The 56,253-nt window shown below is 72.4% G+C and carries 55 protein-coding genes and 1 riboswitch (1 of these 56 only partly in view); of the genes, 36 read left to right on the plus strand and 19 right to left on the minus strand.

What is annotated here, in order from left to right; all coding sequences use genetic code 11:
• Window positions 1–162 precede the first annotated feature (162 nt).
• The 3 genes from catA (J2X46_RS21815) to J2X46_RS21825 all read right to left on the minus strand — a co-directional run bounded on the left by catA (J2X46_RS21815) (window position 163) and on the right by J2X46_RS21825 (window position 3,276).
• Complete coding sequence (gene catA, locus J2X46_RS21815) at window positions 163–1,041, minus strand: catechol 1,2-dioxygenase (RefSeq protein WP_310254334.1); 879 nt, start codon at window positions 1,039–1,041, stop codon at window positions 163–165.
• A gap of 11 nt (window positions 1,042–1,052) precedes the next feature.
• A complete protein-coding gene (locus J2X46_RS21820) occupies window positions 1,053–2,636 on the minus strand; it encodes a 4-hydroxyphenylacetate 3-hydroxylase N-terminal domain-containing protein (protein WP_310254336.1) in 1,584 nt (527 codons plus the stop codon).
• 67 nt (window positions 2,637–2,703) lie between these two features.
• On the minus strand, window positions 2,704–3,276 hold the full coding sequence (locus tag J2X46_RS21825) for a flavin reductase family protein (protein WP_310254338.1): 573 nt from the start codon (window positions 3,274–3,276) through the stop codon (window positions 2,704–2,706).
• Between the two features lie 145 nt (window positions 3,277–3,421).
• On the opposite strand from J2X46_RS21825, the gene J2X46_RS21830 reads away from it, so the two are divergent.
• The gene (locus tag J2X46_RS21830) at window positions 3,422–4,267 is read left to right on the plus strand and encodes an IclR family transcriptional regulator C-terminal domain-containing protein (RefSeq protein WP_310254340.1); all 846 of its coding nucleotides are present in this window, start codon (window positions 3,422–3,424) and stop codon (window positions 4,265–4,267) included.
• 10 nt (window positions 4,268–4,277) lie between these two features.
• On the opposite strand, the gene J2X46_RS21835 is transcribed toward J2X46_RS21830, so the two are convergent.
• Both J2X46_RS21835 and J2X46_RS21840 read right to left on the minus strand, forming a co-directional pair.
• Window positions 4,278–5,156 (minus strand): LysR substrate-binding domain-containing protein, encoded by an 879-nt coding sequence (locus J2X46_RS21835; RefSeq protein WP_310254341.1) that lies wholly within the window; start codon window positions 5,154–5,156, stop codon window positions 4,278–4,280.
• Window positions 5,157–5,217: 61 nt separating this feature from the next.
• On the minus strand, window positions 5,218–5,745 hold the full coding sequence (locus J2X46_RS21840) for a hypothetical protein (RefSeq protein ID WP_310254343.1): 528 nt from the start codon (window positions 5,743–5,745) through the stop codon (window positions 5,218–5,220).
• 77 nt (window positions 5,746–5,822) lie between these two features.
• On the opposite strand from J2X46_RS21840, the gene J2X46_RS21845 reads away from it, so the two are divergent.
• From J2X46_RS21845 to J2X46_RS21880, 8 genes are all read left to right on the plus strand, one after another.
• Window positions 5,823–6,257 carry an adenylyltransferase/cytidyltransferase family protein gene (locus tag J2X46_RS21845; protein WP_310254344.1) on the plus strand — a complete coding sequence of 145 codons (435 nt, stop codon included), beginning with the start codon at window positions 5,823–5,825 and terminating at the stop codon, window positions 6,255–6,257.
• Window positions 6,258–6,389: 132 nt separating this feature from the next.
• Window positions 6,390–6,947 carry an ATP-binding protein gene (locus J2X46_RS21850; RefSeq protein WP_310254347.1) on the plus strand — a complete coding sequence of 186 codons (558 nt, stop codon included), beginning with the start codon at window positions 6,390–6,392 and terminating at the stop codon, window positions 6,945–6,947.
• 70 nt (window positions 6,948–7,017) lie between these two features.
• A complete protein-coding gene (locus J2X46_RS21855; protein ID WP_310254349.1) occupies window positions 7,018–8,232 on the plus strand; it encodes an acetyl-CoA C-acetyltransferase in 1,215 nt (404 codons plus the stop codon).
• Window positions 8,232–9,002 carry a 3-oxoadipate enol-lactonase gene (gene pcaD, locus J2X46_RS21860; RefSeq protein ID WP_310254351.1) on the plus strand — a complete coding sequence of 257 codons (771 nt, stop codon included), beginning with the start codon at window positions 8,232–8,234 and terminating at the stop codon, window positions 9,000–9,002. The genes J2X46_RS21855 and pcaD overlap by 1 nt, the downstream gene beginning before the upstream one ends.
• Complete coding sequence (locus J2X46_RS21865; protein WP_397215658.1) at window positions 9,002–9,793, plus strand: CoA transferase subunit A; 792 nt, start codon at window positions 9,002–9,004, stop codon at window positions 9,791–9,793. Before pcaD ends, J2X46_RS21865 begins: the two co-directional genes overlap by 1 nt.
• Window positions 9,790–10,431, plus strand: a complete 642-nt coding sequence (locus J2X46_RS21870; RefSeq protein WP_310254353.1) for a CoA transferase subunit B — start codon at window positions 9,790–9,792, stop codon at window positions 10,429–10,431. The genes J2X46_RS21865 and J2X46_RS21870 overlap by 4 nt, the downstream gene beginning before the upstream one ends.
• 1 nt (window position 10,432) lies before the next feature.
• Window positions 10,433–10,972, plus strand: coding sequence for a nuclear transport factor 2 family protein (locus J2X46_RS21875; RefSeq protein ID WP_310254354.1), 540 nt, complete (start codon window positions 10,433–10,435; stop codon window positions 10,970–10,972).
• A gap of 96 nt (window positions 10,973–11,068) precedes the next feature.
• Entirely contained in the window at window positions 11,069–12,418 is a 1,350-nt protein-coding gene (locus J2X46_RS21880) for an MFS transporter (protein WP_310254355.1), read from the plus strand.
• 19 nt (window positions 12,419–12,437) lie between these two features.
• Here the strand turns inward: J2X46_RS21880 and J2X46_RS21885 are convergent, their stop codons facing one another.
• Window positions 12,438–13,031: a DUF6529 family protein gene (locus J2X46_RS21885; protein ID WP_310254357.1), complete on the minus strand. Its 594-nt coding sequence runs from the start codon at window positions 13,029–13,031 to the stop codon at window positions 12,438–12,440.
• 191 nt (window positions 13,032–13,222) lie between these two features.
• Here J2X46_RS21885 and J2X46_RS21890 point away from each other — a divergent pair, with 191 nt between their 5' ends.
• The 9 genes from J2X46_RS21890 to J2X46_RS21930 all read left to right on the plus strand — a co-directional run bounded on the left by J2X46_RS21890 (window position 13,223) and on the right by J2X46_RS21930 (window position 24,348).
• Window positions 13,223–14,164, plus strand: a complete 942-nt coding sequence (locus J2X46_RS21890; protein WP_310254359.1) for a LysR substrate-binding domain-containing protein — start codon at window positions 13,223–13,225, stop codon at window positions 14,162–14,164.
• Complete coding sequence (locus J2X46_RS21895) at window positions 14,161–15,261, plus strand: enolase C-terminal domain-like protein (RefSeq protein WP_310254360.1); 1,101 nt, start codon at window positions 14,161–14,163, stop codon at window positions 15,259–15,261. The genes J2X46_RS21890 and J2X46_RS21895 overlap by 4 nt, the downstream gene beginning before the upstream one ends.
• Before the next feature lie 59 nt (window positions 15,262–15,320).
• A complete protein-coding gene (gene catA, locus J2X46_RS21900; protein WP_310254361.1) occupies window positions 15,321–16,202 on the plus strand; it encodes a catechol 1,2-dioxygenase in 882 nt (293 codons plus the stop codon).
• A gap of 6 nt (window positions 16,203–16,208) precedes the next feature.
• Complete coding sequence (catC, locus tag J2X46_RS21905; RefSeq protein ID WP_310254363.1) at window positions 16,209–16,487, plus strand: muconolactone Delta-isomerase; 279 nt, start codon at window positions 16,209–16,211, stop codon at window positions 16,485–16,487.
• Between the two features lie 99 nt (window positions 16,488–16,586).
• The gene (locus tag J2X46_RS21910; RefSeq protein WP_310254365.1) at window positions 16,587–17,204 is read left to right on the plus strand and encodes a YceI family protein; all 618 of its coding nucleotides are present in this window, start codon (window positions 16,587–16,589) and stop codon (window positions 17,202–17,204) included.
• A 116-nt stretch (window positions 17,205–17,320) separates the two neighbouring features.
• Window positions 17,321–18,280 carry an FUSC family protein gene (locus J2X46_RS21915; protein WP_310254367.1) on the plus strand — a complete coding sequence of 320 codons (960 nt, stop codon included), beginning with the start codon at window positions 17,321–17,323 and terminating at the stop codon, window positions 18,278–18,280.
• A gap of 170 nt (window positions 18,281–18,450) precedes the next feature.
• On the plus strand, window positions 18,451–22,197 hold the full coding sequence (locus J2X46_RS21920) for a 5'-nucleotidase C-terminal domain-containing protein (RefSeq protein WP_310254369.1): 3,747 nt from the start codon (window positions 18,451–18,453) through the stop codon (window positions 22,195–22,197).
• A gap of 61 nt (window positions 22,198–22,258) precedes the next feature.
• Window positions 22,259–23,101 carry a PRC-barrel domain-containing protein gene (locus J2X46_RS21925; RefSeq protein WP_310254372.1) on the plus strand — a complete coding sequence of 281 codons (843 nt, stop codon included), beginning with the start codon at window positions 22,259–22,261 and terminating at the stop codon, window positions 23,099–23,101.
• Window positions 23,098–24,348 (plus strand): divalent metal cation transporter, encoded by a 1,251-nt coding sequence (locus J2X46_RS21930; protein ID WP_310254374.1) that lies wholly within the window; start codon window positions 23,098–23,100, stop codon window positions 24,346–24,348. The genes J2X46_RS21925 and J2X46_RS21930 overlap by 4 nt, the downstream gene beginning before the upstream one ends.
• On the opposite strand, the gene J2X46_RS21935 is transcribed toward J2X46_RS21930, so the two are convergent.
• Entirely contained in the window at window positions 24,341–27,145 is a 2,805-nt protein-coding gene (locus tag J2X46_RS21935; RefSeq protein WP_310254375.1) for a BTAD domain-containing putative transcriptional regulator, read from the minus strand. The two genes, J2X46_RS21930 and J2X46_RS21935, sit on opposite strands and share 8 nt — an antisense overlap.
• 79 nt (window positions 27,146–27,224) lie before the next feature.
• Here J2X46_RS21935 and J2X46_RS21940 point away from each other — a divergent pair, with 79 nt between their 5' ends.
• From J2X46_RS21940 to J2X46_RS21955, 4 genes are read left to right on the plus strand one after another with little or no spacing between them, the layout of a single operon-like run.
• Window positions 27,225–27,536, plus strand: a complete 312-nt coding sequence (locus J2X46_RS21940) for a hypothetical protein (RefSeq protein WP_310254377.1) — start codon at window positions 27,225–27,227, stop codon at window positions 27,534–27,536.
• Between the two features lie 23 nt (window positions 27,537–27,559).
• Entirely contained in the window at window positions 27,560–28,117 is a 558-nt protein-coding gene (locus J2X46_RS21945) for a hypothetical protein (protein ID WP_310254379.1), read from the plus strand.
• Window positions 28,118–28,145: 28 nt separating this feature from the next.
• Complete coding sequence (locus tag J2X46_RS21950; RefSeq protein ID WP_310254381.1) at window positions 28,146–29,090, plus strand: NAD-dependent epimerase/dehydratase family protein; 945 nt, start codon at window positions 28,146–28,148, stop codon at window positions 29,088–29,090.
• A 30-nt stretch (window positions 29,091–29,120) separates the two neighbouring features.
• Window positions 29,121–29,831: a DUF4386 family protein gene (locus J2X46_RS21955; protein ID WP_310254383.1), complete on the plus strand. Its 711-nt coding sequence runs from the start codon at window positions 29,121–29,123 to the stop codon at window positions 29,829–29,831.
• A gap of 211 nt (window positions 29,832–30,042) precedes the next feature.
• On the opposite strand, the gene J2X46_RS21960 is transcribed toward J2X46_RS21955, so the two are convergent.
• The gene (locus tag J2X46_RS21960; protein ID WP_310254385.1) at window positions 30,043–31,059 is read right to left on the minus strand and encodes a PASTA domain-containing protein; all 1,017 of its coding nucleotides are present in this window, start codon (window positions 31,057–31,059) and stop codon (window positions 30,043–30,045) included.
• Window positions 31,060–31,407 carry a DNA polymerase ligase N-terminal domain-containing protein gene (locus tag J2X46_RS21965; protein WP_310254387.1) on the minus strand — a complete coding sequence of 116 codons (348 nt, stop codon included), beginning with the start codon at window positions 31,405–31,407 and terminating at the stop codon, window positions 31,060–31,062.
• Window positions 31,408–31,468: 61 nt separating this feature from the next.
• Here J2X46_RS21965 and J2X46_RS21970 point away from each other — a divergent pair, with 61 nt between their 5' ends.
• Window positions 31,469–33,034 (plus strand): peptide chain release factor 3, encoded by a 1,566-nt coding sequence (locus J2X46_RS21970; protein ID WP_310254389.1) that lies wholly within the window; start codon window positions 31,469–31,471, stop codon window positions 33,032–33,034.
• 22 nt (window positions 33,035–33,056) lie between these two features.
• On the opposite strand, the gene J2X46_RS21975 is transcribed toward J2X46_RS21970, so the two are convergent.
• Window positions 33,057–33,470: a GFA family protein gene (locus J2X46_RS21975; RefSeq protein WP_310254391.1), complete on the minus strand. Its 414-nt coding sequence runs from the start codon at window positions 33,468–33,470 to the stop codon at window positions 33,057–33,059.
• A gap of 40 nt (window positions 33,471–33,510) precedes the next feature.
• Between J2X46_RS21975 and J2X46_RS21980 the strand changes: the two genes are divergently transcribed.
• The 4 genes from J2X46_RS21980 to J2X46_RS21995 all read left to right on the plus strand — a co-directional run bounded on the left by J2X46_RS21980 (window position 33,511) and on the right by J2X46_RS21995 (window position 36,449).
• Window positions 33,511–34,977, plus strand: a complete 1,467-nt coding sequence (locus J2X46_RS21980; RefSeq protein WP_310254393.1) for a protein adenylyltransferase SelO family protein — start codon at window positions 33,511–33,513, stop codon at window positions 34,975–34,977.
• Entirely contained in the window at window positions 34,974–35,744 is a 771-nt protein-coding gene (locus J2X46_RS21985; RefSeq protein ID WP_310254395.1) for an inositol monophosphatase family protein, read from the plus strand. Before J2X46_RS21980 ends, J2X46_RS21985 begins: the two co-directional genes overlap by 4 nt.
• A gap of 18 nt (window positions 35,745–35,762) precedes the next feature.
• A riboswitch (cobalamin riboswitch) is annotated at window positions 35,763–35,891 on the plus strand.
• A gap of 52 nt (window positions 35,892–35,943) precedes the next feature.
• Complete coding sequence (locus J2X46_RS21990) at window positions 35,944–36,324, plus strand: (2Fe-2S) ferredoxin domain-containing protein (RefSeq protein WP_310254397.1); 381 nt, start codon at window positions 35,944–35,946, stop codon at window positions 36,322–36,324.
• Complete coding sequence (locus J2X46_RS21995) at window positions 36,321–36,449, plus strand: hypothetical protein (protein WP_310254398.1); 129 nt, start codon at window positions 36,321–36,323, stop codon at window positions 36,447–36,449. The genes J2X46_RS21990 and J2X46_RS21995 overlap by 4 nt, the downstream gene beginning before the upstream one ends.
• A 4-nt stretch (window positions 36,450–36,453) precedes the next feature.
• Here J2X46_RS21995 and J2X46_RS22000 read toward each other — a convergent pair whose 3' ends face one another.
• Window positions 36,454–38,061, minus strand: a complete 1,608-nt coding sequence (locus tag J2X46_RS22000) for an amidohydrolase (RefSeq protein ID WP_397215678.1) — start codon at window positions 38,059–38,061, stop codon at window positions 36,454–36,456.
• 59 nt (window positions 38,062–38,120) lie between these two features.
• Here J2X46_RS22000 and J2X46_RS22005 point away from each other — a divergent pair, with 59 nt between their 5' ends.
• Window positions 38,121–39,548, plus strand: a complete 1,428-nt coding sequence (locus J2X46_RS22005; RefSeq protein WP_310254401.1) for a TIGR00366 family protein — start codon at window positions 38,121–38,123, stop codon at window positions 39,546–39,548.
• Between the two features lie 32 nt (window positions 39,549–39,580).
• Window positions 39,581–39,874 (plus strand): hypothetical protein, encoded by a 294-nt coding sequence (locus J2X46_RS22010; protein WP_310254402.1) that lies wholly within the window; start codon window positions 39,581–39,583, stop codon window positions 39,872–39,874.
• A 9-nt stretch (window positions 39,875–39,883) separates the two neighbouring features.
• Here the strand turns inward: J2X46_RS22010 and J2X46_RS22015 are convergent, their stop codons facing one another.
• The 8 genes from J2X46_RS22015 to J2X46_RS22050 form a co-directional block, all read right to left on the minus strand.
• On the minus strand, window positions 39,884–40,342 hold the full coding sequence (locus J2X46_RS22015) for a MarR family transcriptional regulator (RefSeq protein ID WP_310254404.1): 459 nt from the start codon (window positions 40,340–40,342) through the stop codon (window positions 39,884–39,886).
• Window positions 40,329–41,774, minus strand: a complete 1,446-nt coding sequence (locus J2X46_RS22020) for an MFS transporter (RefSeq protein ID WP_310254405.1) — start codon at window positions 41,772–41,774, stop codon at window positions 40,329–40,331. The genes J2X46_RS22015 and J2X46_RS22020 overlap by 14 nt, the downstream gene beginning before the upstream one ends.
• 53 nt (window positions 41,775–41,827) lie before the next feature.
• Complete coding sequence (locus J2X46_RS22025) at window positions 41,828–42,682, minus strand: universal stress protein (RefSeq protein ID WP_310254406.1); 855 nt, start codon at window positions 42,680–42,682, stop codon at window positions 41,828–41,830.
• Window positions 42,683–42,766: 84 nt separating this feature from the next.
• Complete coding sequence (locus tag J2X46_RS22030; RefSeq protein ID WP_310254407.1) at window positions 42,767–43,090, minus strand: putative quinol monooxygenase; 324 nt, start codon at window positions 43,088–43,090, stop codon at window positions 42,767–42,769.
• 30 nt (window positions 43,091–43,120) lie between these two features.
• Window positions 43,121–43,624, minus strand: a complete 504-nt coding sequence (locus J2X46_RS22035) for a DUF1097 domain-containing protein (RefSeq protein ID WP_310254408.1) — start codon at window positions 43,622–43,624, stop codon at window positions 43,121–43,123.
• Window positions 43,625–43,637: 13 nt separating this feature from the next.
• Window positions 43,638–44,684, minus strand: coding sequence for an NAD(P)-dependent alcohol dehydrogenase (locus J2X46_RS22040; RefSeq protein WP_310254410.1), 1,047 nt, complete (start codon window positions 44,682–44,684; stop codon window positions 43,638–43,640).
• Window positions 44,681–45,496 (minus strand): iron-sulfur cluster assembly protein, encoded by an 816-nt coding sequence (locus tag J2X46_RS22045; protein ID WP_310254412.1) that lies wholly within the window; start codon window positions 45,494–45,496, stop codon window positions 44,681–44,683. The genes J2X46_RS22040 and J2X46_RS22045 overlap by 4 nt, the downstream gene beginning before the upstream one ends.
• Window positions 45,497–45,498: 2 nt before the next feature.
• Window positions 45,499–46,551: an amidohydrolase family protein gene (locus J2X46_RS22050; protein ID WP_310254414.1), complete on the minus strand. Its 1,053-nt coding sequence runs from the start codon at window positions 46,549–46,551 to the stop codon at window positions 45,499–45,501.
• 207 nt (window positions 46,552–46,758) lie between these two features.
• On the opposite strand from J2X46_RS22050, the gene J2X46_RS22055 reads away from it, so the two are divergent.
• The 7 genes from J2X46_RS22055 to J2X46_RS22085 all read left to right on the plus strand — a co-directional run.
• On the plus strand, window positions 46,759–48,282 hold the full coding sequence (locus J2X46_RS22055; protein WP_310254416.1) for a GAF domain-containing protein: 1,524 nt from the start codon (window positions 46,759–46,761) through the stop codon (window positions 48,280–48,282).
• Between the two features lie 22 nt (window positions 48,283–48,304).
• A complete protein-coding gene (locus J2X46_RS22060) occupies window positions 48,305–49,288 on the plus strand; it encodes a 5'-3' exonuclease H3TH domain-containing protein (RefSeq protein WP_310254418.1) in 984 nt (327 codons plus the stop codon).
• A gap of 159 nt (window positions 49,289–49,447) precedes the next feature.
• A complete protein-coding gene (locus J2X46_RS22065; protein ID WP_310254419.1) occupies window positions 49,448–51,490 on the plus strand; it encodes a PhoX family phosphatase in 2,043 nt (680 codons plus the stop codon).
• A 138-nt stretch (window positions 51,491–51,628) separates the two neighbouring features.
• Window positions 51,629–53,899, plus strand: coding sequence for an esterase-like activity of phytase family protein (locus J2X46_RS22070; protein ID WP_310254421.1), 2,271 nt, complete (start codon window positions 51,629–51,631; stop codon window positions 53,897–53,899).
• A gap of 20 nt (window positions 53,900–53,919) precedes the next feature.
• Window positions 53,920–54,660 carry a hypothetical protein gene (locus J2X46_RS22075; RefSeq protein WP_310254422.1) on the plus strand — a complete coding sequence of 247 codons (741 nt, stop codon included), beginning with the start codon at window positions 53,920–53,922 and terminating at the stop codon, window positions 54,658–54,660.
• A gap of 21 nt (window positions 54,661–54,681) precedes the next feature.
• Window positions 54,682–55,485, plus strand: a complete 804-nt coding sequence (locus J2X46_RS22080) for a ceramidase domain-containing protein (protein WP_310254424.1) — start codon at window positions 54,682–54,684, stop codon at window positions 55,483–55,485.
• Window positions 55,486–55,546: 61 nt separating this feature from the next.
• Window positions 55,547–56,253 carry the 5' end (the start) of a 5'-nucleotidase C-terminal domain-containing protein gene (locus J2X46_RS22085; RefSeq protein WP_310254425.1) on the plus strand. It continues 1,126 nt past the right edge of the window, so 707 of the gene's 1,833 nt are visible here — the first part of the coding sequence; it begins with the start codon at window positions 55,547–55,549; its stop codon lies beyond the right edge, outside the window.

Consider the following 56,253-nt stretch of genomic DNA (forward strand, 5'->3'; position numbering starts at 1 on the left):
GGGGGGGCGGGGGGGGCGGGGGGGGGGGGGGGGGGGGGGCGGCCCCTGTGGGGGGGGGTGGGGGTCTCTGCGTGGGGGGGGGGGGGGGGGGGGGGGGGGGGGGGGGGGGGGGGGGGGGGGGGGGCCCCCCCCCACGACCGGGGGTCCTGCGGGGACTGCGGCTCAGGCGGTCGGCTCGAGCTCGAAGTCGTAGGTGCTGCGGCGGGTGCCGCTGCCGTCGTCCTGCGGGTCGAGCACCAGCTCCGGCTTGGTCGCCTCGGCGACGTCGGAGTCGAGGTAGTCGCCACCGGCGAAGTAGAGCTGCGTGGTGATCGTGCGGTGCCCCTCGGCGCGCACCTGGATGTGCAGGTGGGCCGGACGCCACGGGTGCCACCCGGCGGCCTCGATGAGCTGGCCGGTGGGGCCGTCGTGCGGGATCTGGTACGGCGCGGGCTGGATCGTGTGGATCGCGAACCGGCCCTCCTCGTCGGTCACCACGACGCCGCGCAGGTTGCCGTCGGGCACGTGCGGGGCGAAGCCCGAGTAGTAGCCGTCGGAGTCGGCGTGCCAGATGTCGACCTCGGAGCCGGCGAGCGGCGTGCCGTCGGTGTCGCGCACCTGACCCTCGAGGACGAGCGGAGTTCCCTGCTCGTCGTCGCGGCGCGGCAGCTCGCAGGTCGACGACAGCCGGGCCTGGTCGGGCAGGAAGTAGGGGCCGAGGATCGAGCCCTTGGTGCCGGTCTGCGCCTTGGCGACCTGCTCCTCCACGGCGTGCTCGACGAACACGTCCATGAAGAGCGGCCACTCCCCTCCCTCGCCGACCTCCATCAGCCACGCCTTGGCGGCCTGGAACTCCGGGTAGGTGACGTCGTGCTCGGCGATCGCGCCGTGCACGCCCTCGAGGATCGAGGTGACGATCGCGGCGACCCGCTCGGGCGGGGTGTCGGCGACGTCGCGGGTGGCCGCGGTGGCCTTGAAGTTCTCGCTGGCGTTGGCGCCCGAGCCGGCCGCGGTGGGCGACGTGGTGGGCGACGTGGTGGGGTTGTCCTGCGTGGCAGTCATCGGGTTCTCCTTCAGTTCCGGTTGAGGATGCGGTTGACGTCGGTGGGGTTGACCAGGTCGGGCACGGTCCAGCCGTCGAGGTCGTACTCGGCCATCATCGACTCCGCGAAGCCCTTCATGGCCTCGGTCTCCCCCTGGGCCTCGGCGGCGAAGAGGATCTCGGCCTTCACGTTCTCGTGGTTGCCGGAGTAGTTGCGCTCGTAGAGCTCGTGGCGGCCGCCGAACTCGGAGCCGACGGCGTCCCAGAGCGCCTTCATCACCTTGACGCGGTCGACGGCGTCGTAGCCGTTGGAGCCACGGACGTACTTGTCGAGGTAGGGCCGGACCTCGGGGGTCTTGAAGTCGATCGCGTTGGAGTTGAGGTAGATCAGGCCCGAGGCGACGTCCTGCTGGATGATCTCCTTCACCCGGGGGTAGGCCTGGATCATCAGCTGTCGGTAGACCAGGCCGTAGTCGAGTTTCGGCAGCACCGTGCCGTTGGGCCCCTCGTCGGGGTTGAGCGCCATCGCGTCGGCCAGCGCGCGGAAGGCGTTGCGGAAGCCGATGACCTCGCCGACGCGGGTCTGCACGCCGCGGAAGTCCTTGCTGCCGGTGGCTTCGAGCGCCTTGAGGAGCAGGCCGGCGATGAAGTCGAGCTTCACCGAGAGCCGGATGCAGCCGTGGAAGGTGAACCGCGGGATGAAACCGGACTGCGGGAAGAAGCCGTTGATCTTGTCGACGTCGCCGTAGACGAAGATGTTCTCCCACGGCACGAGCACCTTGTCGAAGACGAAGATCGTGTCGTTCTCGTCCATCCGGCTCGAGAGCGGGTAGTCGAACGGGCTCCCCATCACGTCGGCCTGCATCGTGTACGACGGGCGGCAGATCAGCTTGACGCCCGGCGCGTCCATCGGGACGGTGCAGACGATCGCGTACTCCTTCTTCTTGATCGGGAGCCCGTAGTGCGCGATGAAGTTGTAGTTGGTGATCGCCGAACCGGTCGCGACGACCTTGGCACCGGAGACGATGACGCCCGCGTCGGTCTCCTTCTCGACCCGCATGAAGACCTCACCGGCCTCGTCGGGCGGCAGGTCGCGGTCGACCGGCGGGTTGATGATCGCGTGGTTCCAGTACGTCAGCCGCTCCTGGCTCTCCTTGTACCAGCGCTTCGCGTTGTCCTCGAAGGGTGCGTAGAACTCGGTGTTGCCGCCGAGCGTGCCGAGGAAGCTGGCCTTGTAGTCGGGGCTGCGACCCATCCAGCCCCAGGTCTGGCGGGCCCACGCCTCGATGGCGTTCTTGTCCGCGACGAGGTCGGCCGAGCTGTGCGGTGCCCGGAAGAACGGGTGCGTGTAGCCGCCGTTGCCGGTGTCGGTCGGCACCGTGAGCACGCCGGTGCCCTTCACGGCGTCCTCGTGGAGGGCGTCGTACAGGCGGGCGGTCATCCGGACCGGGTTGCGGAACGCGGGGTGCTCGGTGACGTCCTCGACGCGCTCGCCGTAGATCCAGATCTCCCGGTCGTCGCGGATGGACTCGATGTACTCGGCGCCGGTCATCGGGCGGACGTCGTTGACGCCCTCCTCGACGGTGCTGAGGGGACGTTCCTGTGTCGCGGTCATGAGGGTTCCCTTCGGAAGTGATGCGGGGTGGTGGTGCGGGTGGTGGTGCGGGTGGTGGTGCGGGTGGTCAGGCGCTGGTCGACAGGGCTGCCGACGCAGCGAGCGGCGTGAAGGTGGCGGTGGCGTCGAACCAGCCGCTGTCCGGGTTGTCGATCGAGCCGCCCCAGTGGACGCCGGTCTCGAGCGGGGACAGATGGCGGAAGGCACCGCCGTGGAAGAGCAGCGGGTCGCGGTCGTTGATGGAGACGGCCGTGACCTCGCCGATGACGATGAGGTGGTCGCCGCCGTCGTAGGTCCGCCATGGCCGGCACGAGATCGTCGTGGCCGTGCCCTCGAGGAGCGGAGCGGTGGGTCCCTCTCCCCAGGCAGGCGGCTCGTCGGCCGGTCGGCCGGCGAAGTGCCACGCGACGTCGAGCTGGTCGGCCGCGAGCACGTTGATCGTGAAAGCGTTGTCCTTCAGGTACTCGCACGCCTTGGCGGTGCGGCCCAGGGTGACCTGGGCCAGCGGCGGCTCGAGCGAGACGGCGGTGAAGGCGTTGACGGTCGCTCCGTGCGGCTCGCCCTCGTCGTTGGTGCAGGTCACCACGGTCACGCCGGTGGCGAACTGGCCGAACGCGTTGCGGAGGAGTCGGGGATCCATCGTGTCCACCTCCCAGTGGATGTACGCTGTGCGTACAATCTGTACGCGGTGCGTACTTCGACTGTGGCGGCCGTCACAGGTGAAGTCAACGGGTGGGAGCCCACGCATTGGTACGCATGCGATATCGACTCAGTGGGAGGACGACATGGTCGACGAGGTGGCGGGGACGTCCGGTGGTCCGGAGGTCTCGGAGCGCGACATCATCACCAGCATCGAGCGCGGCTTCGCGGTCCTGCTCGCGTTCGACACCGACCTCCCCGACCCGACCCTCGCCGAGCTGGCGTCCGCCACCGGCCTGTCGCGCCCCGCCGTGCGCCGGATCCTGCTGACGCTGCAGAAGCTCGGCTACGTCGCCCCGCACGGCAGTCGGTGGTCACTGACGCCGCGGGTCCTGACGATCGGGCAGCACTACGCCGCCACCCACACCATCGTCGAGGTGGTGCAGCCGCACCTCCTGCGGGTGACCGAGCTGACCGGCGAGTCCGCCTCGCTGGCCCAGCTCGACGGGGCCGACGTCGTCTACGTCGCGCGCGTCCACGTGCGTCGGGTGCTGAGCCTGAACGTCGACGTCGGCACGCGCCTCCCGGCCCACGCGACGTCGATGGGCCGCGTGCTGGCGGCGTACGGCGACGCGGCCACCGTGGAGCGCATCGTCGCGAGTGGCCTCACCGCGCTGACGCCGCGCACGATCACCTCCGAGATCGACTTCCGCAACAGCCTGCACGAGGTGCGTGCCCAGGGGTTCGCCGTGGTCGACAGCGAGCTCGAGCGCGGCTTCCTCTCCGCGGCAGTGCCCGTCCGCGAGCCGTCCGGCGACGTGGTGGCCGCGCTGGCGTACTCCACGTCGAGCAGCCGCACGTCGCCCGAGGAGGTCACCCGCGACGTGGTCCCGGTGATGCTCGAGGTCGCGGCCGGCGTCGAGCGCGACCTGGCCCTCCTGGCCAACCGCCGAGGGCGGCTCACACCCACCGTCCGCGACGGGTTCTTCTGACGGGGAGCCGTCAGGTGAGCTCGACCAGGCGAGCCAGCGTCCGCGCGAGCACCGGGTTGGTGTCGCCCGCGCGCGTGGCCACGACGAGGTCGACGCCCGACGTGCCGACGAGCGGCACGTAGACCACGCCGGGGACGTTGAGGACGGACGTCGGCTCGGGGACGACCGCGATGCCGAGCCCCGCGGCGACGAAGGTGACGAGCGTCGAGGTCTCCGCCACCTGGTGCACGACCTGGAGGTCGACGTCCGCGGCGGCGAAGAGGTCGTGGACGAGCGAGTGCATCACCGAGCGCCCGTTGCCCGCGTGGATGATCAGCCCCTCCCCGGCCAGGTCGGCGACGCGCAGCCGCTTGCGACCGGCGTAGCGGTGCTCCTGCGGCAGCGCGACGATCAGGCCCTCGTGGCGCACCGGCGCCACGTTGAGCCCGGAGCTGTCGGGCAGCCGGCGCAGCAGCGCGAGGTCGAGCGACCCGTCGTGGAGGGCGCTCGCCTGGTCGGGCGAGAGCATCTCGCCACGGAAGCCGAAGTCGACCTCGGGCAGCTCGCTGCGCATCCGCTTCGCCAGGACCGGGAGCAGGGAGTACGTCGCCGACCCGACGCAGCCGACCATGAGCCGCCCGGTACGACCGGCCGCGATGCGGGCCGCGACCGCACCGGCCTCGTCGACGGCGGCGAGGATCTCACGGGCATGGTCGAGGTAGGCCGCCCCCGCCGGGGTCAGGTCGACGCGCCGGGTCGTGCGGGTGAGCAGGGTGACGCCGAGCTCGGCCTCGAGCTGGCGGATCTGCTGGGAGAGCGGCGGCTGCGCCATGTGGAGCCGCTCGGCGGCCCGGCCGAAGTGCCGCTGCTCGGCGACGGCGACGAAGTAGCGGAGGTGGCGCAGTTCCATTCACTCATACTCGCAGAGTGTGAATGGATCAGAACTGGGTGATCGCGCATATCACCGACGGTCAGCGCGAGACCCAAGCTCCGAAGGTGCGGCGCGCAGGCGCCCAGTCCACCGAGCCCGAGTCCTCGTCGACGAACTTCACCGCCACCCGGACCCGCTTCGGGTCGCCCAGGCACTTCCGCGGGATCCGGACGGAGACCGGCTTGTCGTCGAACATGTCGGCGTGGGCGCGCATGCCCGGGCACTTCACGATCCGGGTCGGGCGCTCCCCGAAGAACTTGGTCACCGCAAGGCCACTGCCGAAGTCGGAGTTCGCGCGGAACGAGACGTGGAAAGTCGGCCTCGGCCCGGTCCCGGTGTCGATCCAGGACGAGTAGACCTGGCCCGCGTCGAGCGGCACGTCCGACCGGACGCTCACCTTGACCGCGTTCTCGTGCACGACCCGCACGCGCGTGATGTCGACCGACACCGAGTCGCCCACGGGGTCGTCGAACGCGGCGGAGTCCGCCGTCGCCGTGCCCGGCAGCGCGAGCAGCGCCCCCACCGTCCCCGCGACCAGTGCGCGAGCCGTACCCCTGCTGACGTCCATGCGTCTCCCTCCCCCTGGAACCACATCGTCGCGTCGACTGATCGCCGGTCGCAAGGGCCGAAGGTAGGTTCACGCGCATGCTTCCGGACGACCAGGGCTCCGCTCGCGTGTACGTCGACATGGTCGGCGACCTCTTCCACGCCGGCCACGTCGCCCTGCTGCGGGAGGCACGGAGGCACGGCGACCAGCTGGTCGTCGGCGTGCTGTCGGACGAGACGGCAAGGGCGTACAAGAGGCGGCCGATCATGACCCTCGCCGAGCGCGTCGCGGTGATCGAGGCCTGCCGATACGTCGACGAGGTCGTCCCGGACGCCCCGTTCGAGGTGACCCAGGAGTTCCTCGACGAGCACGCCATCACCACGGTGGTCCACGGCGACGACCTCTCCCCCGAAGCCGCCACGACGATCTACGGCCCGGCCGTCGCGTCCGGGAGGTACGTCGCCGTCCCCCGCACCACCGACCTGTCGACTACCGAGGTGATCCGCAGGGTGCTCGATGCCTCGGGTCACTGAGCGGCGCGTCGGACGACCACAACTCCCCGCGCCCGGCCGGCACCACGCTGAGTCGCGCAGCACCTCGAGACTTCTGGTCGTCCGACGCGCCGGGCGGTCTGCACCGGAGCCGAGCCGTGCCACGATCGGGCCGTGACCTCCCAGCCGGTGCTCCACCTGACCGTCGGCCTGCCGGGTGCGGGCAAGACGACGCTGGCGCGCCGGATTGCGGAGGCCGAGCGGATCGTGCGGCTCACGCCGGACGACTGGATGGCTCCCCTGTTCGGCGACAACGACGCGGGCGGGCGCCGCGACATCCTCGAGGGGCGGATGATCTGGGTCGCCCACGAGGTGCTGTGCAGCGGCGCGGGCGCGGTGCTGGACTTCGGGTGCTGGTCGCCCGAGGAGAGGTACGCCATCCGCGTGGTCGCCGAGTCGGCCGGTGGTCGCTTCGACCTCCAGCACGTCAGCCTGGACGAGGCCGAGCGTCGGTCCCGGGCGGCGGCCCGCTGGGAGACCGCGCCCGAGACCACGTTCCCGATGACCGACGACGACCACGACCGGTGGCTGGCGTCGTACCAGCCGCCGTCGACGGACGAGCTGTCCTACGCGCCGGTGCCCGACCCGCCCGCTGGCTTCGACACCTGGCTCCACTGGGCGAGCGAGCGCTGGCCGACCCTGCCGCGCCTCGACCAGCCCCTGAGCCTTTAGGACGTCAGACGTCTCAGTGACTCCCAAACAGATACTTCACTGTATCGAACGTCACGATTAGGTTCGATCCATGCCCGACATCGTCATCTGTGAACCCGTGCGCACCCCGGTGGGCCGCTACGGCGGCGCGTTCGCCTCGCTGTCCGCCGTCGACCTCGCGTCGACCACCCTCGCCGAGCTGGTGCGTCGTACCGGCCTGCAGGAGGGCGACGTCGACGACGTCATCCTCGGCAACTGCTACCCCAGCGGGGAGAACCCCGCCATCGGTCGCATCGCCGCCCTCGACGCCGGACTGGGCACCGGCGTCCCGGGACTCCAGCTCGACCGCCGCTGCGGCTCCGGCCTGCAGGCCGTGCTCTACGCCGCCTCGCAGATCGCCAGCGGTGGCGGCACCCTCATCGTCGCCGGCGGCGCCGAGTCGATGTCCAACGTCGAGCACTACGCGCTCGGCCTGCGCACCGGCGTCAAGGGTGGGTCCGTCGAGCTGATGGACCGCCTGGTCCGCGCTCGCGAGACCGCCGGCGGCAAGGACCACCCGGTCCCCGGCGGCATGCTGGAGACGGCCGAGAACCTCCGCAAGGAGTACGACATCTCGCGCGAGGAGCAGGACGAGCTCTCGGTCCGCTCCCAGCAGCGCGCCGGCGCCGCCCACGAGGCCGGCCGGTTCGCCGACGAGCTGGTGCCGGTCACCGTCCCCGGCCGCCGCGGCAAGCCCGACGTGGTCGTCGACCGCGACGAGCACCCCCGTCCCGAGACCACCCTCGAGCAGCTGGCCGGACTCCGCCCGGTGCGCGAGAAGCTCGACGCCGCGTCCACCGTCACCGCCGGCAACGCCAGCGGCCAGAACGACGGCGCCGCGATGTGCGTCGTGACCACCCGCGAGGAGGCCGAGCGCCGTGGGCTGCGCCCGCTGCTCGCGCTGCGGTCGTGGGCCGTCGCCGGCGTCGGCCCCGAGGTGATGGGCATCGGCCCGGTCCCCGCGACCGCCGCCGCCCTCGACCGCGCCGGGCTCACCCTCGACGAGATCGACCTGATCGAGCTCAACGAGGCCTTCGCCGCCCAGGTGCTGGCCTGCCTGCGCGAGTGGAAGGTCGACCCGACCGACGAGCGGCTCAACCCCAACGGCTCGGGCATCTCTCTCGGCCACCCGGTCGGCGCCACCGGCGCGCGCATCCTCGCCACCATGGCCCACGAGCTGCAGCGCCGCGAGTCGCGCTACGCGCTGGAGACCATGTGCATCGGCGGCGGCCAGGGCCTCGCCGCGATCTTCGAGCGGGTCGCGTGATGGGCGCCGCGAAGGTCCACCACGTCGTCACCGGCCGCGAGGACGCGCCCGTCGTCGTCCTCTCCAACTCGATGGGCGCCGACCTGCGCATGTGGGACGGCGTGCTCCCCGCGCTCGAGGAGCACTTCCGCATCGTCCGCTACGACACCCGCGGGCACGGCCAGTCGCCCGAGGCGCCCGGCCCCTACTCCATGGACGACCTCGCCGACGACTACGTCGCGCTGCTCGACAGCCTCGGCATCGAGAGGGCGCACCTCGTCGGCCTGTCGCTCGGCGGGATGATGGGCATGCGCCTCGCCGCCCGCGACCCCGAGCGGGTCGACCGCCTCGTCCTGCTGTGCACCGGCGCCTTCCTCGAGGTAGGCCCCGCCTACACCGAGCGCGCCGCCCAGGTCCGCGCCCAGGGCACCGGTTCGGTGGCCGAGGGCGTGGTGAGCCGCTGGTTCACGCCCGACTACCTCGAGCAGAACCCGGACGTCCGCGAGCACCACGTGGCCATGTGCGCGGCGACCTCCCCCGAGGGGTACGCCGGTTCGTGCGAGGCCATCGCCGCGATGGACCTGCGGCCCGACCTCGCGCAGATCAAGGCCCCCACCCTCGCGATCGCCGGAGCCGACGACCCGGCGACGCCGCCGTCGTACCTCCAGGAGATCGCCGACGGCGTGGTCGACGGCCGGCTCGTCGTCGTGCCCGACGCGGCGCACCTCGCCGCTGCGCAGCAGCCGGCGGCCGTCGCGGCCACGATCATCGAGCACCTGGGAGCGAAGTGATGGGCACCTCCAAGAAGATCGACAAGGTCGTCCCCAGCGCCGAGCACGCCGTCGCCGACGTCGCGCCCGGCTCCAGCCTGGCTGTCGGCGGCTTCGGGCTCGTCGGCATCCCGTGGACGCTGATCAGCGCTCTGCTCGACCAGGGTGCCGACGACCTCACCGTCGTCTCCAACAACTGCGGTGTCGACGGTGCGGGTCTCGGCCTGCTCCTCGAGGCCCGCCGGATCACTCGCGTCATCGCGTCCTACGTCGGTGAGAACAAGGAGTTCGGCCGGCAGTACCTCGCCGGCGAGCTGACCGTCGAGCTCACCCCGCAGGGCACCCTCGCCGAGCGGATGCGCGCCGGCGGTGCCGGCATCGGGGCGTTCTTCACACCGACCGGCGTCGGCACGATGGTCTCCGAGGGCGGCCTCCCGTGGCGCTACCACCCCGACGGCACGGTGGCCCTGGCCTCCGAGCCCAAGGAGGTGCGGACCTTCCACGGCGTCGACATGGTGCTCGAGGAGTCGATCGTCACCGACGTCGCGCTCGTCCGCGCGGCCAAGGTGGACCGCGCCGGCAACTGCGTCTTTCACGCCTCGGCCCGCAACTTCAACATCCCGGCCGCGATGTCCGGCCGCCTCACCATTGTCGAGGCGGAGGAGGTCGTGGAGATCGGCGACATCGACCCCGACGACGTCCACCTCCCCGGTGTCTTCGTGCAGCGCATCGTCGAGCTGACGCCCGCGCAGGCGCACGAGAAGGACATCGAGAAGCTGACCACCCGACCCCGAGAGGCGGCCCTGTCATGAGCTGGACCCGCGACGAGATGGCCGCCCGCGCCGCCCAGGAGCTGCACGACGGCGAGTACGTCAACCTCGGCATCGGCCTGCCGACCATGATCCCCGCCCACCTCGCGGCGGACTCGACGGTCACGCTGCACGCCGAGAACGGCATCCTCGGCGTCGGCCCCTACCCCTACGAGGACGAGGTCGACCCCGACCTGATCAACGCCGGCAAGCAGACCGTCACCGTGCTGCCCGGGGCGTCGTTCTTCGACTCCTCGCTCAGCTTCGCGATGATCCGCGGCAGCCACATCGACACCGCCGTGCTGGGCGGGATGCAGGTCTCCATGGCCGGAGACCTGGCCAACTGGATGGTGCCCGGCTCGATGGTGAAGGGCATGGGCGGCGCGATGGACCTCGTCAGCGGCGCCCGTCGGGTGATCGTGCTGATGGAGCACGTGTCCAAGAACGGGGCGGCCAAGCTGGTCGACCAGTGCACGCTGCCCCTCACCGGCCGCCGCGTCGTCGACCGGGTGATCACCGACCTGGGCGTCCTCGACGTCGCCGGCGACGGCTTCGAGCTCGTCGAGCTCGCGCCCGGCGTCACGGTCGAGGAGATCACCGAGAAGACGGGTGCACCGGTCCGGGTGCCGGTCGGGGTCTGACATGACGACCCCCGTGTCCGTCGACGAGGACCTGGCCGCACGCGTGCGTCGCCTGGAGGACCTGCACGCCATCGGGCAGCTCCGCGCGCACTACTGCCAGGCCCTCGACGACGGCCGCTGGGACGACCTGGTCGACCTCTTCACCCCCGACGGCGCCTTCGTCGGGCTCTCCACGGCGCGTGGCCACGACGAGCTGCGCACGTTCTTCGCCGACCTCCAGGACGGCTCGCTGTCGGCCTGGTGGCACTTCTCGTCCAACGAGACCATCGACCTCGTGGGCTCACCGGCCCACGCGGCGACCGGAGCGACGTGGCTCGACCAGCCGTGCGTCGTCGACGGTCGCGCCCACATCGCCGCCGGGCGCTACCAGGACCAGATGGTCCGTGGTGACGACGGCCGGTGGCGCTTCGCCGAGCGTCGCGTGACGTTCTTCTACTGGGTGCCCGGGGACGAGGACTGGGCCCCCGGCCGCTACGGCTGGGCCCCGGCCCGCGCCGCGGCCGACCCTCGCACCCTCGAACGGCTCCCCGCCGACACCTGACCGTCCACGCCTGACGGCAGACCAGTCCCGCCCGGTACGACGACGTGCCGGCGCTGTCCGAGCGCGCCCGCGCGCCCATCCGATCCGGAGACCCCCATGACCCACACCCTCACGACCCCGAGCTCCCCGCCGACGCCCGACCCGACGGGGCCGGTCGCGGACCGTCGTACCCTCGCGCGGGTCTGCACCGCGGTGCTGCTCGGCTCCGCGCTCGAGTGGTACGACTACTTCCTCTACGGCGCGGCCGCCGCGCTGGTCTTCGGCCAGGTGTTCTTCCCGAGCGCCTCCGACTCGACCTCGCTGCTGCTGTCGCTGGCGACCTTCGGCGTCGGCTTCGTGGCCCGTCCGGTCGGCGCGATGGTCTTCGGCCACATCGGCGACAAGCACGGCCGCCGCCCGGCGCTCATCGCGACCCTCATGCTGATGGGCCTCTCGACCACGGCGATGGCACTGATCCCCTCCCACGCGATGATCGGCATGGCCGCGCCCGTCCTGCTCGTCGTCCTGCGCCTCCTCCAAGGCATGGGCTCGGGCGCGGAGTACAGCGGCGCCTCGGTGTACGCCGTCGAGTACGCCCCGCCCGGACGTCGCGGCTTCTTCGGGTCGTTCTCCGCTGCGGGCGTCTACCTCGGGCTGGTGCTGTCGTCGGGCGCCCTGCTGCTGACCACGTCGCTGACCAGCGACGCGCAGTTCGCCGCGTGGGGCTGGCGGCTGCCGTTCCTCGCCAGCCTGCTGCTGATCGCCCTCGGCCTCTGGATCCGGCTCAAGCTCGAGGAGACCCCGGCCTTCGAGGAGGTCACCGAGGACGCCGCGCCCGCCACCGCCCCGCTGCTCACCCTCGTCCGGACCCAGTGGCGCAGCCTGCTGCTCGTGATGGGCCTCGTCGCCGCGCCGCTGTCCTTCAGCCACCTCTACCAGGTCTTCGCGCTGTCCTACATGGCCGACCACGGCTACGACCGGGTCACCGGCACCACCGGCCTGCTGGTCGCCGGGCTCGTCGTGATGATCACCGCGCCCCTCGCCGGCATCGCCTCCGACCGCTTCGGCCGACGCCCCGTGCTGATGGTCGGCGCGCTCTACGCCATCGCGTTCGCCTTCCCGTTCTTCGCGCTGGTCGACAGCGGCCGGCCGGTGCTCGCGATGCTCGCCCTCGCGCTCGCCCAGGGCGGCAGCGTCGGCATCATGTTCGGCGTGCAGGGCGTGGTGTTGTCGGAGCTGTTCAGCACCGCCAGCCGCTACAGCGGCGCGGCCGTCAGCCGCGAGTTCGCCGCGATCATCTTCGGCGGCTTCGCGCCGCTGATCGCCGTCAGCCTCGCCGCGTCGGCCAACGGCGCCTCGTGGCCGGTCGGCATCTACGTCGTCGTGCTCGCCGGGATCACGTTCGTCTCCGCGCTGCTGGCGCCGGAGACCTTCCGCGACAGCCTCACGGAGTCGCGCGAGGGCTGAGTCCTCGGCAGGCCGGGCCTCAGTAGCCGCTGGGGCTCGGCCAGCCGCGCTCGACGACGTACCAGGCAGCGGACGTCACCACCACGGCGACCAGGAGCGTGAAGAGCAGCCCGCCGGCCACCGGCAGGAACCAGCCGGGCGCCCGTCGCGCGCGCACGGCGACCAGCTTGACCACGACGGCGCCGAAGACCGCGCAGCCAAGGACGCCGTGCACGACCGCGCGCAGCGGCACGGGCTCGCCGGTGTGGAGGTGGCCGACCTCGAGGCCGAGCGCCCAGAGGCAGCTGTAGCCGACGAAGACCGCGAGCAGCAGCGTCAGCGTCCCTGAGACCCGGTGGGCCGTGCCGAGCCACGTCGGCGCCCGTCCGCCGATCCGTCCGTAGATCCAAAGGGCGCTGACCAGCTGGAGCACCACCAGCACCGCGATCACGAGCGACACCGCGACCTTCATCTCGATGACCGTGCGGAAGCCGAGGTCGGTGGTGCCGCTGAGCGTCGGGTCGTGCACCCGCCCGAAGACGCCGAGGAGCACCGCGACGACCGCGCCGGCGGCGAACGCCGCCAGCGGGACGGTCATGCTCCCCGGGCTGCGGGCTGCCGCATGGTCGGCCATGGGGTCAGGATCCTCCGCCCGAGCCGCTGCGGGACAGATGGAGCAGCGCGGAGATCCATATCTCAGGCTTATCAATCATCGCGGAACAAGTCCTTGTCCTCGATGAATATCCAGACCTACCGTGAATCAATCGCGCGACGGGTGACCGTCGTCACCCCGGTCCCGACCTGGACAGAAGAGGAGGCACGACCGTGGAGCTGCGCCACCTGCGCTACTTCGCCGCCGTCGCGGAGACCAAGCACTTCGGCCGTGCCGCGGACCGCCTCCACCTGGCGCAGCCCGCGCTCTCCCAGGCGATCCGCCAGCTCGAGGGCGAGCTCGGCACCCCGCTCTTCGTGCGCACCACCCGCCAGGTCGACCTCACCCCGGCCGGCGAGTTCCTCCGCGAGGAGGCCGCCCGGATCCTGGCCGCGATCGACGACAGCGTCCGGGGAGTACGACGCATCGCCGAGGGTCGCCAGGGCCTGCTGCGCATCGCCTTCACCGGGTCCGCGGCCCACACCCTGCTCCCGCGGATCGCGCGCACCGTCAAGCGCGAGCTGCCCGGCATGGCCCTCGAGATCCACGCCGACCTGCTCACCCCTGCCCAGGTCGCCGGCCTGACCGACGGCAGCCTCGACCTCGGCGTGCTGCGTCCGCCCACGTCCGGCGACGCGCTGACCCTGCGCACGATCGCCCGCGACCCGCTCGTGCTGGCGGTCGCTGCCGACCACCCCCTCGCCGAGAAGGCCGAGGTGTCGATGGCCGACCTGCGGACCGAGGACTTCATCCTGTTCGTCGGGAGCCGGTCGGTGGTGAACGACGCCGTCCTCCGCAGCTGCCGCGAGGCCGGCTTCACCCCCACCGTCGCCCACGAGGCACCCGGGACCACCGTGATGCTGCCCCTCGTCGCCGCCGGGCTCGGCGTCGCGCTCGTGCCGGCCGCCACGCGCGCCGCGCCGCTCGACGGTGTGGTGTTCCGCGACGTGAGCGATGCGGCGTACCTCGACCTCGCCCTCGCGTGGCGCACCGACGACACCGACCCTGCCCTGCTCGCCGTCCTCGAGGTGCTCGAGGCCGCGGGCCTGTTCTCCCCCACCACCCCCGATTCCGCCCCCGATTCCGCCACCGAGCTCGACGAGGCCGTCCGATGAAGATCACCCAGGTCGAGGCGATCCCGTTCGCCATCCCCTACCGCAAGCCGCTGAAGTTCGCGAGCGGCGAGGTGCACGTCGCCGAGCACGTGCTCGTGCGCGTGACCACCGACGACGGCGTCGTCGGAGTCGCCGAGGCCCCGCCGCGGCCCTTCACCTACGGCGAGACCCAGGCCGGGATCATCGCGGTGATCGGCTCGATCTTCTCCGGCCAGGTCGTCGGGCTCGACCTGATGGAACGCGAGCAGATCCACGCCCGCCTGTCCCGCACGGTCGGCAACCCGACGGCGAAGTCCGCGCTCGACATGGCCATCTGGGACGCCCTCGGCCAGTCGCTGGGCTACAGCGTCACCGAGCTGCTCGGCGGCTACACCGACCGGATGCGCGTCTCCCACATGCTCGGCTTCGACGAGCCCGCCGCGATGGTCGCCGAGGCCGAGCGGATGCGCGACACCTACGGCATCACCACCTTCAAGGTGAAGGTCGGGCGCCACCCGGTCCGCCTGGACACCGAGGTCGTCCGCGCCCTGCGCGTGGGCCTCGGCGACGACGTCGAGCTGTACGTCGACGGCAACCGCGGCTGGTCCGCCTCCGAGTCCGCGCGGGCGATGAAGGAGATGGCCGACCTCGGCCTCACCTTCGCCGAGGAGCTGTGCCCCGCCGACGACGTGGTCGGGCGCCGCTGGCTCGTGAAGCAGCTCGACGTGCCCTTCATCGCCGACGAGTCGGTGGTGACCCCGGCCGAGGTGACCCGCGAGATCCTCGGTGGCTCCGCCACCGCGGCCAGCATCAAGACCGCCCGCACCGGCTTCACCACCAGCCGCCGGGTGCACCACCTCGCCGAGGGCCTGGGCATCGAGCTCGTGATGGGCAACCAGATCGACGGCCAGCTCGGCTCGCTCTGCTCGGTCGCCTTCGGCTCGGCCTTCGAGCTCACCTCGCGCCGCGCCGGCGAGCTCTCCAACTTCCTCGACATGACCGACGACCTGCTCGCCGAGCCGCTCGAGATCCACGGCGGCGAGCTCGTCGCCCGCTCCGGGCCCGGCCTCGGCGCCGTGCTCGACCCCGACAAGCTCGCGCGCTACCGCCAGGACTGACGCGCGATCCCCACCCACCCGACGTACACCAGCACCCACCCCACCCGAGGAGCACCACCATGAGCACCACCCTGAACGAGAGCCTGAACGAGACCGGGACGGCCAGCGCGGCAGCGTCCGGCGCCAGCGCCACCGAGCGCTTCCACGCCGACAAGTCGCCCTTCGACGCCGTCAAGGACGTGCCCGCCGAGCGCGTCGACACCGTGGCCCGCGAGGTCCTCGACGCGATCTACGCGACCGTGCGCAAGCACAAGGTCACCTACGACGAGTTCAACGCCCTCAAGGCGTGGCTGATCAACGTCGGCGAGGACGGCGAGTGGCCGCTCTTCCTCGACGTGTGGCTCGAGCACGTCGTGGAGGACGTCGCGACCGAGCACCGCGAGGGCAACAAGGGCTCGATCGAGGGCCCCTACTACGTCCCGAACGCCCCCGAGCAGGGTGCCAAGGGCACCATCCCGATGCGCGACGGCGAGGGCGGTACGCCGCTCGTGTGGAGCGGCCAGGTCACCTCGACCGACGGTTCCGCGCTCGGCGGCGCGAAGGTCGAGCTCTGGCACGCCGACGACGACGGCTTCTACTCGCAGTTCGCCCCCGGCATCCCGGAGTGGAACCTGCGCGGCTCCTTCACCACCGACGCCGACGGGTTCTTCGAGATCACGACCGTGCAGCCTGCGCCGTACCAGATCCCGACGGACGGCTCCTGCGGCAAGCTCATCGCCGCCGCCGGCTGGCACGCCTGGCGTCCGGCCCACCTGCACGTCAAGGTCTCGGCCCCCGACCACGAGCTGCTCACCGCGCAGCTCTACTTCCCCGGCGACGAGCACAACGACGACGACATCGCCTCGGCGGTGAAGCCCGAGCTCGTCCTCGACCCGCAGCAGCAGGCCGACGGGTCCGCGACAGTGGCCTACGGCTTCGTCCTCGACCCCGCGAAGGCCTGATCGCCGATGCTCTACCACGTGCGCATGGACGTCCGGATCCCGCTCGACATGGATCCGGAGGTCAAGGCCGACCTGGTCGCCCGCGAGAAGGCGTACGCCCAGGAGGTGCAGCACTCCGGTCGCTGGCCGCACCTGTGGCGCGTCGTCGGGGAGTACGCCAACGTCTCGATCTTCGACGTCGAGTCCAACGACGCGCTCCACGACCTGCTCTCCGGGCTGCCGCTGTTCCCCTACATGGACATCCAGGTCACGCCGCTCGCGCAGCACCCCTCGTCGATCGTCTGAGACCCAGATCACACGGAACCGGGAATGGGCAGGGCGGGTGCGTCGTTAGGTTGATTGAATCGTCAACTAACTGACGCACCCGACCTCCCAGGAGCCCCCATGTCGATCTTCCGCCGCAACAAGCCCACCGCCGCCCCGGCTGCCCCGGCCGCCCCCGCCGCCCCCGTCGCCGTCCTCGAGCGCGACTCGATCACCGGCGCCTACGTCATCGACGCCAGCCACAGCCGCCTCGGCTTCTCGGCCCGCCACGCGATGGTCACCACCGTCCGCGGCCAGTTCGCCGACTTCGACGGCACCGCCACGGTCGACGCCGAGAACCCGGCCGCCTCGTCCGTCACGATCAACATCCGCCCCGCGAGCATCTCGACGGGCACCGCCGACCGCGACGGCCACCTGGTCTCCGGCGACTTCTTCGACGTCGAGAACTTCCCGGCGATCACCTTCGTCTCGACCGACGTCGAGCGCGACGGCGCCGAGTGGACCATCACCGGCGACCTGACCATCAAGGGCGTCACCAAGCCCGTCACGATCCCCTTCGAGGAGACCGGCACCGCCGTCGACCCGTTCGGCAACACCCGCGTGGGCTTCGAGGGCGCGACCACGATCAACCGCAAGGACTGGGACCTCTCCTGGAACGCGGCCCTCGAGACCGGCGGCGTGCTGGTCTCCGAGAAGATCAAGCTCGAGTTCGACGTCTCCGCGATCAAGAGCGCCTGATCACGTCCCCCACGAGCAGCGCGCACGAGCCCGGACCCGGTGGTGTCCGGGCGCGTGCGCGCTTCCTTGTCTCCTCCACGGCGTCCTTCACCCGCAGCCTGCTGCGGCTGAACCCGGTGCCGCCCGGCCAGCACCGCGTCGCCCTGCGCGCCGGCCTCAGCGTGGCGGTGCCGCTGCTCACGCTCGTCGTGACCGGCCACACCTCGTGGGCGGTCTACGCCGCCTTCGGTGCGTTCACCGCTCTCTACGGCCGTAGCCGGGTGCACCTGCCGCGGGCCGTCATGCAGGCCACGGCCGGGCTGACCCTCGTCGCCGCCGTCGGGCTCGGCGCCCTCGTCTCCGCCGTCGGCGTGGGTCCGTGGACCCTGGTGCTCCTCAGTGCCCTCGTCGCCGCCGGCGGTTCGGTGGCGTCGACCGTCTTCGACTGGCACCCGTCCGGGCCGCTCTTCGCGATCTTCGCCTTCGGCACGGTCGCCTCCGCACCGGCCGGCTTCTCCGACGTCCCGGTCGCGCTGGCCGTCTCCGCCGCGAGCGCAGCCCTGGCCGTGGTGATCGGCAACGTCGGCGCCGTCGCGCGGCGTACGCCCTGGACCTCTCCCCCGCCGCTGCGTGCTCCCCGGTACGTCGACCCGTTGCGGTACGTCGTCGTGGTGACCCTCGCCGGTGGTGCCGCGACCGCGGCCGGCATCGGCCACCCATGGTGGGCGATGGTCGCCGCCGCCGCGCCGCTCAGCGTCAGCGGTCGCGACCACCAGGTGCTGCGCGCCAGCCACCGCATCGTCGGCACGCTGCTCGGCCTGCTCGTCGCCGCTCCCCTGCTGCTGCTCGGGCTCGACCCGGTGCCGCTCGTGCTCGTCGTGGTCGTGCTGCAGATCGTCACCGAGCTCGTGGTGGGCCGGAACTACGGCATCGCGATGCTGTTCATCACCCCGATGGCCCTGCTGATGGGCCAGCTCGGCTCCTCGCAGGGACCCGGCGCGCTCCTCTTCGACCGAGGCGTCGAGACCTTCATCGGTGCCGTCGTCGCAGTGATGCTGATCCTCGTCGAGCACGGGCGCGACGAGGTCGCTCGCTGACCACCGCCTGAAGCCCGGTCTGGACCGGGCACGCGGCGCCCAGCCTGCGCGCGGCACATACCCAAGCGGGGGCCTTGACGCCGCCGGGGCGCGGGTGGAGGTTCGATCCCATCCCCGGGGGAGCCGCTGCACGCTGAGGGATGGGCTCCCACGTCGCCTTGGAGGGTGCCGTGTTCCGCTCAGACCGCCGTCCCGTCGTCGCCGCAGCAACCCTGGCCCTCGTGGCCCCTGCCGCCGTCGCCGCCTTCGCCGTGGGGCCTGCGCCCGCGGCGTCTGCCCACAAGGGCGGCGGGCACCATCCGTCGTCGCACTCGACGTCCGACAAGGCCGTCTTCTTCGCCTCCGACGGCATGCGCCAGGACCTCGTCGAGAAGTACGCCGACCAGGGCGTGATGCCGACGATGAGGAAGTTCCTCAAGAACGGCGTGAAGGCGCGCGGCAACGGCATGCTCACCCAGGCGCCGCCCAACACCGGCGCCGGCTGGTACACGATGGCGACCGGCGCCTGGCCGGGCGTGACCGGCTCGACCAACAACACCTTCCACAAGAACGGCGACCCGTTCGGCACCAACCGCACCGCCGCCTTCGACAACGGCGTGCTGCAGGCGGAGTCGATCGCCCAGGCCGCCGAGCGCGGCGGGCTGGAGGTCGCCCAGATGGAGTGGGCCGGTGGCCGCAACGCCTCCATCCAGGGCCCGACGATCGACTTCCAGAGCTTCTTCTCCGGTCGCGGCGTGGCCACCAACTTCATCGGCCAGAAGGGTGACGCGCTCTTCGACGACGCGCCCTTCATCACCTCCTTCGGCCTCCAGTTCGACCACCCGGCCGGCTACGCCGGGCAGGCGCCGTTCGCCGCCGCCGCCCCCACCGCGGCCACCGGCTGGTCCGGCGTGCCGACGTCGTACAGCCCCGCCAAGGAGATGCGGCTGCGGGTGCTCGACGCGGGCGTCGACAAGTACGGCCTGAACGCCTACATCTACGACAGCCGCAACGACGGCCGCACGAAGTACGACCGCGTGCTCTTCTCCCCCACCAAGAGCGGGGCCGACGCGGTCGGCGACCTCAAGCAGGGCGAGTGGGCCGACGTGAAGGTGAAGATCGTCGGCGGCGCGCTGGCCGGCAAGACCGCCGGCATGCTGGTCAAGGTCGAGACCCTCTCCTCCGACCTCTCCCGCGTCCGGCTGTTCCACACCTCGGTGACCCGCGCGATCGCCAGCTGGCCGACGTGGCCGGGCGAGCCGGGCTACACCGACTTCGACGAGTACCTCGCCGCCGAGTTCCCGACCTCGACCGCGGCCGACTTCGCGATCCTCGAGGCAGGCGTCACGAGCGAGGAGACCTACGTCCAGCAGGGCCTCTACTGGTCCACCGGCCACTGGCCGATGCTGGAGTACATCGCCGAGACCTACCAGCCCGACCTGCTCATGGTCGGCATGCCGACGACGGACGAGTTCCAGCACCAGTTCCTCGGCCTGATCAGCAAGAAGCTGCCGAACGGCGCGGCCAACCCGGCGTACGACGACGTGGACCTCGACGGCGTCAAGGACGGTCGAGTCAAGGAGCGGTCGGCGTTCATCCGCGAGGCCTACCAGGAGTCCGACCAGACGCTGCGCCTGGCGCGGTCGCTGGTCGGCAAGGACCCGACCACGTTCGTCGGCTCCGACCACGGCTTCGCGCCGCAGTTCCTCGCCGTCGACGCCAGCCTTCCACTGGTGGAGATGGGCCTGCTGTCTAAGCCGCAGACCTCGAACTGCCGCACTGCCACCGGTGAGACGATCGGCAAGGCGAAGGCCTGCTGGGCCGGCGGCGCGCTGCAGATCTACCTCAACCTCGCCGGGCGCGACCCGGCCGGAGGCGGCCTCCAGCAGGTGGCGGCCGCCGACGAGGCGGCCACGGTCGCGGCCATCAAGGCGAAGTACCTCGGCCTGACCGACCCCAACGACTGGACCCACGACGGCAACCCCGAGGGGTGGACCGTCATCGACCGCGCCTTCACCAAGGCCGAGTCGCGCTACATCCCCAACGGTCCGGGCAGCACCGCCGACATGGCGCACCCGACCCGCACCGGCGACCTCGTGGTCTTCGCCTACCCGCCCTACCAGTTCGACGCGGAGACCCCGGGCACGCTCGTCGCGCCGTCGCACTTCTTCGGCCAGCACGGCTACGTCCCCGACGTCCAGGTGCTCGACGCCAACGTCAACATGCGGGCGACCTTCCTCGCCGGCGGTGAGGGCATCGGCCACGGCAAGGTGACCGCCCGGTCGATCGACCTCGCCCCGACGCTGGCGTTCCTGCTCGGGATCCCCGAGCCGCAGCACAGCCAGGGCAAGGTCCTCCTCGACGTGTCGGAGGAGGGAAAGACGTACACGCCCGTGCCGATCGTCGGGCTGAACGACTTCCACGGCCAGCTCGACCCGACGACGCGGGCCTACGACAACGCGATCAACGCGCGGGTCGGCGGTGCGTCGTTCCTCGCCACGATGTTCGACGAGGAACTCTCGGCCCTGCCGGGCCAGGGCCTGATCCTCGCCGGCGGTGACAACGTCGGCGCCTCTCCCCCGAACTCGGCGCTGCTGGAGGACATGCCCGCGATCGACGTGGAGAACGCCTGGGGCCTCGACGCGACGTCGTACGGCAACCACGAGTTCGACTACGGCGTCGCGCGGCTGCTGCAGCACCAGGCGCGGGCCGACTTCCCGTTCCTGGCCACCAACATCGTCGACGCGGACACCGGAGAGGCACCCGACTGGGTCACGCCCTCGAAGGTGTTCCGGGTCAACGGCGTGAAGGTCGGTGTGATCGGGGCCGGGCTGAAGGAGACCCCGGAGCTCGTCGCCGCCGGCGCCACCGAGGGCCTGGAGTTCCTCGACGAGGGCCCGCGCATCAAGGCGGAGTCGGAGCGGCTGCGCCGGATGGGCGTGAAGGTCCAGGTCGTGGTGATCCACCAGGGCACGGCGCTGGGCAGCAACCCGACCGGCAACACGCCGGGCGCGGCGTGGGAGGGCCCCATCCTCGACATCGCCGACGCGCTGCAGGACACGACCGTCGACGCGATGGTGGTCGGCCACACGCACCGGGTCTCGAACCTGATGCGCGGCGACATCCTCATCACCGAGGGCGTCAACGCCGGGGCGTCGTACTCCGTGCTCCAGCTGATGGTGCGCAACGGCGACGTGGCGTGGGCCGGCGGCGCGACCCGGGTCGCCAAGACGCTCGGCGTCACCGGACGTGCGGACGTCCAGGCGATCGTCGACGACGCCAACGCGCAGACCGCGGTGCTGCGCAACCAGGTCATCGGCACGCAGGCCAACGACGTCCTTCGCGACCCGACCCGGCTGCACGAGTCGGAGATGGGCAACATGGTGGCCGACGCGATGCGCGGGAAGTACCCCGGCATCGACGCGGCGTACACCAACTCCGGTGGCCTCCGGCAGGACCTCGTCTGCTCGCCGCCGAGCGCGGGCGAGGCCCCCTGCGAGATCACGTGGGGCGAGATGTTCGCGGTGCTGCCGTTCGGCAACCGCACCACGATCCTCACCCTCACCGGTGCCCAGCTGCGCCAGGCGTTCCTCAACGGGTTCTCGCCGGTGTGCAACCCGGCGATCGCCACCGGGCGCTTCCCACAGGTCTCCGGGCTGCGTGCGACGTTCCACTGCGAGGGCACCACGCCGGTGGTCGACGGCATGTGGAAGACACCGGACGGGATCGGCGGGACGCAGACGCCCATAGCCGACGGTGACTCGGTGCGGCTGGTGACCAACGACTTCATGTACACCGGCGGTGACGGCTACACGATCTTCGCCCAGGGCACCAACGTCCTGCAGCCCGGCGACGACCTGATGCAGATCGCGATGGACTACGTCGGGGCCAACAGCCCGGTTGACCCGCAGGTCGAGGGGAGGCTCACCCAGAACTGACGGGAGCGCCTCGGGTCCTTCGGCCCTGTCGCCACCGCACAGGTCGCGGTGCGATGGGGTCGTGGGAGACGAGCTGCTGGTCCTCTCCGACCTGGTCGGCGCGCCGGCGCGTACGCCGACGGGCGCACGCGTCGGGCGGGTGGCGGACCTGACGGTCACCCTCGGGACCACCCATCCGGAGGTGCGCCGGCTCCTGGTGCGGGAGTCGCGGGCCGCTGCACGGCTGGTGCCGTACGACGCCGTCGCGGTCGACCCCGCGGGCGGGGTGGTGACGACCGACGACGGCGCTCCGGTGGATCCCGGGCGTCCGGCGCTCGAGGATGCGGAGCTGCTGCTGTGGCGCGACGTGGTGGACACCCAGGTGGTCGACCTCCACGGGCACCGGCTGGCCCGGGTCTCCGACGTGGTGCTGCGTCCCGCCGGCACGGGGCTCGAGGTGCTCGGCGTCGACCTCGGTGCGGCGGGGCTGGTACGCCGCCTCCTCCCCCGCGCGATGCGGCGTGGCCGGACGTCGGCGCCGCTCGGCTGGGACCACCTCCACCTCACCTCCCCGCGCGGGCACGCCGTGCAGCTCACCGCCGACGATGCTGGGTTCCGCAGCCTGGACGCGCGCGGGCTGGCCCACCTGCTGGGGCGGCTGACCACCGATGCCGGCGCCGACGTGATCCGCGCGGTGGAGCCGGCTCACGCAGTCGCCGCCCTGCACCACGCCCACCCGAGCACGGCGCTCCACCTCGTCCGGGCGCTCCGCCACGACGAGCGCCGACGCCTCACCGAGGCGGCGACGGGCGAGCACGCGCAGACCCTCGACCGCCTCGGCCATGCCGCCTCCGCACCCCTCCCGCGCCGCCTGCGCCGCACCCGCGGGTGGCGGGTTCACCGGCCGCCGGAGGAACACGCATGAGCACCCAGGAGGCACCCGCGCACCCCCTCCGGCGCAGCCGGATGGCCGTCCTCGCGGCGGTCGTCGGGCCCGGACTGCTCGCCGGGCTCTCCGACGACGACCCCGCCGGCATCACGACGTACTCCATCGTGGGCGCGTCGTACGGCTACCAGCTGCTCTGGGTCCTGCTGCTGTCGACGGTCGCGCTGGTGCTCTTCCACGACCTCGGCGCGCGCATGGGCGTCGCCACCGGACAGGGGCTCGTCGGGCTGGTGCGCAGCAGGTTCGGCGTGCGCACGGGGAGTGTGGCGATGCTGCTGCTCCTCCTGGCCAACCTGGGCACCGCGTGCGCCGAGCTGGCCGGTGTCGCGGCGGGCTTCGAGCTCTTCGGCGTCCCCCGCCACGTCTCGGTGCCCGTGGTCGCGGTCGGCGTGACGGTGCTGGTCCTGCGCGGCAGCTTCCACCGGGTCGAGCACCTCTTCATGGCCCTGGCCGCGGTGTTCCTGACCTACGTCGCGGCCGGCGTCGCGGTGGGGCCGCACTGGGGCCGCGCCGCGGCTGGACTCGTGGTGCCCACCGTGCCGCTCGACCGCGACGCCTGGACCGTGGTGGTCGCCGTCGTCGGGACCACGCTGGCGCCGTGGGGCCTGAGCTTCATCCAGTCCTACGCGGTCGACAAGAGGCTGACCGCCGCCGACCTCACCTACGAGCGCGTCGACGTCGTCACCGGCTCGGTGCTCACCGGGGTGATCGGGTTCTTCGTGGTCGTGACGTGCGCGGAGACCCTCCACGCCGCAGGCATCACCATCGAGTCGTCGGCCGACGCCGCGAGCGCCCTCGAGCCGCTCGCGGGGAGCTTCGCGAGCGCCCTCTTCGCGACCGGCCTCATCGGGGCCGCCGTGCTCGCCGCTGCGATCCTCCCGCTCTCGACGGCCTACTCGGTGTGCGAGTTCCTGGGCTCCGAGGGCGCGCTCGACGACGGCTTCGCCCGGGCCCCGGTGTTCTACTCGACGTTCGTGCTCGTCACCGCCACGGCGGCCGGCATCGTCCTCCTGCCCGGGGTGCCGCTGGTGCCCGTCCTCGTCCTCACGCAGGTCCTCAACGCGGTGCTCCTGCTCCCGCTGCTCGTCCTCATGCACCGCCTCGCCAGCGACCCCGAGGTGATGGGCGACCAGGTCGCCACTCGCGGCGCCTCGATCGCCTACGGCGTGGTCATCGGCTTCGTCGCCCTCTGCGTGGTGGCGCTCGCCGGGCTCGCGATCACCTGAGCCGGTCGCGCGTGTGCTCCATCGCGTCCTCCGGACCGACGACCTCGCCGGCCACCGAGGCCAGCTCGGCCGCGTTCAGCTCCTCGAGGTCGCCTCCGCCCGCGGCGGCGTACCACCGCTGGTTCTGCCGCAGCAGCGCGAGCGCCCGGTCGTGCTCGCCCGACGCCCGGAGCAGCTGGGCGAGGTGGAGTCGGACGGACGCAGCGAGGCGCCCGTCGCCCACAGCACTGGCCTCGGCGAGCGCTCGTTCGTGTGCCTCGCGGGCGCCGTCGTCGCCGCCGGCCGCCAGGCAGCGCGCCCACGACGCCCGGTGGAGCGCCGCCTGGCCCGTGAAGCCGAGCCGCGCGGCCGCGTCAGCCGCGCCGGCGAAGGCGGTTGCGGCCTCGGCGGACCGCCCCGTCGCCTCCGCGATCCCGGCCAGGATGCCCTGCGCGTGGGTCTGCCCCCACGCATCGTCGACCTCGTCGAGGATCCCCTGCGCCTCGGCCGCAGCGGCCCGCGCGGTGGCGACGTCGCCCACCATCAGGGAGCCGTAGGCCGACAGCAGCAGCGCCGAGGCCACCGACCAGTCCGTCCCCCTGCTGCGGTACGACGTCAGGGCCGAGGCCGACTCCCCGAGCACCACGTCGGGGCGGCCCTCCTGGATCGCCACGAACGCGGCGTGCCAGTGGACGTCGGCCGCCAGCAGGGCGTCGTCGAGGGTCGCGGCGAGCGCCGCAGCGGAGTCGAGGTCCGCGCGGGCGAGGGCGAGGTCGCCCGCCGAGCTCTCCAGCCAGGCCGCCGCCAGGCCCCCGCGCGCGCGTTCCCCGTCGGAGCCGGCCGCGTCGAGCACGGCCCGGATCCGGGCGGCGCCTGCGGTGCCGTCGCCGAGCACGATCCACGTCCACGCCATGCCCAGCCCGATCCGCGCCGCGAGCGGCGGGTCGTGCACGAGCGCCCACGCCACGGCCCCGTCGAGGTCGGCGCGCTCGTCGCGCGCGAAGGCCACGCAGCCCGCCTGCTCGGCGGAGCGGACGACGTCGGCGCACCGCGCTGCGCGGTCGGCGTACCAGCCGACGTGGGCTGCCCGGGCGACCGGTTCGTCGCCGGTCTCCGCCAGACGGGCCGACGAGAAGGCGCGCACGCTGTCGAGCATCCGGTAGCGCGGTGTCGCGCCGTCGTCGAGCCGGACCAGCGACCGGTCGACCAGCCGGGTCACGGTGTCGGCGAAGGCATCGGGCGGCACGCCGAGCGACTCCGTCACCGCCTCGAGCGCGGCCACGCACGCACCGTCGGCGAAGCACGACAGCGCCCACAGCACGCGCTGGTCGTCGGGGAACAGCAGTTCGTAGCTCCACCCGATCGCGGCGTCGAGCGCGCGGCGACGTTCGGGCGCGTGGCTGCCCGGGTCGCGAAGCAATGCGAAGCGGTCGTCGAGCCGGCGCGCGATGTCCTCGACCGGCAGCGAGCGCACCCGCGCTGCAGCGAGCTCGATGGCCAGCGGCAGGTGGTCGAGGGTCGCGCACACCTGGGCGACGGCCTCGGCGTGCTCGCCGTCGACCGCGAACGTGGGCCGGTGGTGCCGGGCCCGCTGCTCGAAGAGGGCTACCGAGTCCTCCGGTGGCATGGGAGCCAGCGGCACGAGGTGCTCCTCAGCGAGCCCCAGCGGCACCTGGCTGGTGGCGAGCACCGCGAGGCGTGAGACGCGCGCGAGCAGACCCTCGACCAGGTGGGCCGCCTCCATGACGACGTGCTCGCAGTTGTCGAGCACCAGCAACGTCTCGGCGCCCTCCAGCCGGTCGATCAGCGCGGTCGGTCCGCTGCCGACGCGCAGGGTCTCGGCGACCACCTGCTCGAGGTCGGCGGTGCCGTCGACCGCCTCGAGGCGCACCAGCCACGCGCCACCCGGGTACGACGACCGCAGGGCCACCTCCGTCGCCAGCCGGGTCTTGCCGACGCCGGCCGGGCCGACGAGGGTCACGAGCCGTCCGTCGACCCCTTCGACCACCGCCAGCTCCGAGGTCCGACCGACCAGTGGCTGCGGGGCGGCGCCCACGTTGCCTGGCCGCGCCGGCTCGTCGCGGCCGCCGGACCCGAGGGTGGCGTCCTGCCGCAGCACGCCTACCTCGAGTGCCCGCAGCTCGGGCCCGGGGTCGATCCCGAGCTCGTCGGCGAGGTGCCGCCGCACCCGGTCGTACGCCGCCAGCGCGTCGCCCTGCCGGCCGGCCCGGTAGAGCGCGGTGACCAGCGACGCCCAGAGCCCCTCGCGCAGCGGCTGCTCGGCGACCAGCGCCTCCAGCTCGGCGACGACGTCCGCGCCGGCGCCCAGGTCGACCCGCGCCGCCATCAGCGTCTCGACCAGCGTCCAGCGGGTCTCCTCGAGCCGGGTCCGGTGCGGCGCCGCCCAGTCGCCCGCGGCCGCCAGGACCTCGCCGCGGAACAGCGCCACGCCCGCGCCTGCACGATCGAGGGCGACCGCTGCGTCACCGTCCCGGGCCGCGGCCTGCGCCTCGGCAGACAGGTCGACGGCCCGGCGGGCGTCGACCCGCACCGGGTCGAGGGCGAGCACGTAGGCGCCGTCGACGCCGAGCACGACGTCGCGTCCCAGCGCCCGGCGCAGCTGCGAGACCTTCGCCTGCAGGGTGTTGCGCGCGGTCGGCTCGCCCCACAGGTCCTCGAGGATTGCGTCGACCCGGACCGGGATGCCCGGCTCGACAGCCAGCCGCGCGAGCAGCTCGGTCGTCTTCCCGGCAGGCAGCGGCACCGGCTCGCCGTCACGGCGAGCCTCGACCACGCCGAGGACGCCGACGGTCAGCACGACCCGAGACTAGGTCCGCCCGACCCCTGCCGTCAGCAGCCGTCAGCGGTTCGTCAGCGCCCCGGCGCACGCTCCTGCCATGACCCACCCCGACGCACTGCTAGGCCGGCTGGTCGGCGGTGACCCCGCGGCCGCCGACCAGGTGCGGACCGCCGCCGCCGACACCCGCTCGGTCCCCGTCCTCGTCGCCGCGGCCGTCGTGACCGGATCGGTCGAGCCGCTCCACCGCGCGGCCGGCCTCGCCACCACCACCCGCGACCGTCAGCTGGTCGCCCTCGCCGAGGCCCGGCTCACCGCCGGGGACGACGTGTTCGACGCCCTGGTGCGCGACCACCTCGCCGACTACCCCGACCAGCTCCTCGCGGCCTGGATGGCCGCCCGCGAGCACTGACCCACCCACCCCGAGGAGCCCCGATGACCACCACCGCCACCGTCACCCGATCCAGCACCCGCACCGTGCTCCGCTGGGTCGTCTCCTTCACCGGCTTCCCGCTCGGCGGGCTCGCCGCGATGCTGCTCGTCGGCCCCGTCGACGGCCTCGCTCCCGCACTCGCCGGCGGCCTCGTCACCGGCACCGTCCTCGGCGCCGTCCAGGCCTGGGCATTGCGACTCGACCGCTCCGCCGCGCTCGCCTGGATCGGCGCCACCGCCGCCGGTCTCGCGGCCGGGCTCGCCGTCGGCGGCTCCGCCGTCTCGTTCGGTACGACGGCGGGCGAGCTCGCCGTGCAGGGAGCCGTCTCCGGCGCCCTCGTCGGCGTCGCGCAGGCCGTCGTCCTGGCCCGCCGGCTGGGGGCCGCGGCCGCCGCCTGGCCGGCGTACGTCGCCGGGGTCTGGGCGCTCGGCTGGACCCTCACCACCGCCGTCGGCGTCGACGTCGAGCGGCACTGGACCGTCTTCGGCGCGGCCGGCGCGGTCACCGCCGCCGTCCTCACCTCCGTGCTGCCGCTCGCCCTCGAGCGCCGCAGCCGCTGAACCCATCACCCCTGAGAGGAACACCACCATGGACCGCCACATCGTCTTCGGGACCGGCCAGGTCGGCCACCCGCTCGTCGAGACCCTGGTCGCCGCCGGCCACGACGTCGTCGCCGTCAACCGCGAGGGCTCGGGCAGCTTCGCGGGCGCGCAGGTCGTCGGCGGCGACGCCACCGACCCCGACTTCGCCGCCCGCGTCTGCCGCGGCGCGAGCGCCGTCTACTTCTGCCTCAACGCGCCCAACTACGAGCGCTGGGACGAGGAGTTCCCGCCCCTCCAGCGCGGCGTCCTCGCCGGAGCCGCGGCGGCCGGCGCCCGCCTCGTCGTGCTCGACAACCTCTACTCCTACGGCCGCACCGGCGGTCGCCCGCTCGTCGAGACGATGCCGGCCCGGCCCACGTCGTCGAAGTCGGCGACCCGCGCGGCGATGACCCAGGAGCTGCTCGACGCGCACCGCCGCGGCGTGGTCGAGGTCGCGATCGGCCGCGCCTCGGACTACTTCGGCCCGGGCGCCACCCGCTCGGCGCTCGGCGAGACCGTCTTCGGCCCCGCTCTGCGCGGGAAGACGGCCCAGGTGATGGGCGACCCGCGCCAGCTGCACAGCTGGTCCTACACGCCCGACGTCGCCGCCGCGCTCGCCGTCCTCGGCACCGCGCCCGGCGCCACCGGCGAGGTCTGGCACCTGCCCGTCGCCGAGGCGCGCACCATCCGCGCGACCGTCGAGGCGGTGTACGCCGCCGCCGGCACGCGCCCGCGCCTGATGGCCGCCGGCGCGTGGACGCTCCGCGGGCTCGGGCTGTTCCAGCCGGCGATGCGCGAGTACCTCCACACGCTCTACCAGTTCTCCGAGCCGTGGGTCGTCGACGACGCGAAGTTCCGCAGCGCCTTCGGCCTGTCCGCCACCCCGCTCGACGAGGCGATCGCCACCACCCTCGCGTGGTACCGCGACCGCGCCACCGTCCCCGCCCACTGAAACCGCTGAACCCCTCGAAGGAGCCCCGCCATGACCAGCACCGCCACCCACGCCACCACGCGCGCTGAGCGTCGTACGGAATCGCGGCGTGCCGCCGCAGCCCTCGCCCTCGCCTCGGCGCTCGCCATCGCCGGCTTCACGGCGCTGGGCTCGATCTTCCAGTACCCCCAGATCCTGGAGGAGCCCACCGCCGACATCCTCGCCCTCTACCGCGACCACGAGACCGCGGTGCGCGCCTGGTTCGGCGTGCTCGTCGTCAGCGCCGCGCTGATGGCACCCGCCGGCATCTGGCTCGGCCGGCTCGCCGGCGGGACCGTCGGCCGTCTCATCGCTGGGGTGGGGATCGGAGCGGCCGTCGTCCAGGTCGTCGGCCTCCAGCGCTGGGTGCTGCTGGTGCCCGGAGTCAGCGACGACGCCGTCGACCCGGCCCGCCGCGCGGCCGCCGAGGACCGCTTCGAGCTGCTGCACACCGTGCTCGGCAAGGTGATCGGCGAGACCGTCGGCTACGCCCTCACCGCGACCTTCACGGTTCTCGTGGCCTACGCCCTCCGCACGCTCCTCGGTCGCTGGCTCACCCGCCTCGGGTACGTCGCCGCCGCCCTCATCGCCACCGGCGTCGTCATCCCGCTCCTCGAGCCCGCGTCGCTCACCAACTTCGCCGGCTACGTCCTCTGGTGCCTCTGGCTCCTGCTGGTCGCGTACGTCCTCGCCCGCCGCCCGTGCCACACGCCCCCCGGTTGAGCAGCGAGCGCCAGTCGCTCCCCCGCTGGTTGAGCAGCGAGCGCCAGCGAGCGTGTCGAAACCAAGGGCCTGTCGGTGGGTGAGGTGCGGCTCGTGCTGATGACGGCACGTGGGCCCGAAGCCGATTGCGGTCGTGGTGACGTACACAGCGCGTCACAGATACCGCGCTCGTGCGTAGCCGGTCTCGACCACCCACCGTGCACGCCAGCGGTCAGTCGTCGAGTGCGTCCCGGTCGTCGCGGGCCAGGACCCAGGCCGGCGGACCGAGACGACTGCCGCCCGGAAAGGTCAGCGAGACGACCACGATGCCTCCGTGGTCGTCCTCGAAGAGGTCGATGGTGAGCTGGCACCCTGGATCCGGTCCATCGCCAGGGCCGGCACCGCTGACCGTGAGCACGACCCGGGTAGGGGCGTCAGCGACACCGGCGGGGATCGTCGTGGGGAGGCCGCAGGTGGTGGGCGGTGGTGGTCCGCTGGTGATCGAGACGACCGGTTGTCCGAGGTCGTTGGCGACGGGGCGAACCGCGTAGGCCACGACGGGGTCGCGCACGCGCCAACGCCAGTCGGGCGCGGCGGCCGCGTGGGTCCCGTCGGCCGTCCCGGCCGACTTGCCGTCGACGTAGAGCCGCACCTCGGGTGCGAGGCGCGGGCTGGCCGAGCCGGAGACGAGGAAGCGCAGGAAGGCCCACGCCTGGGCGCGTGCGGCGGAGTCGGCAGGGCAGTTCCACGACGGGGTCGCCGTCGCCATGACGACCACCACCTCGTCGAGCCGGACCGTGTCGCCGGACGGTGGCACCGACCCCAGCACCTGCCCGGCCGGATCACACTGGGGCACCGGGTCGACCCGCGACGAGATGCCGGCGCGGCCCAGCTCGCTCACAGCCTCGGCGGAGGTGAGGCCCAGGAGAGCAGGCACCGTCGCGGACGTCCGCTCGACCTTCTCGCGGTCGGGCGGTCCGGTCAGGATCGCGACCGCGAAGGCCGCCGCGACGCCGGCGACGAGCACGACGACGGCGAGCAAGGGGCCGCGGGACCGCCGACCGAGCACCTCCTCCCGCAGAGCGGGTACGACGACCTGGTCGGGGTCGGCGGAGCGCAGGATGCGGCGTCGCTGGTCCTCGATGACGCGGTCGACCACCGCCGCGGCGCGGTCCGCCGGCACGCCGAGCTCGGTCGCCATCTCGACGAGTCTCCGGTGGCGCGCATCCCGGTAGTCCTGGAGGTCCATCTACCGCCCCTGGTCCTTCAGGAGGTGCAGCAGCCACTGCTCGTCCCCGGTGTGGATGAGGGCGTAGCGGCGTGACCCCGAGCGGCCGTGGAGGGTGAAGACGAGGCGCCGGTCGTTGCGGTCGTGCTCCTCCCAGGTGCCGTCGTCGGCGATGGACTTGTGCTCGTCCTCGTAGTCGACGTGTTCGAGCTCGTGGTCGTCGACGGCCACCGCGAGGCGGTCGTGTGCGGGATCGTCGGGCAGGCCCTTGGGGACCGCCCAGCTCCGCAGCACGCCGTCCTCCTCGAGCCGCAGGTCGAAGTGCGGTCGGGGCTTGCGGTGGTCGTGCAGCACGAAGCGTGGCTTCACGCCGCCATCGTGCCCCATCGCGAAGTCGGTGATGCGGGCCCTTCGCCGGTAGATTCACGCAGTGCCCGACACCCGCCCCCGCCGTACGTTCGCCGTCATCAGCCACCCCGACGCGGGCAAGTCGACCCTCACCGAGGCGCTTGCGCTGCACGCGCGGGTGATCACCGAGGCCGGAGCCGTCCACGGCAAGGGCGACCGCCGCGCCACCGTGTCGGACTGGATGGCGATGGAGAAGGCGCGCGGCATCTCGATCACCTCGGCCGCGCTGCAGTTCGTCTACCGCGACCACGTGATCAACCTCGTCGACACCCCCGGCCACAGTGACTTCTCCGAGGACACCTACCGGGTGCTCTCCGCCGTCGACTCCGCGGTCATGCTGGTCGACGCCGGAAAGGGCCTGGAGCCGCAGACCCTCAAGCTGTTCAAGGTCTGCGCGCTCCGCGGCATCCCGGTGATCACGGTGATCAACAAGTGGGACCGCCCCGGCCTGTCGGCGCTCGAGCTGATGGACCTGATCCAGGAGAAGATCAAGCTCCGCCCCACTCCCCTCACCTGGCCGGTCGGCGAGGCGGGCGACTTCCGCGGCGTGATCGACCGCCGTACGGGCGAGTTCGTGAAGTACACCCGCACCGCCGGCGGCGCGACGCGCGCACCCGAGAAGCGGATGGCGCCCGACGAGGTCGAGGAGACCGACGCCCACCAGTGGAAGGTCGCGGAGGAGGAGCACGAGCTGCTCACCCTCGACGAGGCCGACCACGACCAGGCCCGCTTCCTCGCCGGCGAGACCACCCCGGTGATGTTCGCGTCGGCCCTGCAGAACTTCGGCGTCGCGCAGCTGCTCGACCTGCTCCTCGACATCGCCCCGGACCCCAGCCCCACCGCGGGCGTCGACGGGACCGTGCGCGAGGTGGACGACGACTTCAGCGCGTTCGTCTTCAAGGTGCAGTCCGGCATGAACAACGCCCACCGCGACCGCCTCGCCTACGCCCGCGTCGTGTCCGGCACCTTCGAGCGCGGCATGGTCGTCACCCACGCCACGACGGGCCGCCCCTTCACCACGAAGTTCGCCCAGTCGGTCTTCGGCCGCGACACGACCGTGATCGAGACCGCCGAGCCGGGCGACGTGATCGGCTTCGTCAACGCCCAGGCGCTGCGGGTCGGTGACACGGTGTACGTCGGCGACGCCATCGAGTACCCACCGGTCCCGAGCTTCGCGCCCGAGCACTTCGTGACCGCGAGCGCCGGCGACATCGGTCGCTACAAGCAGTTCCGCCGCGGGATCGAGCAGCTCGACCAGGAGGGCGTGGTGCAGGTGTTGCGCTCCGACCTGCGCGGCGACCAGAACCCGGTCCTCGCCGCCGTCGGCCCCATGCAGTTCGAGGTCGTCGAGGACCGGATGACCAACGAGTTCAACTCGCCCATCCGCTTCTCCCGGCTCGACTACCAGGTCGCCCGCCGCACCGACGCCGCCGGCGCCGCCGCCCTCGCCGGCAAGCGCGGTGTCGAGGTCCTCCAGCGCAGCGACGGCACGCACCTCGCGCTGTTCGTCGACCAGTGGCGTGCCCAGGTCACCGCGCGCGACAACCCCGAGATCATGCTCGAGGCGCTGCCCGCCGGCGGCGCCTGACCACGCTGCCTCAGACGCTGGATCAGACGCTGGGTAACTCGGTGGCGCGCTCGGGCAGGTCGGGCCGCGTCGCGTAGTCGCTGGCCTGCGACACCCACCACGCCTCGACTGTCGTCAGCCCCGTCGGCGGGTCCAGCGTGCCCGCGCAGATCGACCACCGCTCCGGTGCGTCGTCGGCTCGCCAGAACAACGACGACCCGCACCGGCGGCAGGAGCCGTACGCCGCGCCGTCGACGGCGTACCAGGCCAGGTCGCCACCGGGGTCGGTGAGCGAGAGGTCGGCCAGCGCGGCGGACGTCGCCGCCATGTGGTGCCCGGTGAACCGGCGACACCGCTCGCAGTGGCAGTTGACCACCGGCCGCAGCGGCCCGGTGACGGCGTACGCCACGGCACCGCACAGGCAGCGGCCGCGAGCCGGAGGGGCATCTGACGACATGGCGCGATCCTGCTACGCCGGGGCCCGTATCGTCGACGACGTGAACACGCGCGTGGTCCCGGCCGTCGACCTCGGCCACCAGTACGCCGACGACCTCCCCGAGCTGGCCCTCCCCTGGCAGGCCGCCGAGGTGCCCGAGCCGCGCCCGCTCGTGCTCAACGACGCCCTCGCGAGCGACCTCGGCCTGGACCCCGACTGGCTGCGCACCGCCGACGGCGTCGGGCTGCTGACCGGCACCCGCGTCCCCGAGGGCGCGACCCCGGTGGCCCAGGCCTACGCCGGCCACCAGTTCGGCGGCTACTCGCCGCGCCTCGGAGACGGCCGCGCGCTGCTGCTCGGCGAGCTCGGCGACGGTGAAGGGCGCCTGCGCGACCTGCACCTCAAGGGCTCGGGCCGTACGCCGTTCTCCCGGGGCGGTGACGGCTACGCCGCCGTGGGCCCGATGCTGCGCGAGTACGTAATCAGCGAGGCGATGCACGCCCTCGGCATCCCCACGACCAGGTCGCTGGCTGTCGTCGCGACCGGCCGCGAGGTGCACCGCGAGGTCGTGCTGCCCGGCGCCGTCCTCGCGCGGGTCGCGAGCAGCCACCTGCGGGTCGGGACCTTCCAGTACGCCCGCGCCACCGACGACCTCGACCTGCTCCGCCGGCTCGCCGACCACGCCATCGCGCGGCACCATCCCGAGGCGGCCGACGCCGAGCAGCCCCACCTCGCCCTCTTCGAGGCCGTGGTGGCAGCCCAGGCGTCGCTGGTCGCCCAGTGGATGCTCGTCGGCTTCGTCCACGGCGTGATGAACACCGACAACATGACCATCTCGGGCGAGACCATCGACTACGGCCCGTGCGCCTTCATCGACGCCTTCGACCCGGCGACCGTCTTCAGCTCGATCGACACCGGCGGCCGCTACGCCTACGGCAACCAGCCGGTCGTCGCGGAGTGGAACCTCGCCCGCTTCGCCGAGGCGCTCCTCCCCCTCCTCGCCGACGAGCAGGACGACGCGGTGGCCCTCGCCGTGGCCTCGCTCGAGAAGTTCCGCGACCTCTACTCCGACGCGTGGAAGGCGGGCATGCACGCGAAGCTCGGCCTGCCCGAGGGCCTGGCCGACGCCGTCACCTCGGCGCTCGTGGCCGACCTCGTCACGCTCATGCGCGACAACCACGTCGACCACACGTCGTTCTTCCGCGGCCTCGGTGACGCGGCCCGCGGTGACGCCGCACCCGCGCGTGGGCTCGTGCTCGACCTGGCGGCGTACGACGCCTGGGCGGAGCGCTGGCTGGCGCTCTCCCCCGACGCGGCGGCGATGGACCGGGTCAACCCGGCCTACGTCCCTCGCAACCACCTCGTCGAGGAGGCGCTGGCGGCCGGCACCGACGGCGACCTCGCGCCGCTGAACCAGCTCCTCGACGTCCTCTCGCAGCCGTACGACGTCCGCCCGGGGCAGGAGCGCTTCGCCGAGCCCGCGCCGGAGTCCTTCGGCACCGGCTACCAGACCTTCTGCGGCACGTGAGCGACACCGACCTCGACGTCGCCGTCCGCGCGGCGCGTGCGGGAGCGGCCGTGCTGCAGCGGATGTACGGCTCCGAGCTCACCCGACAGGCCAAGTCGGCCACCGACTTCGCGACCGCCGCCGACGTCGAGGCCGAGCAGGCGATCCTCGACGTGATCCGTGCCGCCCGCCCCGACGACGCCTTCGTCGGCGAGGAGCTGGGCGAGGTGAGCGGTGCGCGGGACCGCACCTGGCTGGTCGATCCGCTGTGCGGCACCCTCAACTTCGCCGCCTTCACTCCCCTGTTCTCGGTCAACGTCGCCCTGGTCGTCGGCGGCTCGACGAGTGTCGCGGCGGTCGCCCACCCGCCGAGCGGCGAGGTCTACTGGGCCGACGACGGTGCCTTCGGCGTCCTGGGCCGTGAGCACGCTGCGCCCGCCAACCGACTGGTGAACATCAACGCCGACGGTCCGCTCGACCGCCCGTTCGTCGGTGCCCAGCTCGCCGCCGACCCCGATTTCCGGGCGACGTTCGCGCCGCGGGTGGAGTCCACCACGCTCGCACTCGCCTGGGTGGCGGCCGGGCGGCGACTGGCGTACGTCACCGACGGTCGCCTCGAGGGCAGCCTGCACTTCACGCCGGGCATCGCCCTGTGCGAGGCAGCGCCCGGCGTCGTGGTCAGCGACTTCGACGGAGCACCCGTCCACACCGGCCCCGGTCTCGTCGCCGCCGCGGATGCCGAGACCCACGCGACCCTCCTGCAGCTCGTCGCCCGGCACCGCCCGTAGACTCCCCGCGAGACGCAGACCGGGAAGTCGGTGCAAGCCCGACACGGTCCTCGCCACTGTGACTGGGGAGCTGCGCCCGACGACGCCACTGGACCGTCAGGTCCGGGAAGGCCGGGAACAGCGCTCGACCCAGGAGTCAGGAGACCGCCTGCGTCCCATGCACACCTGACGATTCCACGAGAGATGGAGCGCTGCACGAATGGACGCACCCCTGCCCACGGGCGACCGCCCGACCGTCACGGTCTGCCGCGGCTGCTGCTGCGGCACCACGAAGAAGCGACCCGGCGTCGACCACGCCGCCCGGCTCGACGCCCTGCGCACGATGCTCGGCGACCGCGCGACGCTGCGGGTCACCGACTGCCTCGGACCCTGCGAACGCTCCGACGTCGTCGTGGTCAGCCCGTCGCGGGAGGCCCGACGCTCGGGCGCCCGCCCCGTCTGGCTCGGCCGGCTCAACGGACGGCACGAAACCTCGGCGATCGCCGACTGGGTCGGTGCCGGAGGGCCGGGCGTCGCAGACCTCCCCGAGAGCCTGCGCCGGTCCCCGTTCCGTCCCACGCCGGATGCGGTGGTCCTGTGAGCCGCGCAGGCGCCTCCCCCGTCCCGGCCGGACGTCGCGGTGCCGGCCACATCCTGCTCGTCGGCTACGGGACGCACCCCGACTACGACCCGGCCTGGACCCGCCGGCTGCACGACGGGGCGTGACCGGTCAGGCCTCGAAGACGCACTCCCCGTCGATCCAGGTCGAGCGGACCCGCGCCGCGCCGATCTCGTCGGGCGTCACTAACGGGTCGGCGTCGAGCACGACGAGGTCGGCCACCGCGCCGACGGCGATCGTGCCGGCGTCGTCGCGGTGGTTCACCCAGGCCGAGCCGCTGGTGTAGGCCGCGAACGCCACCTCGATCGGGAGGCCCTGCTCGGGCAGGAACGGCTCGGTGCCCGCAACCCCCGTGTCGCCGTACGACGTCCGGTGCACGGCGGTGTGGATCGCAGCCAACGGGTCGGGAGTGCTCACCGGCCAGTCGCTGCCGGCGACCAGGCGTGTGCCGGCGGCGTGGAGGTCGCCGAACGGGTACTGCCGCCCCGCCCGCTCCGGCCCGAGGAACGGGATCGTCAGCTCGGTCATCTGGTCGTCGTTGCAGGCCCACAGCGCCTGGATGTTCGCGGCGACGCCGAGCCGCGCGAAGCGGGCGACGTCGTCGGGGTGCACCAGCTGCAGGTGCGCGACGTGGTGCCGCCGCGCGGGGTCGGTGCCCTCGAGCGCGTCGAGCGCCTCGCGCACGCCACGGTCGCCCAGCCCGTGGAAGTGCACCTGGAAGCTCTCCCCGTCCAGCCGGGAGACGTACGACGGCAGCCGGGCCGGGTCGACGAAGGAGATGCCCGAGTTGCCGGTCGCGTGCCCGCACCGGTCGAGGTAGGGCTCGACGAGCGCAGCCGTCCCGTTCTCGGCCACGCCGTCCTGCATGATCTTCACGGCCGTCGCGGCGAACCGGCCGCGGGAGAAGTCCCCGCGCTTGGCGACCAGGTCGGCCACCTGCTCGATCCCACGGTCACGCTCCCACCAGAGCGCACCGACCACGGTCGCGGTCAGGTCGCCGCTCGCAGCCGCCCGGGCATAGGTCGGCCCGGCGTCGCGCATGCCGGAGTAGGCACCGACGATCGCGTCCTGCCAGCTGGTGATCCCGAGGGAGTGGAGGTACCGCTGGCCCTCGAGGAAACCGGCGTACATCTGCGCGTCGTCGGCCTCCGGGAGCACGCCGGAGAGCAGGTCCATCGCACCCTCGTGGAGCATCCCGGACGGCGTCCCGTCGGCGTCGCGCTCGATGCGCCCGTGGGCGGGATCCGGAGTCGCCGCGGTGATGCCCGCGAGCGCCAGGGCGCGGCTGTTGGCCCACATGCCGTGGTGGTCGCGGTTGACCAGCGCGACCGGCCGGTCCGCCACCACCGCGTCGAGCTCGGCCGCGGTCGGCAGGCCGCCGGGGAAGGCCGCCATCGCCCAGCCGCCACCCTGGATCCAGTCCAGCTGCGGGTGCGCGGCGGCGTACTCCCTGATGTGCGCGAGGTAGGCCGCGGCGTCGACCGGGAGTCCGCTGAGGTCGCAGGCCAGCCGCTCGAGCCCGCCCTGGATGGGGTGCACGTGCGCGTCGGTGAAGCCGGGCAGCAGCAGCGCTCCCCCGACGTCCACGACCCCCGCCCCCGCCGGCGCGACGTCCTCGCCAACGGCCACCACCCGGCCGCCTGAGACGACGACGTCGCCGACCGCGCCGAGGTAGGAGTGCCCGTCGAAGACCGTCGCGTTGCGGAAGACCGTGCTCACGGCCGCCATCCTCCACCCCCCGACGCGTGCGGGGCAGCAGCCCGATACGTTCGTGAGCCATGTCGACCATCTCGGGTACGAACGAGGAACGCGGCCTCGCCCGCCTCGCCCAGCGCAGCGCAGCGTGGACCGAGAAGTGGTTCCCCGACGCCTACGTCTTCGCCCTCGCGGGCGTCGTGCTGGTGTCGGTGGCCGCGATGGTCAACGGCTCCAGCCCGGTGCTGGTGGCCGAGACCTTCGGCGGCGGCTTCTGGGACCTGGCCCAGTTCACGCTCCAGATGGCGATGGTCGTGCTCACGGGGTACGTCGTCGCGACCTCGCCGCCGGTCGCGAAGGTGATCGAGCGGATCGCGCTCTACCCGTCCAGCCCGCGCGGCGCGGTGGCCTTCGTCGCCCTGCTGTCGTGCCTCGTGTCGATGCTCAACTGGGGCCTCAGCCTCGTCTTCAGCGGCCTGCTCGCGCGCGCCATCGCACGCCGCCCCGACCTGCGCACCGACTACCGAGCGCTCGGTGCCGCGGCGTACCTCGGCCTCGGTGCCGTCTGGGCGCTCGGCCTCTCGTCGTCGGCCGCCCAGCTCCAGGCGACGCCCGCGTCGCTGCCGCCGGAGCTGCTCGAGATCACCGGCGTGCTCGACTTCGGCACGACGATCCTCACCTGGCAGTCGCTCGTCATGGCCGCGATCCTGATCGCGCTCAGCGTCGTCATCGCGTGGGCGTCGGCGCCGCAGGGCAAGGCGATCAGGACCGCCGAGGACATGGGCGTCGACCTCTCCGACGACGTCGCGCCGATGGCCGAGCGCACCCGTCCCGGCGAGTGGCTGGAGTACTCCCGCGTGCTGCCTGTCCTGGTCGGCCTGCTCACCCTCGGCTGGCTCGTCCAGCAGTTCGCGACCTTGCCGTTCCTCAGCGTGATCAGCAGCCTCAACGGCTACCTCATGGTCTTCCTGATCCTCGGCCTCGTCCTCCACGGCACCCCGCGCGGCTTCCTCAACGCGGTCGCCAAGGCCGTCCCGACCACCGCCGGCGTGCTCGTGCAGTTCCCGTTGTACGCCGCCATGGCCGCGGTCCTCACCCGTGCCGACGGTCGCGGTGGGGTGACCGTGTCGGAACACCTCGCCGACCTGTTCACCAGCATCGGTGGAGGCGGTGCGTTCGCCGTGGTGATCGCGCTCTACACCGCGCTCCTCGGCCTGCTCGTCCCCTCGGGCGGCGGCAAGTGGCTCGTCGAGGCGCCGTACGTCATGCAGTCGGCCACCGACGTCGGGATGAACCTCGGCTGGACCGTGCAGATCTACAACGCCGCCGAGGCACTGCCCAACCTGGTCAACCCGTTCTTCATGCTGCCGCTGCTCGCCGTGCTCGGGGTCCGCGCACGCGACCTCGTCGGATTCACGTTCCTGCAGTTCCTCTTCCACCTGCCGGTGGTGCTGCTGCTCCTCTGGCTCCTCGGCACGACCTTCGAGTTCGTGCCACCGGTCACCCCCTGACCGGGCTTCAGGTGCGGGGCTAGCGTGGAGAGGTGGACGACGCGCAGCTGAAGCGGGCGGCCGACGCGGCGATGCTGCCGATCGTCGCGTCGCTCGGCGCGGTGGGGGTGATCGGCGCCCACTGGCTCCCGGACCGGGAGGGCAACCCGGTCGTGTGGATCCAGGTGCAGAGCGAGGCAGGTCGGGTCGCGGTGCAGTCCTACAGCTGGGTGCTCCCGCAGGTGCAGGCGATGCTGATGCGGCTCAACCTCGCGCCCGAGCTGGTCCTCGCCCTGCGGCTCGAGGTCACCTCGGTCGAGGCGGAGGACCGGCTCTTCGACGAGTGAGTGGCCGGGCTACTTCCCGGCCGCCTCGATGGCCTCGTCGATCGCATCGTTGAAGCGCGCCAGCCCGCCGGCGAGGTCGGCGATCGCCCGGTCCCCCAGCGTGTTCACGATCGTGCGGAGCCCCTCGGCGCGCGCCTCGGACTCGATGCCGTACGCCGTCTCGCCCGCCGCGGTCGCGCGCACCAGCATCGCCGTCGCGCCGGGGTCGTGGTGGCGCTCGACCCACCCGTGGGCCTCGGCAGCGCTGACCTGGCGGTTGATCGTCGACTGCTCGAGCTGGAGCTGCTCGGCCAGCCCACGCATGGTGTGCGGGCCGTGCTCGATCACGAGCCACAGGATGCGGAACGCCGAGGCGTCGAGGTCGGTCACCGACGAGCCCGTCTCCCGCCGCCGTCCGAGCCGCATGAGCTCGTGGCGGAGGGCGGCCAGGGTCTCGTCGGTGACCGCGACCCCCTCAGACGGTGGCATCGGCAGTCTCGTCCAGATCGACGCCGATCGCGTCTGCGCGACGCCTGACCGCAGGCACGAACGCCGCGATCGCGACGCCGACGAACGCGGCGACCGCACCGACGACGAAGCACCAGCGGAAGGCCGACTCGCTCGGCACGGCGAAACCACCGAGGCTGGTCGTGCTGCTGGTGAGCAGCGTCGCCATCACGGCGGCGGCGAGCGTCGTACCAGCCGAGCGCATCAGGCCGTTGACGCCGACGGCGGACGCGGCCTCGTGGCCGGGCACCGAGTCGAGGATCAGCGTGGGCATCGCGGCGTAGCCGATGCCGACGCCGGCGGAGGCGACGCAGGAGGCGACGAGCAGCTGCCACGGGGCGTCCATCAGCACGAGCGCGACGAGGTAGCCCGCACCGAGCACGGCGGCGCCGATCATCAGCGTCTTCTTCGCGCCGATGCTGCGCATCAGCCCGCTGGAGACCGGAGCGAAGACCAGCATCATCAGGCCGGCGGGCGCCATCCAGAGGCCGGCGCCGAGGATCGACTGGCCGAGGCCGTAGCCGGTGGCCTCGGGCATCTGCAGCAGCTGCGGGACGACGATCGACTGGGCCATCATCCCGAACCCGATGGCGACGGCGGCCAGGTTGGTCATCAGCACGGCCGGCGAGGCGGTGGTGCGCAGGTCGACGAGCGGCTCGTCCTGGCGGAGCTCGAAGAAGCCCCACGCGACCAGGACGACGAGGCCGAGGACGATCGCGCCCCACGTGCGGCCGCTGTCCCAGCCCCAGGTGCTGCCCTTGGAGACGCCGACGAGGAATGCCGAGAGGCCGATGGTCAGGCCGATGGTGCCGGGCACGTCGAGGCGGCCGGGGTGGCCGTCGTGCACGTGGGGCACCGCGAACCACGTGAGGAGGGTGATCACGGCGGAGAGCCCGGCGGCGACCCAGAAGAGGGTGTGCCAGTCGCCCGAGTCGGCGATCCACGCGGCGAGCGGCAGGCCGATCGCACCGCCGACACCGAGGGTGGCGCTCATCGTCGCGACCCCGGTCGAGGCCATCTCCGGCGGCGCGAACTCGCGGATGAACGAGATGCCGACGGGGATGAAGCCCATCGCCATGCCCTGCAGGGCGCGGCCGGCGAGGACCGGGGCGAGCGAGTCGGAGAGCGCGCAGACGGCGGAGCCGATCATGAGCAGCGCCGCGCTAGCGGTGAGCACCCGCTGCTTGCCGACCATGTCGGCGATCCGGCCGGCGACCGGCATCGTCACGGCCGCGGCCAGCAGGGTGATCGTGATGACCCATGACGCGTTCGACGACGACGTCGACAGGAACTGCGGCAGCTCGGTCTGGATCGGGATCACCATGGTCTGGGTGAGGGCGGCGCTGAGGCCGCCGGCGCACAGGACGGCGATGGCCAGTCCGGGGTGCTGCGCAGGAGTCGTACGAGAGGTCATGTGTGCAACATACACAAGTTGCGCATGACAACCAATTCGCGCACCTCTCGCGATCAGCGCACCACGGCCACCGGGCACTCGGCGCGGTGCAGCACGACCTGGCTCACCGAGCCCAAGAGCAGTCCGCTGAAGAAGCCGAGCCCGCGCGAGCCGACCACCACGAGCGACGCACCGGCGGACGCGTCCACCAGCGCCTGGCCGGGCGCGACGGCCACGACCTCGTGCTCGAGGCGTACGTCGGGGTGGTCCTCACGCACGCCCGCGAGGCTCTCGGAGAGCAGCAGCTCCCGCTCCTCGCTGTCCACGCTGCGCGGCTCGCTCTTCCACACGTCGGTCGAGGGGGCGTGGACGCGCCACGCGTGGATCGCGACCACGGTCTCCCCCGTGTCCTCGGCGCGCCGGCAGGCGTAGTCGAGCGCGGCCGCGCTGGAGCGCGAGCCGTCGATGCCGACCACGATGCGCCGCGCCTCCTCGTCCCGCGCCTTCCGTACGACGACGACCGGGCACGTCGCGTGCCGGGCGAGGTGCTGGCTGACCGAGCCGAGCAGCGCCTCGCCCGTGCGGCCGTGGCCGTGGCTGCCGAGCACGACCACCGAGGACTCGTCCGCGGCCCGCAGCAGCTCCGCGACCGCCTGTCCCGTGTGGATCTCGGTGGTCACACCGGCCACGCCTGCGTCCGCGAGCGCCTTGGCCGCCTCGTGGACGATCACGTCGGTGTCGCGACCGTAGGGGGCCGCCGGCACGACGGTGCCTGCGATGGCTCCCAGGTGCGGCGGCAGCATCTCGTCGACCGCGACCACCCGCACCGCAGCACCGGTGCGGAGGGCCTCCGCGGCCGCCCAGTCGAGCGCGCGATCGGCGTCGGCCGATCCGTTGTAGGCCAGCAGGATGGGGAGTGTCGTCGTCATGCCTCCACGCTCGCGCGGGCGGCGCGCGCAGTGCAGGGGCCGAGGTCCCGGGGTCGGTGGGCGAAGGTCCCGCTCAGTCCACCCTCAGTCGACCTTGAGCTCGCCGAGCTCGTTCCAGCCGTCCTGGTCGACGGCGGTGCTGACGATGTCGGGGGTGCGGGCGAGGTACTGCGGCAGCTCGGCCTGGGCGGCCTTGAAGTGGTCCGAGCCGACGTGGGCGGCGCCGGCGTCGCCGTCGCGGAACGCCTCCACGAGGACGTACTCGTTCGGATCGTCGAGGCTGCGCGACCAGTCGAACCAGAGGCAGCCCTCCTCGCCGCGGGTGGCCTCGGTGAAGGCCCGGGAGATCTCGGGCCACGCCTCGGCGTGCTCCGGCAACACATGGAACTTGGCGGTGATGAAGATCAAGACGTCTCTCCTCCAGCAGTCAGTGGCGGGTCAGGTCGCGGGTGTGGCGTCGGGCGTCGAGACCGGGTGCGCGGATCCGTCGACGGCCGACTGGATCGCCGCCCCGACCTTCTCCGAGACGATACCGAGCAGGGCTCCGGCGACGATCGCGAGCAGCGCGCCGCCGGTGTCGAAGCCGGTGCCGAAGAAGATCGCCGTGCCGGCGAAGCCGCCGGGGATGAACGACAGCAGCGGCAGCGCGGCCTCGATGCAGAGGACGAAGCCGACGACGGTCACCATCACGGCGAGCGCGAGGGTCGAGCTGCTGACGTGCTCCAGGCCCTGGCTGATCACCCAGCCCCAGAACACACCGGCGACGTTGGCGGCGAGCCCTTTGGCGAGGCCGGTGGTCCCGCCACCGGCCGCGAAGAAGCACGCCCACGCGATGAACGCGACCCAGGTGATCCACGTCAGCTCGACGCTGGCGAAGGTCCAGACGCCGGCGAGCACGCCGACCGAGATGCCGATTCCCAGCAGTGACTTCATTCCGTTCATGGGGTGCTCCCTCTCAGGGGGTGAGGATCGCGCGGCCGCGGACCCGGCCGGCGTCGAGGTCGGAGATCGCGGTCTGGAAGTCGTCCAGCGCGTACTTCTGCGTGTGAAGGGTGACCGCGCCGCGGGCCGCAAGAGCCATCAGGTCGCACAGGTCGTTGTAGGAACCCACGAGGTTGCCGACGATGTTCTTCTCCGAGGAGATGAGGTCGATCGTCGGGACCACGACGTCCTCGCCGTAGCCCACGACGTGGTAGTCGCCGGCCTGGCGGGTCATCGCCAGGCCCTCGGCCGTCGAGCCACCCTCGCCGACGAAGTCGATGACGACCTCGGCGCCGAGGCCACGAGTGATGTCGAGGATCTCCTCGACCTGCCTGCCCTCGGCCACCACGCCCTGGTCGGCGCCTATCGAGAGCGCCAGCTTGAGCGCGTCGGGGTTGCGGTCGACCACGATCAGCTGGGCCGGCGAGAGCGCCTTCATCACCTGGATGCCGATGTGGCCCAGGCCGCCGGCGCCGATCACGACGCACGTGTCGCGCGGGGTCAGCCGACGGGCCGCCTTCGCAGCCGCGTGGTAGGCCGTCAGCCCGGCGTCCGCGAGCGCGGCGACATCGGCCGGCTCGAGCGAGTCGTCGATCGGCACGACGCTGCGCGCCGAGGTCCTCAGGTACTCGGCGTACCCACCGTCGGCGTTGATGCCCGGGAACTGGTTGTTCTCGCAGTGCACGTCGTCGCCGGTGCGGCACGCGCGACACAGGCCGCAGGTGATCAGCGGGTGGACGATCACCTTGTCGCCCTCGCGGACGTTGGTCACCGCCGAGCCGACGGCGTGCACCCAGCCGGCGTTCTCGTGGCCGATCGTGTAGGGCAGGGCGACACCGCTCTTCTCCTCCCACTGGCCTTCCAGGATGTGCAGGTCGGTGCGGCACACGCCGGCGCCGCCGATCCGCACGATGACGTCGAAGGGGCCGGTGGCCTCGGGGACGTCGATCTCGGTCATCTCCAGGTCGCGGTGGTAGCCGACGACCTGGACGGCTCGCATCTTCTTCGCGGCTGTGCTCATCGGGTGTGCTCCTTCGACGGTGACGGGACCAGGGCGGTCAGGGGGATGAAGGTCGGGTCGTAGGACGCATCGGCGTCCTCGGCGCCGTCGGCGCGATGCACCTGCGCCTCCTCCGACCCGGGGTAGCGGGTGCGCAGCAGCCCGCGGCAGAAGTGCGCGTTGCCGTCGATCGAGATCCGCGTCGACCTCGCCCGCCGCACCGCCATGGGTACGTCGTCGGGCTGCGCGCCCGTGTGGTCGACGAGCACCGGCGACGTGGCCGCGAGCGGCAGCCCGAGCGCGCTCCGGCGTCGCAGCAGGGCCTCGGTGTGCGGACCCCGGGGCAGGTCGCGCAGGACGACCTGCCCCAGGGTGTCGAGGTGGCGGTCCGGATCCGAGCGGAGCAGCCCGGTCAGGCACCGCTCCATCGCGGCCGTGTGCGCCTTGCGCCGGAAGGTCTCCCGCAGCTCCTCGAGGTCCTGCTCGGCCTCGTGGCCGAAGGTGCCGCGGTAGCCGGCGTCGGCCGCGAGCCCGGCGTTGATCTTGTCGGAGTCGTGGTGGTCGTCGAGCTGCACCACCACGTGGTGGGTCCACGGCAGTGCGGTGAGGACGTCCTTGCTGTCCGAGGCCATCAGGTAGGCGAAGTTCGGCGAGCAGAACGACGTGGGCAGCCGGAGGTGCACCTCGACTCCCCCGGTCTCCTCGACGATGACCGACCGGACGAACCCGAGGTCGGTGATCGGCTCGTCGAGCTCCGGGTCGAGGACCTGGCCGAGCGCCTCGTGCACTGCGTCGACGTACGACGCTGCGGCGCGGGTGGCGGTGAGCGTCACGGTCACACCGCCGCCATGCTGCCCGCGTCGGCGGCCTCGGGGTCGCGCGGACCGGTCTCCGTCGCGTCGGCCTCGGGCAGGCGCAGCTCGGCCGGCACCTCGACGTCGTACATCTTCGCGGCGTTGAGCCCGAGGATCTTCTTCTTCTGCGCCGTGGTGAGAGGGGCGTACTCGGTCATGTCCTCGGGGATCTGGAAGTCGACGAACGCCTCGATCAGCCACCTCGGTGTCCACAACGCGTAGTCGGAGGAGAACTGGATGCGGTCCTCGCCGATCCAGTAGAGGAGCTCGCCGATGATCTGCGCGAAGTAGCGCGGACGCGTGTGGATGAACGGCATCGCGACCGCGAGGCCGCCGTGCACGTTGGGCTCCTGGGTGGCGATCCAGCAGAAGTCCTCCAGGCGGGGCAGGCCGACGTGCTCGACGACGAAGTTGAGGTCGGTGAAGTCGGTGGCGACGTGGTCCACGTCGGCGACGTCGAAGGCGTCGCGGTCCAGCGGCCGAATGGTGGGGCCCTTGTGGATGTGGATGTTGGTGATCCCGAGCTCGCGGCACAGCTCGAAGTAGCGGTAGGCCATCGGGTCGTCGAGGCGCCAGCCGCGCGAGTCGCCGTGCCACTCCGCGGTGTAGAGCTTCACGCCCTTGAGCCCGAACCGCTCGGCGTCGGCGCGCAGCTGGTCGAGGCCGGCCTCGCCGTTGCGGGGGTCGAAGTTGTGGTTGTAGGTCAGCTTGCCGGGGTTGGCCTGCGTGAGCGCGAACGCCTCCTCGGTCTGCCCGAAGCCGCGGTGGTAGAACTCGCCGAGGAAGGCCGGCTGGAACACCGCGTGGTCGACGTAGCCGTCCTCGAAGAGGTCCTTCATCAGCCGCTCGCCGCCCTGGTAGAGGTAGTCCTCCTTGGTCCAGACCTCGGACTCGGGCGAGAGGTTGCGGTGGTAGTCGTAGAAGCAGTCGATGAACTGCTGGCCCTGCACGTTCCGGATGTTCTCGGGCCGGGCGTCCCACAGGGCGATGTGGGCGTCGACGATGAAGTAGCTCTCGCCGTCCTTGGTGTACATGGGGCCTCCGATGAGGTGGTGGGGCGGGCGCGGGTGACGGACGTCACCAGCTGCGGTGCCTCCGGACGCTAGGTCCGCCCACGCGCCACGGGACCCGGCCGGCCGTCTCAATCTGAGATCTGGCGGCGTCTCAATTTGAGACGCGGTCCAGGCGACCCCACGCGGGCGCGGTTGTAACGTCGGTCACACCGAACGAGGGGGTGTGCCGTGGCCGACGGAGGTCTTCCCGAGCGCGCCCTGCGGCACCGCGAGGTGCAGCGCTCGCTCCCCGGCGCGGTCGTCGACGCCGAGCCGGCGAGCCTCTCCGAGCGGCTCGTCGCCTCGTGGCAGCGAAGCGAGGACTACGGCGTGTCGCTGGAGGAGATCGAGCCCCGCTTCACCGGCACGGTCAACGACGAGTCCCTGTTCTTCGAGTGCGGGCGTGAGGTCCTGGCCGACCTGCACGCGACCCTCGTCAACGAGCCGGTCTCGCTCATGCTGACCGACGCCGAGGGCCTGGTCCTCAACCGGATGAGCGGCGACAACGCGCTGCTCCGCGCGCTCGACAAGGTGCACCTCGCACCCGGTTTCGGCTATGCCGAGCGCACCGTCGGCACCAACGGCCTGGGCCTGGCGATCGCCGACCGCGCGCCCACCGTCGTACGCGCCGACGAGCACTACTCCCTGAGCCTCTGCAGCTACACCTGCGCCGCCGTGCCCGTGCTCGACCCGCTCAGCGGGCAGCTCGAGGGCTGCGTCAACCTCACCACGTGGTCGTCGCAGTCGAGCGAGCTGCTGCTGGCACTGGCGCAGTCGGCCGCGAGCACCACCTCGGCCCTGATGCTGGCGCGCTCGCGCGGGCAGCGACCGCGCCCTGCGCAGCGCGGCGAGGTGTTCCGGGTGGAGACCCCGCGGCTCGAGCCCGGGGCCGGGGCGCTCGCCGCGCTCGGCAGCCAGTGGACCGACGCGGTGGCCCACGCCGCCGCCGCGATGCGCGACGGGCGCATCGTCGCCGCGGTCGGCGAGGACGGGGCCGGCCGCTCGACCCTGCTCGCGCAGGCGATGCGTCAGGCCTTCCCGCGTGAGCGGATCCTGGCCGCCTCTCCCCCGGCACCGCAGGACAGCGAGGCGTGGATCGGGCTGTGGACCCCCGAGCTCGGCAAGCCCGACACCGGCATCCTGGTGCGCGACGTCGACCTGCTTCCTGCCTGGGTCGCCGAGCACGTCCGCGACCTGGTGCTGCAGGCGCGGGTCCGCGCGATGGAGGGCGAGCGCGTCCCCTTCTGCCTCACCGCAGGAGGCCTCGACACCGTGCCGCCGGCCCTCGCGCCGCTGGTCGAGACAGTGGTCGCGGTCCCGCCCCTGCGCGAGCGGTCGGGCGACGTCGTGCCCCTGGCTCACCACGTCGCGCACCGGGTGCGCGGTCGCGAGGTCACCATCACGCCCGCCGCCGAGACCGCCCTCCGCGGCTGCGGCTGGCCCGGCAACGTACGCCAGCTGGCGCAGGAGGTGACCCACGCGGCCCGCCTCACCGACACCATCGACGTGCGCCACCTCTCGGCCGACGTGCTCTCGGGCTCCTCCCGCCGGCTGACCCGGATCGAGACCTTCGAGCGCGACGAGATCGTCCGGGTGCTGATGCGGCCCGGCATCTCGATGCAGGAGGCTGGCTCCGAGCTCGGGATGAGTCGCGCCACGGTCTACCGCAAGCTCGCGCAGTACGACATCCACGTGCCGCGCGCGGGCTCCTGAGCGTGCGTGCGAGCATGACGGCGTGACCCGCTCCCGACGCCTGCTGCTGGTCGTGGACGCACCCTCGCTGCTGCACCGCAACCACCACGCGCGCTCCCACACGGGCCTGCGCGACCGGTCCGGCCGGCCGATCTGGGCGCTGCACGGGATGCTGCGCCAGATCCTGGAGTCGATCGACTCCTTCGCCCCCGACGCGGTGCTCTTCGGGCTCGACGACCGCACCGGCTCGGTCCGCCGCGACGCCTACCCCGACTACAAGGCCGGCCGCGCGGAGAAGGACCCCGAGCTCGTCGACCAGCTCGACCGCGCGGGTGCGCTGCTCGACGCCCTCGGCCTGGCCACGCTGACCCCGCCCGGGCTGGAGGCCGACGACGTCAACGCCTCCGGCGCCACGTGGGCCACGGCCAACGGCTGGGACTGCGTGATCATCACCTCCGACCGCGACGCCTTCGCGCACATCAGCCCGCACACCCAGGTGCTGCGCCTCATCGACGGCGGCATCCACGGCTCACCCATGCTCAACCCGGCACGCCTGTTCAACATGTACGGCGTCCGCCCGGCCAACTACCTCGCCTTCGCCGCGCTGCGCGGCGACTCCAGCGACAACCTCCCCGGCGTGCAGGGCATCGGCGAGAAGACCGCGGCGATCCTGCTCGAGGTGGCCGGATCGATGGAGGCCGCGTGGGCCGACGTCGACAACCTCGAGGGCAGCTCGCTCGCCGCCGCGCTCGACGACTGGGCCGCGGAGAACGGCGCACGCCGCCTCGGCGAGACCGTCGTACGACGGCTGGCGGCGCCGGGTGCCCGCGCGCGCTACGAGTTCAACGTCCAGATGATGTCGGGCAAGGACGACCTCGACCTCGGCCTCACCCCCGACGTGCCGGGCTCGCGCGGGCTGCTCCCCCTCGACCTCGACCGGGTCACCAAGGTGGTCGGGTTCCTCGACAACGACTTCACCACCGACTTCGCCGTGCGGGTGCTCACCTCACGTCCCGCCTCCGGCTGACAGGTGCTCCCGGGCGCCCCTTCCCACATCGAGGGGACGCGCGTTCGTGACTGATGGGTAGTTCACCTGATGTCCACCTTCCGGCCTCCCCCGCGCACACAGGGCCCGGACAGAGTGAGGACGACACCGCACTCGCACTCACTCGGCACGGAGACCTCGATGACGGACACCGCCCCTCGCCCGCTCCTTCCCATGGCCGGCCTCACCCACGGCAGCCGCAGCGCGGTCACCTGCCACCTCCGGTGCGGCGACGCCTGCTTCACGACGGCCCCGAACACCACCGAGACGTCGTACTTCCGTGACGTCGCGGCACACGCCCTGAAGCGTCGTACGGTCGTCGGCGCAGGCCTCACCGCCACCGCCCTCGGCGTGGTGGGCGCTGCCCCGGCCGCCGCCGGACGCGGCCACGGGCACGACCACGGGCACGGCCATGGCCATGGCGGCGGTCACCACGACGACTCGCTGGCGTTCACCGCGATCGCCCCGGTCGCCACCACGGTCGACGACGTGACGGTGCCGTCGGGCTACGAGTGGGACGCGATCATCCGCTGGGGCGACCCGATCCTGCGCGGCGCGCCGGCCTTCGACCCCGCCCGCCAGACGCCCGAGTCGCAGGCCGGGCAGTTCGGCTACAACAACGACTACCTCGACATCATCGAGACCAACCGCTCGGGCACCCGGGCGCTGCTGGTGTGCAACCACGAGTACACCAACGAGGGCATCATGTTCCCGCCCGGCTTCGACGCGGCGACCCTCGTCCGCACGGTGTGGGCCGCGCACGGCATGTCCGTCGTCGAGCTCGAGCGCCGCCGCCGCGGCGACACCTGGCGCTACGTCCCCGGCGCCCGCCTCAACCGCCGGATCACCCTCGACACCCCGTTCGTCCTCGACGGCCCCGCCGCCGGCTCCGACCTGCTGAAGACCGCCGAGGACCCGACCGGCACGAAGGTCCGCGGCACGATGAACAACTGCTCCGGCGGCACGACGCCGTGGGGCACGGTGCTCTCCGGCGAGGAGAACTTCAACCAGTACTTCAAGGCCACCGGCACCGACCCGCGCGAGGCCCGCTACGGCCTCTCCGCCACGCAGGACGCCCGCAACTGGCGGGCCGTCGACCCGCGGTGGGACGCCACCCAGGCGGCGTACGCCAACGAGCCGAACCGGTTCGGCTGGATCGTCGAGATCGACCCGTCCGACCCGCGCTCGACGCCGGTCAAGCACACCGCGATGGGCCGCTTCAAGCACGAGGGCGCCAACGTCATCGTCAACCGCGACGGCCACGTGGTGGCCTACATGGGCGACGACGAGCGCTTCGACTACCTCTACCGCTTCGTGTCCAAGGACCGGCTGCACGGGCGCGGCGGCAGCTGGCGCCGCCACGGCAACCGCTCGCCGCTGAGCGAGGGCGACCTCTCCGTCGCCCGCTTCACCGGTGACGGCCTCGAGGACGGCGTCAGCGACGGCACCGGCGAGTGGATCCCGCTGACCAAGGACGGCGAGTCGATGGTGCCCGGCTTCACGCTCGAGGAGGTCCTGGTCTTCACGCGCCTGGCCGCCGACGCGGTGATGCCCACCAAGATGGACCGGCCGGAGGACGTGCAGCCCAGCACCCACAACGGCCGCATCTACGTCGCGTGCACCAACAACACCGACCGCGGCAAGGTGGGCAAGGAGGGCCCCACCGAGCCCAACCCGCGCAACGCCAACAAGGACGGCCACATCGTCGAGATCTCCCCGACGGACGGCGACCACACGAGCGACACGTTCAGCTGGGACCTGTTCCTCATCTGTGGCGACTCGGCGTCCGCCGGCACCTACTTCGGCGGCTGGACCGGCCCGGTCTCGCCGATCTCGTGCCCCGACAACGTCGCCTTCGACAGCGTCGGCAACCTCTGGATCTCCACCGACGGCCAGCCCAGCGCGATCAAGCTCAACGACGGCCTGTTTAAGGTGCCGGTCGAGGGCCCGGAGCGCGGCCACGTCCAGCAGTTCCTCGCCGTGCCCGCCGGCGCGGAGACCTGCGGCCCGGTGATCCACGACCGCGACGGGTCCGTCTTCGTCGCCGTCCAGCACCCCGGCGAGGACGGCACCTGGGCCGCTCCCCAGTCCCGCTTCCCCGACTTCGTCGCCGCCGGCGCCACCCCGCGCGCCGGCCAGTTCGCCGGCCCGCGGCCCTCGGTCGTCCAGGTCACCCGCGACTGACCCGCACTCCCCCAGATCGCTCCACCGGTCGCGCCGGGCCACCACGGCCCGGTGCGACCGCGCACGCCTGCCTGCGCTGAACCCTGCACTGAACCCTGCACTCGACCCTGCCCGGAACTCGGACCCGAAGGACTCGTCATGCCATCCCACCCGCTTCGTCGTACGACGCTCGCTGCCGCTCCCCTCGCCGGCCTGCTGGTCGGCTCCCTCCTCATCGCAGCCCCGGCCCACGCCGGCGGCCACGACCACGGTCACGGCGGTGGCCACGGCCACGGCGGTCACAGCCGCACCGTCGAGGTCCCCACGCTCGTCGGCCGCGCCACCATCGACGCCGACTACCTGGCCCCCGGCCCGCCGTCGGGCGCGCAGATGACGCCCGCCAACGGACGCACCGGCCCGTTCCCCGGCCAGGTGATCCCGGGCTTCTCCGCGATGGTCGACAACGGCGACGGCACCTTCTGGGCCATGCCCGACAACGGCTTCGGCGCCAAGGGCAACTCGGCCGACTTCCTGCTGCGGATGTACCTCGTCGAGCCCAGCTTCGAGGGCGCGGGCGGCGACGGCTCGGTCGACCTGCCCGAGTTCATCTCCTTCGCCGACCCCGACCACAAGGCGGGCTTCCCGATCGTCAACGACAGCACCGACGAGCGCCTGCTCACCGGAGCCGACTTCGACATCGAGTCGGTGGTCCGGCTGCGCGACGGCAGCTTCCTCGTCGGCGAGGAGTTCGGGCCGTTCCTCCTGCACTTCGACGAGGACGGCGCCCTGCTCGACGCACCCGTCCCGCTCCCCGGCGTCCAGTCGCCCCAGAACCCGGCGCTCGGCGGCGCCCAGCCGACGCTGCCGGCCAGCAAGGGCTTCGAGGCGACGGCGTACGACGGCTCGCGCTACGCCTACCCCGTCCTCGAGGGCGCGCTGATCACCGAGACCGACCAGCGGGTGCGCTGGATCAACCAGTTCGACACCCGCACGATGCGCTACACCGGCAAGAAGTGGGCCTACCGCACGGTCGAGGCGGCCAACCTGGTCGGCGACGCGTTCATGACCGGCCGGAACCGGATGCTGCTCCTCGAGCGCGACAACTTCGGCGGCGCCCAGGCGGTCACCAAGCGGATCGTCGAGGTCGACCTCGGCCGCACCGAGCCCGGCGGCCACCTCGTCGCCGAGCCGGTGCTCGACCTGCTCGACATCGCGAACCCCGACGGCATCGGCGAGGGCGACGGCTACGGCACCGGTGACCCGTTCGCCTTCCCGTTCGTCTCCGACGAGACCGTCGTCCAGCTGCGCGACGGCAGCTTCGTCTTCACCAACGACAACAACTTCCCCGGTGACGACGCCCGCGTCGACGGCACGCCCGACGACATCGAGATCATCCACGTCGAGATGCGGCGCCAGAAGGTCCGCACCGGCGGCCCGACCGTCTTCGCGCACCGCGGCGCCTCCGGCTACCGCCCCGAGCACACCATCGCCGCCTACGAGCTCGCCGCCCGCCAGTGCGCCGACTTCGTCGAGCCCGACCTGGTGATGACCAAGGACGGCGTGCTGGTCGACCGCCACGAGCCGGAGATCGGCGGCACCACCGACGTCGCGTCGCACCCCGAGTTCGCCGGCCGCCGCACCACCAAGCAGCTCGACGGCCGGGCCGTCACCGGCTGGTTCGTCGAAGACTTCACCCTCGCCGAGCTCAAGACGCTGCGTGCGGTCGAGCGACTCCCCCAGCTCCGACCGGAGGGCGCGACCTACAACGGGCTCTACCAGGTGCCGACCTTCGACGAGGTCCTCGCCTTCGCCCGCCGTACCGAGACCTGCGACGGCGAGCCGATCGGCGTCATCCCCGAGATCAAGCACAGCACCTACCTGGCGCAGGCGGGCCTGCCCGCCGAGCAGCCGGTGCTCGACGCGCTGGCGCGCAACGGCGTACGTCCCGGTGACACGCCGGTCGTGATCCAGAGCTTCGAGGTCTCGAACCTCCAGCGGCTGTCGCGGATGACCCGCTTCGACCTGGTCCAGCTCGTCGACTGCGCCGGTGCGCCGTACGACCAGGTCGTCGCCGGCACCGGGGTGACGTACGCCGACCTGGTGACCAAGACGGGCATGCGCGGCATCGCGAGGTACGCCGACAGCGTCGGGATGTGCAAGGACGTGATGATCCCGCGCAACGCCGACGGCAGCCTCGGCACGCCGACCGCGGCGATCGGCAACGCCCACCGGGCCGGCCTGACCGTCACCGGCTGGACCTTCCGCCGGGAGAACTCCTTCCTCCCGCTGGACTTCCGGTCCTCCGCCGACCCGGCCGCGGTCGGCGACCTCGCCGGCGAGATCCGCACCTTCCTCCGGGCCGGCATGGACGACTTCTTCACCGACAACCCGGACGTCGGCGCGGCCGTGGCGGCGAGCTGGCGGGGCTGAGCCTGTGATCTGATCGGGCCATGAAGCGGTGGTGGCTCCTCGGGTTCCTGGCAACCATCTTCACGGTCCTCGGCGTGGTCCTCGTGGTCGCGCTCGGCAGGGAAGATCCCGTCGGCTACGTCGCCGGCGGGATCTTCCTCGTCGTGGGCCTGGGCATGTGGGTGCCGGCCCTGGCGATGCGCCGCGAGGAGCACCTGGACGACGTCGCGGCCCCCGACGCCGCTCCGGGCGGGGTTCCCTGGTCCGAGGTGGCGGAGAGGATCCGCGCGCGCTTCGCCGGCACGCCGTTCACCGTCGAGACCGAGGGCAGCGTGATCCGGGTCCGCGCCGACCTCGCCGACGCGACGTTCCTGACGTGGGCGGCAGCGCACCACGTCCGCGAGGTGCGCATGGTCGAGGTGGTCGCGAAGAAGCCCGGTGAGGCGATCACCCGCGACGTCTCGCAGGGCTTCGACCTCCGTGGCGGCGCCGGCGTGCTGACCGGGAGCGCGCGGGTGCAGTCGGGCCGCTCGTGGAGCTACACGCGACGCGTCGAGCTCGGCGTCGGGACCGACGGGTCGGTGGGCAAGCAGGTCGACATCGACTTCAGCAGCTCGCAGATCCAGGGCCCGGTCGACGAGGTGCTCCGCGAGACCGGCTGGAAGGCGTCGTGGTGGGGCGCGCTGCCTGCCGAGGCCAAGGGTGCGCTCGTGATGGGCGCGGTCGGTGGCCTCGGAGCCATCGCAGCCGTCGTCGCCGTGATCATCGACGCGGTGACCTGACGCGGTCCCTACGATCGGGCCATGGCCCGTCCGCTCGCCGTCGCCGGCACCGTCGCGGTCGTCTCCACGGCGCTGCTCGTGGCGGCCGTGGCGCAGGGCTGGCTCGGGCCCGACGTCGGGCGCGGGGCGAACTTCTGCGAGGCGCCCCACGACGGCTGGATCCGCCAGCCCGCGAACGCGCTGTCCAACGTGGGCTTCGTGGTGGCCGGCCTGCTCATCGCGGTGCGCGCGGATCGGCTGCCGCGCGACGGCGTGATGTCGACGACCGTCGCGACGTCGTACGCCTGCGTGGTGGTGCTGCTCGGTCCCGGCTCCGCGGCGATGCACGCGACGCAGAGCGCGTGGGGCGGGCACCTCGACATGCTGAGCATGTACCTCGTCGCCGGCTTCGCTGCCGCCTGGGCGTGGGTCCGCTGGACCCGCCGCGGCACCACGGCCTTCCTGATGGCGTACGCCGCCTGCGTGGCGGCGTGCGAGCTGGTCGGCCTCTGGTCAGACCCGGTGCCGGTGGTGCACTACTCCGGCAACCTCGCCTTCGGCCTCCTCCTGGTCGCCGCAGTGGTGCTCGAGACCCGCATCTGGCGGCGCGGCGAGACGACCACCGTGTTCGCCAACGGCGTGGTCTCGCTGACCGCGATGCTCGTCGCCTTCACCATCTGGCTGCTCACGAACGCGGGCATGTGCGACCCGCACTCGCTGCTCCAGGGGCATGCCGTGTGGCACCTGCTGTGCGCGGTGGCGGCGTACTGGCTGTTCCGGCTCTACGCGTCCGAACGATCGGTGAACACCGCCTCGGGGAGGTTGACCCGGGCCGAGGTCGTGTAGGTAGATGGACCGGCTCCCGGGCACCCCCGGGGCGCTCGGATCTCTCGGAAAGCGGTTCTGCATGACCTCGCAGCTCACTCCCGCCCGTCGCACCGTCCTCACCGGTGCCGCCGCACTCACCGCGGCCGGTTTCGTCGCACACCCCCTCCCCGCGATGGCGCACGGCGGACGGCACGGCCACCACCCGCGCAGCACCCGGCTCACCGTGCTCGGCACCACCGACCTCCACGGCAACGTCTTCAACTGGGACTACTTCAAGAACCTCGAGTTCGACAACACCGCCCACGACGACATCGGCATCGCCAAGGCGGCCACGCTGATCAAGGCCGCCCGCCAGCAGCTGGGCCGCCAGCCGGTGCTGACGCTCGACGCCGGCGACACCATCCAGGGCACGCCGCTGGCCTACTACTACGCCCGCATCGAGCCGATCGGCCGTCGCACCATCCACCCGATGGCCAACGCGATGAACCTCGTCGGCTACGACGCGGCGGCGCTCGGCAACCACGAGTTCAACTACGGCCTCGACACGCTGCGCACCTTCGAGTCGCAGCTCAACTTCCCGCTGCTCGGCGCCAACGCCGTCGACCCGGCCACCGGACGCCCGGTCTTCCCGCCCTACGTGATCAAGCGCTACAAGGTGCACGGCGGCCCCGACCTCAAGGTCGGCGTGCTCGGCCTCACCAACCCCGGCATCGCGATCTGGGACAAGGCCAACGTCGAGGGCAAGGTCGAGTTCCCCGGCCTCGTCGAGCAGGCCCGCCGCTTCGT

Source organism: Nocardioides sp. BE266 (assembly GCF_031457855.1).
Lineage (GTDB): Bacteria > Actinomycetota > Actinomycetes > Propionibacteriales > Nocardioidaceae > Nocardioides.

Bases quoted from the DNA above. Each gene is read 5' to 3' on its own strand.
- catA (WP_310254334.1), bottom strand. From the start codon at position 1,041: ATGACTGCCACGCAGGACAACCCCACCACGTCGCCCACCACGTCGCCC.
- J2X46_RS21820 (WP_310254336.1), bottom strand. From the start codon at position 2,636: ATGACCGCGACACAGGAACGTCCCCTCAGCACCGTCGAGGAGGGCGTC.
- J2X46_RS21825 (WP_310254338.1), bottom strand. From the start codon at position 3,276: ATGGATCCCCGACTCCTCCGCAACGCGTTCGGCCAGTTCGCCACCGGC.
- J2X46_RS21830 (WP_310254340.1), top strand. From the start codon at position 3,422: ATGGTCGACGAGGTGGCGGGGACGTCCGGTGGTCCGGAGGTCTCGGAG.
- J2X46_RS21835 (WP_310254341.1), bottom strand. From the start codon at position 5,156: ATGGAACTGCGCCACCTCCGCTACTTCGTCGCCGTCGCCGAGCAGCGG.
- J2X46_RS21840 (WP_310254343.1), bottom strand. From the start codon at position 5,745: ATGGACGTCAGCAGGGGTACGGCTCGCGCACTGGTCGCGGGGACGGTG.
- J2X46_RS21845 (WP_310254344.1), top strand. From the start codon at position 5,823: ATGCTTCCGGACGACCAGGGCTCCGCTCGCGTGTACGTCGACATGGTC.
- J2X46_RS21855 (WP_310254349.1), top strand. From the start codon at position 7,018: ATGCCCGACATCGTCATCTGTGAACCCGTGCGCACCCCGGTGGGCCGC.
- pcaD (WP_310254351.1), top strand. From the start codon at position 8,232: ATGGGCGCCGCGAAGGTCCACCACGTCGTCACCGGCCGCGAGGACGCG.
- J2X46_RS21865 (WP_397215658.1), top strand. From the start codon at position 9,002: ATGGGCACCTCCAAGAAGATCGACAAGGTCGTCCCCAGCGCCGAGCAC.
- J2X46_RS21870 (WP_310254353.1), top strand. From the start codon at position 9,790: ATGAGCTGGACCCGCGACGAGATGGCCGCCCGCGCCGCCCAGGAGCTG.
- J2X46_RS21875 (WP_310254354.1), top strand. From the start codon at position 10,433: ATGACGACCCCCGTGTCCGTCGACGAGGACCTGGCCGCACGCGTGCGT.
- J2X46_RS21880 (WP_310254355.1), top strand. From the start codon at position 11,069: ATGACCCACACCCTCACGACCCCGAGCTCCCCGCCGACGCCCGACCCG.
- J2X46_RS21885 (WP_310254357.1), bottom strand. From the start codon at position 13,031: ATGGCCGACCATGCGGCAGCCCGCAGCCCGGGGAGCATGACCGTCCCG.
- J2X46_RS21895 (WP_310254360.1), top strand. From the start codon at position 14,161: ATGAAGATCACCCAGGTCGAGGCGATCCCGTTCGCCATCCCCTACCGC.
- catA (WP_310254361.1), top strand. From the start codon at position 15,321: ATGAGCACCACCCTGAACGAGAGCCTGAACGAGACCGGGACGGCCAGC.
- catC (WP_310254363.1), top strand. From the start codon at position 16,209: ATGCTCTACCACGTGCGCATGGACGTCCGGATCCCGCTCGACATGGAT.
- J2X46_RS21910 (WP_310254365.1), top strand. From the start codon at position 16,587: ATGTCGATCTTCCGCCGCAACAAGCCCACCGCCGCCCCGGCTGCCCCG.
- J2X46_RS21930 (WP_310254374.1), top strand. From the start codon at position 23,098: ATGAGCACCCAGGAGGCACCCGCGCACCCCCTCCGGCGCAGCCGGATG.
- J2X46_RS21940 (WP_310254377.1), top strand. From the start codon at position 27,225: ATGACCCACCCCGACGCACTGCTAGGCCGGCTGGTCGGCGGTGACCCC.
- J2X46_RS21945 (WP_310254379.1), top strand. From the start codon at position 27,560: ATGACCACCACCGCCACCGTCACCCGATCCAGCACCCGCACCGTGCTC.
- J2X46_RS21950 (WP_310254381.1), top strand. From the start codon at position 28,146: ATGGACCGCCACATCGTCTTCGGGACCGGCCAGGTCGGCCACCCGCTC.
- J2X46_RS21955 (WP_310254383.1), top strand. From the start codon at position 29,121: ATGACCAGCACCGCCACCCACGCCACCACGCGCGCTGAGCGTCGTACG.
- J2X46_RS21960 (WP_310254385.1), bottom strand. From the start codon at position 31,059: ATGGACCTCCAGGACTACCGGGATGCGCGCCACCGGAGACTCGTCGAG.
- J2X46_RS21975 (WP_310254391.1), bottom strand. From the start codon at position 33,470: ATGTCGTCAGATGCCCCTCCGGCTCGCGGCCGCTGCCTGTGCGGTGCC.
- J2X46_RS21990 (WP_310254397.1), top strand. From the start codon at position 35,944: ATGGACGCACCCCTGCCCACGGGCGACCGCCCGACCGTCACGGTCTGC.
- J2X46_RS22005 (WP_310254401.1), top strand. From the start codon at position 38,121: ATGTCGACCATCTCGGGTACGAACGAGGAACGCGGCCTCGCCCGCCTC.
- J2X46_RS22015 (WP_310254404.1), bottom strand. From the start codon at position 40,342: ATGCCACCGTCTGAGGGGGTCGCGGTCACCGACGAGACCCTGGCCGCC.
- J2X46_RS22020 (WP_310254405.1), bottom strand. From the start codon at position 41,774: ATGACCTCTCGTACGACTCCTGCGCAGCACCCCGGACTGGCCATCGCC.
- J2X46_RS22025 (WP_310254406.1), bottom strand. From the start codon at position 42,682: ATGACGACGACACTCCCCATCCTGCTGGCCTACAACGGATCGGCCGAC.
- J2X46_RS22035 (WP_310254408.1), bottom strand. From the start codon at position 43,624: ATGAACGGAATGAAGTCACTGCTGGGAATCGGCATCTCGGTCGGCGTG.
- J2X46_RS22040 (WP_310254410.1), bottom strand. From the start codon at position 44,684: ATGAGCACAGCCGCGAAGAAGATGCGAGCCGTCCAGGTCGTCGGCTAC.
- J2X46_RS22050 (WP_310254414.1), bottom strand. From the start codon at position 46,551: ATGTACACCAAGGACGGCGAGAGCTACTTCATCGTCGACGCCCACATC.
- J2X46_RS22065 (WP_310254419.1), top strand. From the start codon at position 49,448: ATGACGGACACCGCCCCTCGCCCGCTCCTTCCCATGGCCGGCCTCACC.
- J2X46_RS22070 (WP_310254421.1), top strand. From the start codon at position 51,629: ATGCCATCCCACCCGCTTCGTCGTACGACGCTCGCTGCCGCTCCCCTC.
- J2X46_RS22075 (WP_310254422.1), top strand. From the start codon at position 53,920: ATGAAGCGGTGGTGGCTCCTCGGGTTCCTGGCAACCATCTTCACGGTC.
- J2X46_RS22080 (WP_310254424.1), top strand. From the start codon at position 54,682: ATGGCCCGTCCGCTCGCCGTCGCCGGCACCGTCGCGGTCGTCTCCACG.